The organism is Enterovibrio norvegicus FF-33 (genome assembly GCF_000286835.2).
GTDB lineage: Bacteria > Pseudomonadota > Gammaproteobacteria > Enterobacterales > Vibrionaceae > Enterovibrio > Enterovibrio norvegicus_A.
Genome location: NZ_AJYD02000038.1, coordinates 2,210,283 through 2,267,953 on the forward strand (window position 1 = coordinate 2,210,283; position 57,671 = coordinate 2,267,953).

At 47.6% G+C, this 57,671-nt stretch carries 48 protein-coding genes (1 of these 48 only partly in view); 18 read left to right on the forward strand and 30 right to left on the reverse strand.

Annotated features, from left to right (window positions below; all coding sequences use genetic code 11):
• Positions 1–69: 69 nt before the first annotated feature.
• The 5 genes from A1OO_RS17955 to A1OO_RS17975 all read right to left on the reverse strand — a co-directional run bounded on the left by A1OO_RS17955 (position 70) and on the right by A1OO_RS17975 (position 3,740).
• The gene (locus tag A1OO_RS17955; protein ID WP_016958187.1) at positions 70–876 is read right to left on the reverse strand and encodes a ferritin-like domain-containing protein; all 807 of its coding nucleotides are present in this window, start codon (positions 874–876) and stop codon (positions 70–72) included.
• 12 nt (positions 877–888) lie between these two features.
• A complete protein-coding gene (locus A1OO_RS17960) occupies positions 889–1,239 on the reverse strand; it encodes an OsmC family protein (protein ID WP_241819172.1) in 351 nt (116 codons plus the stop codon).
• Positions 1,240–1,343: 104 nt separating this feature from the next.
• Positions 1,344–2,192 (reverse strand): ATP-binding cassette domain-containing protein, encoded by an 849-nt coding sequence (locus A1OO_RS17965; protein WP_017003957.1) that lies wholly within the window; start codon positions 2,190–2,192, stop codon positions 1,344–1,346.
• 15 nt (positions 2,193–2,207) lie between these two features.
• A complete protein-coding gene (locus A1OO_RS17970; protein ID WP_017003958.1) occupies positions 2,208–3,047 on the reverse strand; it encodes a transporter substrate-binding domain-containing protein in 840 nt (279 codons plus the stop codon).
• A 9-nt stretch (positions 3,048–3,056) separates the two neighbouring features.
• The gene (locus A1OO_RS17975; RefSeq protein ID WP_017003959.1) at positions 3,057–3,740 is read right to left on the reverse strand and encodes a hypothetical protein; all 684 of its coding nucleotides are present in this window, start codon (positions 3,738–3,740) and stop codon (positions 3,057–3,059) included.
• 292 nt (positions 3,741–4,032) lie between these two features.
• Here A1OO_RS17975 and A1OO_RS17980 point away from each other — a divergent pair, with 292 nt between their 5' ends.
• A complete protein-coding gene (locus A1OO_RS17980) occupies positions 4,033–4,377 on the forward strand; it encodes an ArsR/SmtB family transcription factor (RefSeq protein ID WP_016958192.1) in 345 nt (114 codons plus the stop codon).
• Here A1OO_RS17980 and A1OO_RS17985 read toward each other — a convergent pair.
• Together A1OO_RS17985 and A1OO_RS17990 are read right to left on the reverse strand one after the other, a co-directional pair.
• Positions 4,361–5,080, reverse strand: a complete 720-nt coding sequence (locus A1OO_RS17985) for a hypothetical protein (protein ID WP_017003960.1) — start codon at positions 5,078–5,080, stop codon at positions 4,361–4,363. The genes A1OO_RS17980 and A1OO_RS17985 overlap by 17 nt on opposite strands.
• Positions 5,081–5,094: 14 nt before the next feature.
• Positions 5,095–6,120 (reverse strand): permease, encoded by a 1,026-nt coding sequence (locus tag A1OO_RS17990; RefSeq protein WP_017003961.1) that lies wholly within the window; start codon positions 6,118–6,120, stop codon positions 5,095–5,097.
• Between the two features lie 89 nt (positions 6,121–6,209).
• Here A1OO_RS17990 and A1OO_RS17995 point away from each other — a divergent pair, with 89 nt between their 5' ends.
• Positions 6,210–7,445, forward strand: a complete 1,236-nt coding sequence (locus A1OO_RS17995) for a hypothetical protein (protein ID WP_017003962.1) — start codon at positions 6,210–6,212, stop codon at positions 7,443–7,445.
• A 55-nt stretch (positions 7,446–7,500) separates the two neighbouring features.
• On the opposite strand, the gene A1OO_RS18000 is transcribed toward A1OO_RS17995, so the two are convergent.
• The 4 genes from A1OO_RS18000 to A1OO_RS18015 form a co-directional block, all read right to left on the reverse strand.
• On the reverse strand, positions 7,501–8,229 hold the full coding sequence (locus A1OO_RS18000; RefSeq protein ID WP_017003963.1) for a hypothetical protein: 729 nt from the start codon (positions 8,227–8,229) through the stop codon (positions 7,501–7,503).
• 2 nt (positions 8,230–8,231) lie between these two features.
• A complete protein-coding gene (locus tag A1OO_RS18005; RefSeq protein WP_017003964.1) occupies positions 8,232–8,891 on the reverse strand; it encodes a hypothetical protein in 660 nt (219 codons plus the stop codon).
• Positions 8,892–9,038: 147 nt separating this feature from the next.
• Positions 9,039–9,842 carry a ParA family protein gene (locus tag A1OO_RS18010; protein ID WP_017003965.1) on the reverse strand — a complete coding sequence of 268 codons (804 nt, stop codon included), beginning with the start codon at positions 9,840–9,842 and terminating at the stop codon, positions 9,039–9,041.
• Between the two features lie 250 nt (positions 9,843–10,092).
• Positions 10,093–10,623, reverse strand: coding sequence for a cytochrome b (locus A1OO_RS18015; RefSeq protein WP_016958199.1), 531 nt, complete (start codon positions 10,621–10,623; stop codon positions 10,093–10,095).
• Positions 10,624–10,906: 283 nt separating this feature from the next.
• Here A1OO_RS18015 and A1OO_RS18020 point away from each other — a divergent pair, with 283 nt between their 5' ends.
• Positions 10,907–12,598 carry a mechanosensitive ion channel domain-containing protein gene (locus A1OO_RS18020; RefSeq protein ID WP_017003966.1) on the forward strand — a complete coding sequence of 564 codons (1,692 nt, stop codon included), beginning with the start codon at positions 10,907–10,909 and terminating at the stop codon, positions 12,596–12,598.
• 104 nt (positions 12,599–12,702) lie between these two features.
• On the opposite strand, the gene A1OO_RS18025 is transcribed toward A1OO_RS18020, so the two are convergent.
• The 6 genes from A1OO_RS18025 to A1OO_RS18050 all read right to left on the reverse strand — a co-directional run bounded on the left by A1OO_RS18025 (position 12,703) and on the right by A1OO_RS18050 (position 17,565).
• Complete coding sequence (locus A1OO_RS18025) at positions 12,703–13,104, reverse strand: GFA family protein (RefSeq protein WP_016958201.1); 402 nt, start codon at positions 13,102–13,104, stop codon at positions 12,703–12,705.
• Between the two features lie 41 nt (positions 13,105–13,145).
• Positions 13,146–13,610: an ASCH domain-containing protein gene (locus tag A1OO_RS18030; protein ID WP_026023940.1), complete on the reverse strand. Its 465-nt coding sequence runs from the start codon at positions 13,608–13,610 to the stop codon at positions 13,146–13,148.
• A gap of 209 nt (positions 13,611–13,819) precedes the next feature.
• Positions 13,820–14,224 carry a hypothetical protein gene (locus A1OO_RS18035; protein ID WP_016958203.1) on the reverse strand — a complete coding sequence of 135 codons (405 nt, stop codon included), beginning with the start codon at positions 14,222–14,224 and terminating at the stop codon, positions 13,820–13,822.
• Between the two features lie 250 nt (positions 14,225–14,474).
• The gene (locus A1OO_RS18040) at positions 14,475–16,025 is read right to left on the reverse strand and encodes a tripartite tricarboxylate transporter permease (protein WP_017006111.1); all 1,551 of its coding nucleotides are present in this window, start codon (positions 16,023–16,025) and stop codon (positions 14,475–14,477) included.
• 2 nt (positions 16,026–16,027) lie between these two features.
• Complete coding sequence (locus A1OO_RS18045; RefSeq protein WP_016958205.1) at positions 16,028–16,504, reverse strand: tripartite tricarboxylate transporter TctB family protein; 477 nt, start codon at positions 16,502–16,504, stop codon at positions 16,028–16,030.
• An 89-nt stretch (positions 16,505–16,593) separates the two neighbouring features.
• Positions 16,594–17,565 (reverse strand): tripartite tricarboxylate transporter substrate binding protein, encoded by a 972-nt coding sequence (locus A1OO_RS18050; RefSeq protein ID WP_371733347.1) that lies wholly within the window; start codon positions 17,563–17,565, stop codon positions 16,594–16,596.
• Positions 17,566–17,845: 280 nt separating this feature from the next.
• Between A1OO_RS18050 and A1OO_RS18055 the strand changes: the two genes are divergently transcribed.
• Positions 17,846–19,453, forward strand: coding sequence for an ATP-binding protein (locus A1OO_RS18055; RefSeq protein WP_017003968.1), 1,608 nt, complete (start codon positions 17,846–17,848; stop codon positions 19,451–19,453).
• A 98-nt stretch (positions 19,454–19,551) separates the two neighbouring features.
• Positions 19,552–20,262 (forward strand): response regulator, encoded by a 711-nt coding sequence (locus A1OO_RS18060; RefSeq protein WP_017003969.1) that lies wholly within the window; start codon positions 19,552–19,554, stop codon positions 20,260–20,262.
• Between the two features lie 32 nt (positions 20,263–20,294).
• Here the strand turns inward: A1OO_RS18060 and A1OO_RS18065 are convergent, their stop codons facing one another.
• Positions 20,295–20,645: a hypothetical protein gene (locus A1OO_RS18065; protein WP_017003971.1), complete on the reverse strand. Its 351-nt coding sequence runs from the start codon at positions 20,643–20,645 to the stop codon at positions 20,295–20,297.
• Positions 20,646–20,749: 104 nt separating this feature from the next.
• Positions 20,750–21,112, reverse strand: coding sequence for a DUF805 domain-containing protein (locus A1OO_RS18070; RefSeq protein WP_016958210.1), 363 nt, complete (start codon positions 21,110–21,112; stop codon positions 20,750–20,752).
• A 333-nt stretch (positions 21,113–21,445) separates the two neighbouring features.
• On the opposite strand from A1OO_RS18070, the gene A1OO_RS18075 reads away from it, so the two are divergent.
• Positions 21,446–22,339: a DNA-3-methyladenine glycosylase family protein gene (locus A1OO_RS18075; protein WP_017003973.1), complete on the forward strand. Its 894-nt coding sequence runs from the start codon at positions 21,446–21,448 to the stop codon at positions 22,337–22,339.
• A 167-nt stretch (positions 22,340–22,506) separates the two neighbouring features.
• A complete protein-coding gene (locus tag A1OO_RS18080; RefSeq protein WP_016958212.1) occupies positions 22,507–23,538 on the forward strand; it encodes a hypothetical protein in 1,032 nt (343 codons plus the stop codon).
• Positions 23,539–23,699: 161 nt separating this feature from the next.
• On the opposite strand, the gene A1OO_RS18085 is transcribed toward A1OO_RS18080, so the two are convergent.
• Positions 23,700–24,983, reverse strand: coding sequence for a hypothetical protein (locus A1OO_RS18085; RefSeq protein WP_017003975.1), 1,284 nt, complete (start codon positions 24,981–24,983; stop codon positions 23,700–23,702).
• Positions 24,984–25,831: 848 nt separating this feature from the next.
• On the opposite strand from A1OO_RS18085, the gene A1OO_RS18090 reads away from it, so the two are divergent.
• From A1OO_RS18090 to A1OO_RS18105, 4 genes are all read left to right on the forward strand, one after another.
• Positions 25,832–27,232, forward strand: coding sequence for an L-cystine transporter (locus A1OO_RS18090; RefSeq protein ID WP_017003976.1), 1,401 nt, complete (start codon positions 25,832–25,834; stop codon positions 27,230–27,232).
• Between the two features lie 95 nt (positions 27,233–27,327).
• Positions 27,328–28,665 carry a CoA-disulfide reductase gene (locus A1OO_RS18095; protein WP_017003977.1) on the forward strand — a complete coding sequence of 446 codons (1,338 nt, stop codon included), beginning with the start codon at positions 27,328–27,330 and terminating at the stop codon, positions 28,663–28,665.
• Between the two features lie 258 nt (positions 28,666–28,923).
• Entirely contained in the window at positions 28,924–30,351 is a 1,428-nt protein-coding gene (locus tag A1OO_RS18100) for an NAD-dependent succinate-semialdehyde dehydrogenase (RefSeq protein WP_017003978.1), read from the forward strand.
• 300 nt (positions 30,352–30,651) lie between these two features.
• Complete coding sequence (locus tag A1OO_RS18105) at positions 30,652–31,140, forward strand: hypothetical protein (protein ID WP_016958217.1); 489 nt, start codon at positions 30,652–30,654, stop codon at positions 31,138–31,140.
• 85 nt (positions 31,141–31,225) lie between these two features.
• Here A1OO_RS18105 and A1OO_RS18110 read toward each other — a convergent pair whose 3' ends face one another.
• Entirely contained in the window at positions 31,226–31,477 is a 252-nt protein-coding gene (locus A1OO_RS18110; protein WP_017003979.1) for a hypothetical protein, read from the reverse strand.
• A gap of 250 nt (positions 31,478–31,727) precedes the next feature.
• Here A1OO_RS18110 and A1OO_RS18115 point away from each other — a divergent pair, with 250 nt between their 5' ends.
• Positions 31,728–32,741 (forward strand): TAXI family TRAP transporter solute-binding subunit, encoded by a 1,014-nt coding sequence (locus A1OO_RS18115; RefSeq protein WP_017003980.1) that lies wholly within the window; start codon positions 31,728–31,730, stop codon positions 32,739–32,741.
• Between the two features lie 191 nt (positions 32,742–32,932).
• A complete protein-coding gene (locus A1OO_RS18120; RefSeq protein ID WP_017003981.1) occupies positions 32,933–35,074 on the forward strand; it encodes a TRAP transporter permease in 2,142 nt (713 codons plus the stop codon).
• A gap of 166 nt (positions 35,075–35,240) precedes the next feature.
• Here the strand turns inward: A1OO_RS18120 and A1OO_RS18125 are convergent, their stop codons facing one another.
• Positions 35,241–36,221, reverse strand: a complete 981-nt coding sequence (locus A1OO_RS18125; protein ID WP_016958221.1) for a chemotaxis protein — start codon at positions 36,219–36,221, stop codon at positions 35,241–35,243.
• A gap of 124 nt (positions 36,222–36,345) precedes the next feature.
• Positions 36,346–46,653 (reverse strand): retention module-containing protein, encoded by a 10,308-nt coding sequence (locus A1OO_RS18130; protein WP_017003982.1) that lies wholly within the window; start codon positions 46,651–46,653, stop codon positions 36,346–36,348.
• 491 nt (positions 46,654–47,144) lie between these two features.
• On the opposite strand from A1OO_RS18130, the gene A1OO_RS18135 reads away from it, so the two are divergent.
• Both A1OO_RS18135 and A1OO_RS18140 read left to right on the forward strand, forming a co-directional pair.
• Positions 47,145–48,536: a TolC family outer membrane protein gene (locus A1OO_RS18135; RefSeq protein ID WP_016958223.1), complete on the forward strand. Its 1,392-nt coding sequence runs from the start codon at positions 47,145–47,147 to the stop codon at positions 48,534–48,536.
• Positions 48,533–49,162 (forward strand): OmpA family protein, encoded by a 630-nt coding sequence (locus A1OO_RS18140; protein WP_016958224.1) that lies wholly within the window; start codon positions 48,533–48,535, stop codon positions 49,160–49,162. The genes A1OO_RS18135 and A1OO_RS18140 overlap by 4 nt, the downstream gene beginning before the upstream one ends.
• 114 nt (positions 49,163–49,276) lie before the next feature.
• Here A1OO_RS18140 and A1OO_RS18145 read toward each other — a convergent pair whose 3' ends face one another.
• Complete coding sequence (locus A1OO_RS18145) at positions 49,277–49,612, reverse strand: hypothetical protein (RefSeq protein ID WP_017003983.1); 336 nt, start codon at positions 49,610–49,612, stop codon at positions 49,277–49,279.
• 482 nt (positions 49,613–50,094) lie between these two features.
• On the opposite strand from A1OO_RS18145, the gene A1OO_RS18150 reads away from it, so the two are divergent.
• The gene (locus tag A1OO_RS18150; protein ID WP_016958227.1) at positions 50,095–51,378 is read left to right on the forward strand and encodes a DASH family cryptochrome; all 1,284 of its coding nucleotides are present in this window, start codon (positions 50,095–50,097) and stop codon (positions 51,376–51,378) included.
• A 113-nt stretch (positions 51,379–51,491) separates the two neighbouring features.
• On the opposite strand, the gene A1OO_RS18155 is transcribed toward A1OO_RS18150, so the two are convergent.
• Positions 51,492–52,085, reverse strand: coding sequence for a lipase family alpha/beta hydrolase (locus A1OO_RS18155; protein ID WP_016958228.1), 594 nt, complete (start codon positions 52,083–52,085; stop codon positions 51,492–51,494).
• A 158-nt stretch (positions 52,086–52,243) separates the two neighbouring features.
• Between A1OO_RS18155 and A1OO_RS18160 the strand changes: the two genes are divergently transcribed.
• Positions 52,244–52,585, forward strand: a complete 342-nt coding sequence (locus tag A1OO_RS18160) for a hypothetical protein (RefSeq protein WP_016958229.1) — start codon at positions 52,244–52,246, stop codon at positions 52,583–52,585.
• Positions 52,586–52,700: 115 nt separating this feature from the next.
• On the opposite strand, the gene A1OO_RS18165 is transcribed toward A1OO_RS18160, so the two are convergent.
• Both A1OO_RS18165 and A1OO_RS18170 read right to left on the reverse strand, forming a co-directional pair.
• Positions 52,701–54,017 carry a YjiH family protein gene (locus A1OO_RS18165; RefSeq protein ID WP_016958230.1) on the reverse strand — a complete coding sequence of 439 codons (1,317 nt, stop codon included), beginning with the start codon at positions 54,015–54,017 and terminating at the stop codon, positions 52,701–52,703.
• Between the two features lie 348 nt (positions 54,018–54,365).
• Positions 54,366–55,154 carry a hypothetical protein gene (locus A1OO_RS18170; protein WP_017003984.1) on the reverse strand — a complete coding sequence of 263 codons (789 nt, stop codon included), beginning with the start codon at positions 55,152–55,154 and terminating at the stop codon, positions 54,366–54,368.
• Positions 55,155–55,467: 313 nt separating this feature from the next.
• On the opposite strand from A1OO_RS18170, the gene A1OO_RS18175 reads away from it, so the two are divergent.
• Entirely contained in the window at positions 55,468–55,788 is a 321-nt protein-coding gene (locus A1OO_RS18175; RefSeq protein ID WP_017003985.1) for an HI1450 family dsDNA-mimic protein, read from the forward strand.
• Positions 55,789–55,898: 110 nt separating this feature from the next.
• On the opposite strand, the gene napC is transcribed toward A1OO_RS18175, so the two are convergent.
• The 3 genes from napC to napA form a co-directional block, all read right to left on the reverse strand.
• Entirely contained in the window at positions 55,899–56,510 is a 612-nt protein-coding gene (gene napC, locus A1OO_RS18180; protein ID WP_016958233.1) for a cytochrome c-type protein NapC, read from the reverse strand.
• Between the two features lie 11 nt (positions 56,511–56,521).
• Positions 56,522–56,956 carry a nitrate reductase cytochrome c-type subunit gene (locus tag A1OO_RS18185; protein WP_017003986.1) on the reverse strand — a complete coding sequence of 145 codons (435 nt, stop codon included), beginning with the start codon at positions 56,954–56,956 and terminating at the stop codon, positions 56,522–56,524.
• 100 nt (positions 56,957–57,056) lie between these two features.
• Positions 57,057–57,671, reverse strand: partial view of a nitrate reductase catalytic subunit NapA gene (gene napA, locus A1OO_RS18190; RefSeq protein WP_017003987.1) — the 3' portion only. The gene runs 1,872 nt beyond the window's last position; 615 of the gene's 2,487 nt are visible here — the last part of the coding sequence; its start codon lies off the right edge, out of view — the gene reads right to left on this strand; it ends in the stop codon at positions 57,057–57,059.

Here is a 57,671-nt window from a genome sequence, read left to right on the forward strand (position 1 = left end):
CGAGAATTCGCATTGGCATCCTTCCTTGTTAAGGCCGGGCAAAACATTATGTTTCACCCGGCTGCCACCTTAGTGACAACAGCGGTTTCCTGAAATATCTGCTTTGTCTTTGGGTTGCCATTTGGATGAATCATCATCCACCAGCGAGGAAAGTAACGGCGCCACACGATTTGGATCAAAGCCAATACGATCGATTTTTTCCATGTAGGTATCGATGGCATCAATGCGCAATTGATCGAGGTCTTGCTCAATAACGCCCAACGAAACGGTGGAGCATTTAATACTGAGCTGATCGCACAAGCTAAAGCAGTTGTAATTCACCATGCTCATCATGGCTGGCATCACCGCCTTATGCGCCAATGCAAATGCGCGATGTACGTCTTCTTCATCGTTATCGAGCATGCGCTGTATCTCATCCACGCCATGTTGTAGGTGAGCCATTTCTTCGACGAGAATACTCGCCGCCAAGCTGCTGGTGTACTTATCCGTGTTGCGCTGCAGCGCGGTATAAGCCACCGTCGCGAAGGTTTCGACCATGATGTCCTGCGCAATGATGCAAGAGGTTAAATCTCCGACACTGGCACGCTCTTTCACAAAGCGACCGATCTCTTTCCACTGTGGCTCCACCATGGTTTTCATGGTTGGAAAATCAATGTGTTTGCCGAGCTTCGACAGTGCATTGATATGCCCCCCCTCGTCCCTCGCCTGCTTAACGACATGGATTTTTTCATCAACATCATCAATCAGCGGCACCATGGTGGTGTAGTTATTGACGGCCATAATTTCGCCGGAAATGGTGTTGGATATGACATAGGCCAGCAAGTCTTTGTACGCCTGACTTTCAAGGCGTTGCGTTTCATTCATAAGGTTTGACACGTCTTTTCTCCTTCATGTCCACTGGACGGTGACGTTGATAGGGAAAGCCGGCGATAAAGAAGCGGATACCGTGCAGTGCTTCTTAAAGTTCCGATCAATGGATGCTCGGTTCTGAGTGCTCAGACCACCGCCATCGTTTGCCTTTATCGTCACGTTGATTTCGCGGATGCGGGGATACCCTTCTTCGCCTTTGTGCACAGTAACTTGCGCGTCAGTGACGATACATCCTTCGTCGGTTTTTGCGCCGTGAAAGCGCATATGCTCTAAGAGCGACGCAGACAGACAATGTCCAACTGCACTGCCGAGCAGCGCCGGCGTTGATGGGCCGCTGTTCGTTCCCACGGGATCAGGTTCGTCGCTCATGTAAGGCTCCCCTGCAGGGTTGCCATGCTCGCTGGCGACGTTCTTGAATAAGTAATCTGTTTGGTAGGTCAGTTGCACATCGAACAACCGGGTATCTTTCGATTTCAATTCCATACACTTTGATTCCTTGTGATGACGAGGTGTTGAGCAACAGCATCTGCGCTCTTTATTGCTGAAGGCATGTGATTACACGCTTGAATTTCCGTGATAACGCCGCCGTTCATGTCGACTCTGGCGGTGCAGGCTTCCAAGCAGCCATCTAGACGATGAGACGCCATGAGTATCGTGGTGCCAGACTGCTGTCTTGCGAGGAGGAGTTGATTCACTTTCTGTGCATTGGCATCGTCTAGTGCTGAAAGCGGTTCATCCATCAACAACAAATCTGGGTCTCCGACCAACGCTCGTGCAATGGATACCCGCTGCTGCTGTCCGCCAGAAAGTTCTGTGGGGAATCGGTTTGCAAACTGCGCAACATCCAGTTCTTCCATCACAGATAGCGCTTTTTGTTGTTTATCGTGAAGCGTACTTTTCTCACGACATTCAAATCCCATGCACACGTTTTCAATGGCAGTAAGCTGATCAAATAACGCAGGTGTCTGAAAAACCGTTCCGGTTCGGGTACCCGGGCAACACTCCCATTTTTTACACCAGCAATCGACTGGCACACCAAACTTGAGAGCCCGCCCACCACTGAGCGGCGTTAAGTTGTTCAACACACTCAGCAGGGTCGACTTACCGCAACCACTGGGGCCAACCAGCATGTACCACGCGCCTGTCGGCACAGTCAGATTGACGCCATTAAGCACTGACACCGCTTCTTGAATTGGCGAGTTTGAAAACCAATCACCAAAAAACCGCGGTGCAGCAGAAGACGTCACGCTAACCTTCGCTTCTTCAATGCATAGCGCTGGCTGAGAAAGATTTGGCACAGGTATCGACTGACGTGAAAACATTCATATTCTCCCGATCTAACCTTGCGGCCAGACCTCAATGCGATTTTCCAGCGGCATAGGGGTTTCACTGTCAGGTCCAAACCAACGGTTATATATTGTGAGGTACTCCCCGCTTGATTCGATTTCCTGTAGAGCCCGATTCACGGCGTCACGCATTTTGCTGTCGTTCTGAATCACGCCGAGACCATCTTGTTTCATGCCAATCGCTTCTCCGTTCAATACCGTGAGTGCCGGATTAGGATTGGCATAGCTGACAAGCACTTCTGCATCTTCTGCCCAACCATCAATTTTCCCAGCAAGTACCGCATTCATCGCAATTTGCTTGTTTCCGAATTCGATGATGTCTTCTTCATTGACCTGATGTCCGTTTTTCTCTAGCCAATGTTTCCAGTTACTAATTGAATGACTGCCTCGGTTCATGCCTACTTTTTTACCCACCAAGTCATCAAGCGATTTCGCCCCATCTGTCCTCACTAAGAACGTCTGAGCTGACCAAAAGTAGGTTTGCGAGAAATCCACAGCGTCATCACGTTTCCATGTATGACTCATGGATGCCGCCGCGATATCGATCTTCCCATTTTGCAGATAGGTTATCCGCGTGATTTCATCAACGGGGATCCGTTTCATTTTGACGCCAAGCTTATCGGCTACGGCATTTGCAATATCGACGTCAAACCCCACCCAATCGCCTTTTTCGTTGATGAAAGAGTGTGGAGGATTATCCTGGCGGATACCTACAACGACCTCGCCTCGCTCTTTTACTTTATCGATAACTGAGCCAGTTTCCTTAGCGTGAACAGGGGTGAAAACAAGGGTTAGCAATGTGCAGATAGCGAAAACAATTCTGGGGAACATAAACTCTCCTTAGTTGATGCTTCGAGTCATTCGGTGTGATGTCCGAAAAACCGTGAGGCGCAGTCTTTCGCCGATAAGGTTTAAAAACTGCACGTTGATGAAATAAAGCGCAGAGCAAATGCCAAAGATGGTCAGCCAATCTGACAATTGATAAGCACGACTCGCAAGCAGGTTGGTCAGCGCGCTCAGCTCAAGCAACCCGATCAAAATGACAATACTTGTGTCTTTGAAAAGTGAGACAAAATGCGTATGAATTGCAGGAAAGCTCTTTTTAAAAACCCAGTGAGCTCTCAGGCGTGCATACCGTGCGAGCAGCCCCAGTTTGAGCACGTTTTCGACCCGCTCTAAATTTTCGGGGTACATATGAATGTACTTAGAAAAAATCGGCACAAGGTGTGACATGGAATAGAGTGTTAACGCTAGAATGCCCTTCACGAACGTTTCAAGTGGCAAGAAGAAGTCGATGGTAAAGATAATCACCAGCGGCGGTATGGCTCTCAGCAAGGCAAAACTTGTATCGGACGTAACCACGAATCGATGACGCTTATTGCAAGCACAAACCAGCAAATATGACAGCGGAACAGACATGCTTATCGTGGTAATAAATAGACACCATGTCAGAACGAGGCCGCCAGGTTGCGCATGAGGCAGACCAAATAACATCTTCTGAGCTATGTCAAAGCCACCTTCCATACACCGAAGCCCCTACTCACTGTTTAGTTCATTAAGTACCATGTTTAGATACTTATATATTCATTATATCTAGATATACAGATATATTGATATCAATTATAAGAACAATGAGAATGCCCCGTTGGTTCAATGGTTTGTGAAACTGTGTGTTTTTAGCATGAGCATGCTAGTATTCACTTAGCCACACGTCCGATGTGTTGATAACGCTAAGGTTTACAGCTTTCGTGAAAGTGGATGTAACTTGTGACGCCTGCTCACGGTCTGTTTATTTTTTACAGCAATATCTATAACTATGAATTCTGAAGAATCCGCAAAAATATTCGCCGCATTGGCTCAAGAGACAAGACTGGATGTATTCAGGCTGTTAATTAAAGCTGGGGAAAAAGGCCTATCATCGGGAGAGGTGGCTGATAGTCTGAACATTCGACAAAATACCATGTCCACCAACCTTTCTATTCTGCACAATGCCAAGTTGGTTCGCCGAAAACGTGAAGGCCGAATGATCCGCTATTTCGTCAATATGGAGACGATCGGTGTACTTCTCACCTTTTTACTCGAACATTGCTGTGGCGGAGAAAGCGATATGGTGAGTGAATTGGTCACCAGCCTGCAAAAAGGTTTTAACCAGTCAAACTGAGGGTGGGATCGACGTCAGATCGACGCCGTAGCCGCTTAGCGAGCAAATTCCCTGTGATGTGTACGCCGGAACCAAGCAGTACAAAAAGTATCGTCGCAAACACTAAGTAGGGGATCACCAGCGCCGTTTCAACCACGCCCGTTCTCATCGCTGCAAAAATACCGGTAATGGGAAACATCGAAATAAACGCTGTGTTGTGCAGATGATGGACGAGTCTAGCCGACACCGTGGGTACAAGTGCTGGCGCGCACTCAAGAAAAACCAGTTTTATTTTCACCCATGTGCCGAGTTGAAGCGTCGCCATATACTCGAGGGTATCTTGCTTAATGGTTGAAATCGCGGCTTCGATGATTTTTGCTAAATGCCCTGAGCTTGAAAAAGCAAGACCCACAATAATAAAGGTCGCAGCAACACTAAACCCCCATGCAACCCCAGGGATCACCCCTTCAATATCCAGTCCAGAAAAATAGGGGGACAGGCCTACATTCCCCATCAAAAGGACAAATACCACCGTCGGGACACCGCGGGATACCTCAATCAAAACGTTTGACGTCATACGAAGTAAGAGAGAATGGCTTCTCCCACACAGTACATATATCACCGCGAACAGCAGGCTCAGTGCCGCTGAAAGCACAAAGAAAACCAATGTCGTCAGTGTGGGAACCACAAATGATGCCAGAAACGTGGCCAAGTCAATACTCATTGCTTAAGCGCTACCTAAACCCATAATTGGTAAATGAGCCCCCAAGCAAACGAGCCAATAAGTGCGAAGCTAACATAAAATATCACCACTTGAATACGCGCCACGGCGACGACGGCAATCATGGCTGGAATGGATGTTATGCCACCCGCTATCAAGAACGCCATGCCAGCTCCCGGTTGCATGCCTTTGTTAATCAGCTCTGCGATAAGCGGGACAGCGACATACCCATTGATGTAAGCGGGAACCCCGATGATCGCCGCCCATAAGATAGGCGTTTGTGTATCCCCACCAAATGAAGACGTCACCCACTCTGTAGGCACATAGGCCACCAGCAAACTTTCGAGCAAAAAGGCCAATGCTAGCCATTTCAATAGAAGCGTCATGATATTGGTGGTCTTTTCAATAAATACCGCTTTACGCGGCGCTTCTTCCCAAAATCGCCAAACAGGTTTATCCACGTGGCTTAGGGTTGTCGTATCCCCCGTCACGGAAGGTTTTAAAGGATTAACGAGATAGCCTGCCTTTTGCGCCAGATACACGGACCAGCCTGCAACCAATCCCAATACGATAGCGCCCAACGCCTTCATCGTCGCGAATTCCCAACTGACAATCCCAGCAGTCAAAAGATACATGACGGGATCAATAATGGGGCTGGCAATCCAAAAGGCCATCACTGGCGCGAGTGGCACACCCATCGCAAGCATTGCTGCAATCAGAGGAATGACACCACAAGAACAGAACGGCGACAATGCACCAAACATCGCCGCGGTGAGGATCACGACACTTGGCCGCCCCTGAAGGGCATCCGCGATCAGGCTGTCTGCTTGTGTTGCCGTTACATAGGCATATATCAATGATGAAGCCAAAATGAAGGGAACAATCAACACAAACGTGTCGCCCATAAACAGCAGCGAGACCGACAACTGCTGTGGATCAATCACAGCAATTGAAAGAAGTACAAGTAGAAAGACGGTCCAAACTGGCTCTAAAAAGGTGCGGTTATAACCAAAATTAATCAGCCCTGAGACAATACTGGACATACATTTCTCCTCCTGTGGGTTTCACTTTTGATGCCATACAGCTTACTATTCAATATATCAGGAATTATAGATATATGAGGCGAGCTAGGATGGTTTTTACGCAATCGCTCAATATTGAGAAGCAACAATTAGCGCGAGTCAGCCACCTTATCTCGTTCTGTTTCATCCTTATTTCGGCGCTAAACATCAGTGTGAGTTGGGCGCAGTCACCAACAGGAGAGATCTTGTTGGGTTATCGGCACTTTTGGGAGTCCCGTGATGGTTTACCTTCCAACCAAACCGGCATTGACGTTGTTCCTCGCTTTGATTTCGATGTATTGCAAGACACAACGCTGATACTAGAGCCGGCGTTACGCGCACGAAACCATGACAATCAAAGCGTATTTGTTGACCCTTTCAAAAGCCGTTTCAATACATACGTTGACCAAGTAGAAATTACCGCGGGATATGACATTGTATTTTGGGGGGCAAGTGAAGGCGCGCAGATCCTTAACATACTCAATCAAAAAGATCTCGGCACCGACTTTAGCGGAGACCAATCACTCGGCCAATCAATGGTAAACATTTCCGGCTATGTCGGCGAAGGATTAGCAACATTTTACTATCTGCCTTATACGCCCAAACGACGTTTTCGTGAGTATTCTGAACGCCTTTCTGCTGGTTTTGATATTGATGGCGAGAACGTTCAATGGCGCGATAGTCAACACGCCTATTACCCAGGATTCGCTGCACGGTACGCGTATTCTTTTGACGACATGGATATCGCGTTATTGGGCTTCCATGGGATTAACCGAGAGCCCGCGTTTGTGGTGGAGGCCGGGGGATTTGCACCCATTTATACGGTAGGGACACACATCGGAATGGAAGTGCAGCGGGTCATGGGCAATTTGCTGACTAAATTTGAAGTGCTGAATGTGTCTGATGCCCCTACTCTTCGCGGCGACTTTGATGAAACCACTCAGTATGTCATCGCTGGCGAATATAGCGTGTTTAGTGTCTTTGATAGCGGTGCAGATCTCAGGTGGGTCGCAGAGTACAGTGATAACACATTGGGCGAAGATCTGCTTTCACTGTACCAACATGATGTATTGCTGGCAGTGCACACCTCGCTGAATGACGTTGATTCCACTGAAATCAGCCTTTCCGTTCTTCACGACCTCGATCATGGCAGCAATATTATCGAAATCACGTTGACCCGCCGCCTCACTCAAAACATTGACCTAGAAGCGTCGTTTTTTGATCTATCCGCCATGTCAGCCAACGATTTTTTTTATGGGCTAGAACCTGACAGCTACGGCGAAATCACGCTAACGTATTACTTCTGAAGAGCAGAAAGAGAAAGAAAACAATAACGCAATCTGCATTCAATTCGTCATGTCGTTAGAACTTGCTTAAGTACCCGCCGAGTAACCCACAACCTATGCCAAATAGTGCGCTGGCGAATGTTCCCAACATGACATATTCGGTAAACATTCGGCTTCCGTGATCTTTTAAATCGCCAAAACGAAACACCGATTTTGCCGCTAACACCAATGCTACACCTGGTAACTGCCCCCATAAAACAAAGGTCACGATAAGAATGCGCTCAAAATAGCCAATGTACGCACCCGCATCTTTAAGTGGCTTATTGGTGCCACTCGACTCCGTGCTTGTGACTTCGTCGGTCCAGTTTTGCAAGAGCAACGCAATCGCCGCGGAGGATGGTTTCATTGCCAATAAATACGCTGTTCCCCAGCAAAACAACATCCACCAATCGGTTTGGTCAAGCACGATTTTTGCCGCCACCCTTTCTTCAGATTCGACAACAAACAGCACAACAATAAGCAGAACAAGAAGATGTAACAGCTGTTTAACCACCAAATAGCGAAGCCCTGTTGGGCTCGCGCGGAACCAAACTGAAATGGCGACACTAGATAGCCCAATGAACAGCGCACCCAATAAAGACCACAGCAAGGGAATGTTAAGTAGGTACAAGACGACAAGCGAAAGGACGCTTTCAATGAGCACGGAAAGGTAAACGTGGCGCGCACGCCGAGCGATGACAGGAAAGAGGTAGAACTCAACACATACGTGAACAACAACTAACACCAGTAGCAGTGTTAATACCATACCTACCCCTCCGTAGCACACTGATAACGTGAAAGTCTATCAGCATACCACTTACTGGTTTCTTCAATACGCGCGTAGTGGGCTCGGTTTATGATTCTTGTGAATGCGCTTCGAGTTATGCCGAGCTTTTGTGCAAGAACCGTGTGCTGGGCTGTTGGATTTTTCATCCAAACAGACAATGCTACTGCCATCTTAGTGGTCAGTTGCGTGATGTGATCGTCAAGAAGGGAAACCACCAAGTTCACGTCACTGGCAAAATCAATCTCATCCGCCGTGAATGCCAAGCGTTGGCTTTTCATGGTATCCAAGCGTCGGCCTGACAATATAAACGCATCGGAATTATTGGCCATTCTGACCGGAAGTTCTCTTTGCGTTGCTGGCGCCACAGACAGTGACAACCTCGCGTCAGCAGAACCATCAATGCTTTTGAGCGCAATGCGAATGGTCATCGCCATGTCGAACACGCGTTCTGGGGTATTGGTGTAGAGCTGGAATGCATCGCCACGATATATCTCGCCAACCGTTTCGCCGCTAACATCGCGCTCGCCAAAATCTTCAAAGCAGCGTTTTAAGGCGGCCAAACAAGCCTGACGGGTGGACTCGCTCATGTCTGTCGAGCCCACAATGTCTCCAGTGATCACCCCTGCATAGTGCTTTTTCATCTCACCCTCGAGTTACACCATTAAGTAACATAATTAAATGTTACGCCATAATGTAACTTTGTCAAAGGTTACGTCAATCCATCACTTGAGATACCCGTTTGCTTATCAACTTCGTAAAACAGATAACATACTTCTGCGGGTTATGAATCAAATGGCCGTTTCTTCAGTTGTCGTTTCTTCAATGGGCGCTTCTAGCTTGGCGTATAACTCCGCGAAACTTTTTGACAACTTATGCTGAGGTGCAAAATGAACCAGCGGTTTTTGATGATAGTGGGATTCTTTCATTTTCACCGATTGCGGAATAAACGGCTCAAGTAATGGCAAACCCAGTTCACGCACGTTCTCGATGATTAAAGCCGGAAACTTAGCCTGTCCGTTGAACATATTGACCACGACCCCTTCAAGCGCCAGTTTACGATTGTGATCGTTACGAAGCTCTGCGAGGTTATCCATCAAGGTCAGTAATGCCTGATGTGAAAAGGTGTCGCAATCAAAAGGGATCAGCAGGTTGTGGGCGGCAATCAAGCCCGCTTTGCTATAGAAGTTGAGATTCGGCGGTGTATCAATGTAAATGCGTTCGTATTCGCTTTCTAGTTCGTCCAAGGCTTCGCGCAGTTTGTATATTTTATAGCGACGTTCAAGCTCAGGCTCAAGTGCCGCAAGGCGAGGACTAGACGGAATAATATCGAGGTTTTCATACGCTGTAGGTTGAGGGAATTGTTTGATAGGCGTTGAAACCGAAAACCATGAAACGGTTTGATCAAACAGATCAGCCACGCTTCTGTCATTTTTGCCGTTGATATCAATGCCCAGATAGTGACTACTGTTTCCCTGAATATCTAAATCAATCAGCAGGGTTTTCTTACCACTTGCAGCGCTGAGGGCTGCAAGATTGACCGTAATACTCGATTTACCCACGCCACCTTTTTGGTTGAAAATAATTCGTCGCATCTTACTGCCTTCCATTGGTTTTGAAAAAGCACGACCGCGAACTGTGCATGGTGATGAAACATGGCTGATATAACAATCATGTTTCATAAGGCTATCAGGCTATTGCGAACAAAAAATGAAGATGGCTCTCGATTAGACGCTTTGATTTGGAAAGAAAAATGACGATGCGCACGTGACGAAGATGACAAAACGACACGGGCGCAACAGCAAAGTAACCAACAACGGAGTGACACTGTCGTGGGTAACGTGACTATTTACCCAGCATGCGCTTCAACGTCATGTCTTTATCAACAAGGTGGTGTTTAACCGCGCCTGCCACATGTAAAACAATCACAGCGATAAGGATAAACGCCAGTATTTCATGAGTTTCATGTCCAACGGCCTGCATCCATTCTGTTTTCTCCCCGCCAGCAATCAAACTCACACCGAATACATCTAGCCCGCGACCGCCACCCACCGACATCATAATCCCAGAAACAGGCATTAAAATTGTCGCCAGCAACAACAGGTGATGCGCCCCTTTTGCTGCTTTTTCCTGCCAGTTAGGTGAACCAGGAATCGGCGTAATTTGCCCTTCTTTCAAACGCCAAAGCACACGCAGTGAAGCGAGTATAAGCACGATGAATCCGATTGATTTATGAAGACCAATTAGCTCACCCTTGTCAGGGCCTTTCGGCAGGTCAACCATATAAGAGCCAACGGCAAGCATGCCAATGATCACTACAGCAACTGCCCAATGCAGTGCGATGGTCGTTTTCGATAATGAAGACGTATTACTCATCGATGAATCTCCTTATTCTAAGCAAGGTAATTAACGTGGCTATATTGCGTCCGAATTGATTGCTGATCAATCAGGTGAACGTAAATTTAAGTAAAGTAACAGGATATTTCTAAGACCAATATGCACCAGAGTCACTACACCGAACTTCCGAAGCGGCACGAAGGTCACGCTCCTGTCACCAACCGTTCTGATTGTTCAATTGTGAGAGGGAGATTCAATGCCAGTCGGCATACAAAATGCCATACTTCTCACCTAATCGCCTTGAATCGATGGAGCCGTTTCAATGAACTTACGCGTCCCCCTTTGTGTTGCTGCAACGCTGTTCGTGATTCTTTTTGCATTCACTCAACCTGCCTTAGCAAGCACTGAAGCACCAGCAACTGCGAGCGAAACCCGCGCTGCAAACGCCCAAGACCAAATCAACACCCTGCATAAAGAACTCACCACGCTGGTTACCCTACAAAAACAAGTGAGCGGTGATGATAAGCTCGCGCTGCAACTACAGATGTTTCAAAAAAACGAGCAGTTGAGAGACTTGATCGCCAATGGCGTCAAAAGTGGGTCAATCGATACGCCTTTTCTTATTGAACAAATCAGACAGCAGCAGACCTACGCCAACGATGGGGTTAAATACCTGACACAACGTGCTGCTGAGTTATCTGAAAAGCTTAATAACGCCAAAAATGAAGACAAGTTTGCCTTACTTGCAGAGTATGAGGAATCTCGTAAATACCTCGACAGCATGTACGAAGAAACATCACAGAATATTCAATGGCTCAAGAAGCTCGATGCCCTCAAGCCCCAAGAAGAGCAAAACCTCACCAAGGTCATTACACAAAGAGCCGAACAACTCGCCGCGAATGTCGAATACCTCAGACAACAACTGAGTGCAGACGACGCGCAACTTAAAGTGGCGCCTGAAGCTGAGAAAGCCAGCATTCAACTTTCTAAGCTCATGTCCCAGCGAAGAATGGACATCACCACCAGCAGCCTAAAAGTCATGATTGAATTGGCGGACAATGTTGGGATACCCACTGCAGAATACAAACGCCTATTTTTTGAAGTGACAGGTAACGTGACTCAAGACCTGCTCAGCAGCGACGTGCTGCTGTCCATAGTCAAAACGTGGTCGAGCAAATTATGGGACTGGGTGATAGAAAATGCACCGCAGCACATCTTCCAACTCATCGTATTTTTGATCATCTTATTGATTGCGCGGCAGATAGCGAAACTCACCCGAAAAGTCGTTAAGCGCGCCGTCGTTTCAAAGAACCTCAAATTCTCGCAGCTCATGCAGGAATTTTTCATTTCCATGTCCGGCAAAGCGGTTTGGTTTATTGGTATCCTGATCGCTCTGTCTCAAATCGGCCTGAACTTAACCCCCATACTCACTGGTTTCGGTATTGCCGGTGTGATTGTCGGTTTCGCATTGCAAGACACCTTATCTAACTTCGCGGCGGGCATGATGCTACTTATTTACCGCCCGTTCGATGTGGGTGACTTTGTCGCTGCTGGCGGTGTGGAAGGCAAGGTCAGCCACATGAGTTTAGTGAATACCACGATCAAAACATTTGATAACCAAATTATCATTGTGCCGAATAGTAAAATTTGGGGCGATGTGATTAAGAACGTGACGCATGAACGGGTGCGTCGGGTAGACATGGTATTTGGTGTGAGTTATAGCGACAGTATTCCACACGTTGAAGAAGTGCTAAACGACATTGTGAACAACCACCCTTCTGTGCTTCGTGCACCAGAGCCTATGATCAAGCTTCATGTTTTGAATAGCTCATCGGTCGATTTCATCGTTCGCCCTTGGGTCAAAACCGATGATTACTGGGACGTTTACTGGGATATAACCCGAGAAGTAAAAGTGCGATTTGATAAAGAAGGTATTTCCATTCCTTTTCCACAACAAGATGTACATCTTCATATGCAATCAGGTCAGAGCCTCCCGCCAGCCAAAGACGTATAATACGATCGAACGAAGCGCGAGTAATACATGATTGAAAGGTGAATGAGAAGTGAGTGAGCAAAAAGGGTGCGATTTATTCGCACCCTTTTTGATCTGAAAAATATTTAGCCTGGTTTGTCCGCCGGGTGATTTACACCGTCATTCGTCACTACGTCGCCCAAATCAAATGGATTAACCCCTTCAAGGCATCCCACATTGAAACCATATTCAGTTGGATCAGAACGACGCTGGTGGTGCGTATAAATCCCGCATTCTGAGCAGAAGTAGTGCTTTGCGGTTTGGGTGTTGAATTGATAAAGCTTGAGCAAGGCTTCACCTTTCACGATACGAATACCATCAAGTTTAACCGATGCAACAATCGCCCCTTTGCGTCGGCATATTGAACAATCACAACGTCGCGGCTTATCAATGCCGTTAGGAAGAGAAAGCGCCAACTCTACGCCACCGCAATGACACGTTGCTCGGTGAACGTCTTGAATCACAGTGTTACCAACACGCTTAATCATAATGTCTCCATACCTATGAATGCGGAAAATCTGATGAATTTTTAGGCGTAAACAACCTTAAATCGCTCCAATACCAACATCATGTCTTCGCTGGGTTTAATGTCCAACTCTTGGCACTCAAGCGAGAAAAACTGCCAGTGAGCTTCACGCCACCATGCTAACGTTTTGTCGCCCTCTCCCTCTGCGGCAGCGAACTCAGCCGTCACGTCAGAGTATTTACACGTAGAGACCGAGGTAATCTCTACAATGCATATTGGTGTGCCATCCCATCGCGTCACTACTTGAAGGTGACCAACTTCTGGCATCGGTTCACCTTTGTTGCTATGCCAATATTCCATTCCGCAGGAGGCTTGCTTTTCTCCCCGCAAAATCAAGTCAGCACAAACATTCGCGTTGTACTCATCAGCACAGAAATAGTCTGCACTAAATGACGCGTATTTATCTGCCACTCCGGATGGTAGCGCGCTGAGATATTTCAATAGATATGCTTTACTTCTTTCTTCCATAAGATTCTCTACATTCATCGAAAACAACCACACCATCACGTCATGAGAACAATTTCTCAATTCTATCATCCAATATAACGCTATGTTTTATTGCAACTTTGAATTCAATCACAAGACAAGAAACGATGAGAATGCTAACGCGATCTGTCAGGGAATGTGTAAGAGCAGACAGATCACGTTGAATGCGAGGCTGTTAGATTCAGAGGACGTTACGCGGACTGGTTAAGATCTGGTGCATTGTCAGGGTCGAGCGGTTTCACTGGTGCGGGGGCTGGGATTGGAGCGGGCTCTTTGTCTTCAGGGGTGAGAACTTCATCCGCTTTTTTCTTGGCTTCTTCTGCAAGTTCACCGCTTTTTTCTTTGGTTTTATCCCAAACATCTGCACTTTTTTCTTTGGTACTGTCCCAAAGACTGCTGCTGCCTTCTTCGGCTTTATCAAGTAACTCACCACTTTTTTCTTTGGTGGCATCCCATGCGCTTCCGCCGGCTTCTTTTGCAGAATCCCACGCTTCTGCGGCAGATTCTTTCGCTTTGTCCCAACTACTTTCTTCGGCATTTACGGCCAAAGGAAGGCTCAAAAGTGCTGATAAGACAAACCACTGGATTCGCTTCATCTAGATATCCTCTTTCATGTTTCGTCAACAGCAACCTTGCTGCCCTGAGTGTGTTCTTTCGGCTTAGTGCAATCAGGTCAAATCACACGGCAATGTCAAAAATTGTCACACATCCACGATGCTTAGACAATGACCGCTTCTTCTTTGTCACGCAACACCCATAACAATAAAACACTGTACATAATCGATCAAATAAAAATGCCATCTAAGAGATGGCATTGTAGAGAAACGTATCGCCTACTCTCCGAAATTAACCATCGTTACGATCGACTTGAACCTTAGTTTCCGAAGCCTTTGCGCCGAAGCCCATTTTTTCAAGCACCACTCGAATCAATGGCAATATCAGCACAAAGATTGAAATACTGATAATGCTCAATGTCATTGGACGTTCCCACAGGAAGCTCAGGCTACCATCAGAAATGGTCAGTGACCGACTGAGGTTGTTTTCCATGATCCCGCCCAGAATGAAACCGAGCAGCATGGGTGCCATGGGGAAATCCAACAGCCTGAGGAATATCGCGACAACAGTAATCAGTACCATCATATTGATATCAAAGGTGTTAAAACTCACCAGATACACGCCTGTGATTGAGAAAAACAAAATCAGAGGTATCAAGATAGGACGCGGAATAACAAGCAAACGCGAAATATACGGAATCAACGGCAAGTTCAATATCAACAAAACCAAGTTACCGAAATACATCGAAATGATCACCGACCAAAACACGTCTGGATTATCAATGAAAAGACGTGGCCCTGGCTGTATGCCATAGGCGATCAACGCACCCAGCATGATGGCTGTTGTACCTGAACCCGGAATACCCAGCGTGAGCAATGGCACAAAAGACCCTGTAGAAGCGGCATTGTTGGCCGACTCCGGCGCTGCTAATCCGCGCAATGCCCCTTTACCAAACTGCTCTTTCAAACGCTTTGGTGCAAGGTTACGTTCAAGGCCATAGGCAAGAAATGACGCAATGGTCGCCCCCGCGCCCGGTAACACACCGACAATAAAGCCGAAGATAGAAGAGCGCGCGACAGTTGGTGCGACTTCTTTAATTTCTTCCTTGCTGAGTTTCATGCTACCCAGCGACGCCATGTCCATGTCTGGCTCTTCTTCTTTGTGTTGACCTTTAAGTACCGTCATCACCACTTCTGCAAGTGCAAATGTCGCCATGGCCAGCAAGAGGAAGCTCACACCGTCAACCAAATCGAGGTTGCCAAACGTAAAACGCGGCGCACCAGAGATAACATCCGTACCTACGGTCGCAATCATCAAACCGAACACGGTCATGGCCATCGCTTTCAGTACCTGCCCTTTTCCAGCAAAGGCTGACACAGCGGTCAAACCCAGTACCATCAACGCGAAGTAATCGGCAGACTGGAAACTGAGTGACACCGTTGCTAACGCAGGCGCTGCAAACAGCAGAATGATGGCGCCGATCGTACCGCCAGTGAATGAAGAGTACGCTGCCAGCGCCAATGCTTTACCCGCTTGGCGTTTTTGCGCCATTGGGTAGCCATCAAATGCGGTAACAACGGTGCTTGAACAACCCGGTGCATTGATCAGAATCGACGATGTCGAACCGCCAAAAACCGCACCGTAGTACACACCAGCCATCAAAATGATGCCAGACGCTGGGTCCAAGCTATAAGTAATAGGGATCATCAGCGCCACCGCTGAGATTGGGCCTAAGCCCGGCAGCATGCCAATGAACGTACCGGCAAAACAGCCCACCACCACCATCATGATGTTGAAGGGCATGATCGCGGTGCTTAACCCTGTTGTGATTCCGTCCCACATAATTATTGGCCCCCAAAGATCATCATGAACAAGCGACCCGGCGCGAGATAGATATCCAGCAGCTTGGCGAGAATAAACCAGATGCCAACGGCAAACGGCACGGAAGCAATGAAGAGTGTTTTAGGTCGTCGTTCACCTAAGATCCAGTAACCGACCACCAAAAAGAAAACGGTAGAAAGTGCGAAACCAATCCATTCCAGTGCGAATGCAAACGCAACGATGAGCAGAAGCAATTTAGATACAAGCAGGAAATCGAGGCCTGCAAAAGACAGCTTACTTGCCGTATCACGACGTGCCGTGCCTAGCATAAGCACACCTAGCAGGCCGCCCATATAAGAAAGAACAATAGGCAGCGTTTGTGCGTTAAACGGTTCGTATTCATCGCCCGGCAACATTGGGATGTGGCGAGCGTAATAACCATAGGCCACTGAAAGACTGAGAAAAATGAGACCACCGATATGGTCTTTAGTGACAACCATGAAAAACTCCTTGGATGTAACAACAGACGGGCGAGCCCGTCTTAAACGTCTAAGTACGGGTCGATATTCTCGACCCGTTAATATTCATATTATTGAAGGAAGCCCAGCTCACGCATTAGGTCGCCAACTTGTTGCTCTTGGCCTTCTAGGAAAGTCGTGAACTCTGCACGAGGCTTGAACACTTCAGTCCAACCATTGCGGTCACGAACCACTGTCCATTCATCGGTGCTGTACATTTTTTCCAGTACCGCTGCGTACTCGTCTGCTTTTGCATCAGACAAACCTGGCGAACCAAAGAATCCACGCCAGTTAATAAAGCTCGCGTCATAACCCAGCTCTTTCAACGTTGGTACATCTGCTGCCGCGGCAGAACGCTCATCGCCTGTCATTGCCAGAATGCGTACTTCACCTGCGTTTTTGAGCGCCAGTGCTTCACTGAAACCGGTGGACAGCACGTGAGCTTCACCGGACAAGATGCCCGCCATCGCTTTGCCACCTGCATCGTAAGCCACATATTTCACACGTTTCGGATCACCGCCAGCGGCTTTAAATGCCATGGCTGCGACTAAGTGGTCCATACTGCCGCGCGCTGAGCCGCCAGCAACCGCCACTGAACGAGGGTTAGCTTTGTAGTCATCCATTAACTGTTGGAATGTTTGATACTTTGAGCTGGTGGGCACGACAAATGCTGCATAGTCACCCACTGTTGCAGCAATCGGCTTAAGATCGCGGAAAGACTGAGGGAACACTTTCGACAAAGAGCGGATAACAATAGGGGTCGAGTTCACCATCAGTGTGTTGTCGGCTTGGCCGTCAACTTCGATAAGATGCGCAATGGCTTTACCACCGCCGCCACCTGACATGTTTTCGAATGAAACGGTTTCAACCAAACCCGATTTTGACAAAGCTTCGCCAGTACCACGCGCTGTACCATCCCAACCACCGCCTGCTCCACCTGGGATCAGAAAGTGAATCTCTTCAACTGCCGCATTGGCCATACCCGCACTCAGTGCAGATGTCAGCGCAAGGGCTGCGATGAAGGAGCGCTTTTTACCGAACATTTGTGAAATCATAGGTATTTCCTCGTGTCGTTCCGTCCTTTGGACGAGATAATTATTGTTGTCCTACCCCTTCAACGTATTGGCTGGAGCCGATATTGGAAACCTTGTGGATTTAATGTTTTTTTAAACTATTAAAAACATTTTGTTCATATTGTTCACTTGCGTGACAGACCACAAAGAATCACTATTTCAATAGGATAGATAATAGCGATTCGCGCCAAGCTAAAAACAACACGCTAAAGCGACGCACCATCGTTGTACTAAGGACACCTTCAAGCCGATGCTTTCACTACGTTCGCTAAAACTCAAAACCCGCATGATGCTCATTCTCGGCATGATGGCCATTCTACAAACGGGCTTTATTGGCTTTTTTGCCCTTGTCTATTTAAGCCAATCGCTCGATGAACAAATTGGCCTACGCGCGCTGCACGTGGCAAAAACCATTGCCTCCATGCCCGATGTGGTTGAAGCCGTAGAAAGTCGTGATAGTGAATGGTTGCAACCGATATCTATCGATTTGGCATCAGTGAACGATGCGAGGTTTGTGGTCATTGGTGACAGAAACGGCATTCGCCTCGCGCACCCCTCATGGAAGCGTGTCGGCAAACCGATGTACGATGATGAAGGCGATTACAACGAACCCGCTCTGGTGTACGGTAAGCCCTATATTCAAAAAGCCACAGGCAGCCTTGGGGCTTCGGTGCGCGGGAAAGCGCCGATCTTTGATAGCAGCAACGAAAACGTGGTAGGCATTATCTCCGTCGGCTTTATGCTCTCGTCAGTGGAAGATACGATCAACCGCTATCGCGACACGTTATACCTTGTCATTTTGCTCAGTTTTGGGCTCAGCGTGCTCACCGGGCTTTGGTTCGCCTCTCATTTCAAAAAAGCCATATTCGGATTAGAACCTGAGCAGATTGGGCGCCTTTTCCAAGAGCAAAACGCGACGCTGGAATCAATTCGCGAAGGCATTATTGCCGTGAATGGACAAGGAAACATTACCACCTTCAACCGTGCCGCTGTTGATACACTCGGGCTGGACGCCAACACCAAACTGACAGGACGTCCAATCGAAGAAGTATTACCAGACAGCCGCTTGATGGACGTGTTACGAACCGGCGAACCGCAAATAGATAAAGACGTGTGGCTACAAGACAGAAACTTGATTGTGAACCGGCTACCGTTGTTACAAAACGGGCAAATTACGGGAGTGGTATCGAGCTTCCGTCGTAAAGATGAACTAGATGCTATCAGTAAAAAGCTCAGCCAACTCGAGCAATATGCCGATACGCTACGCAGCCAATCTCACGAGTATTCCAACAAGCTCCACACCATTGCCGGACTCATTCAACTTGGCGCCACAGATGAAGCGTTAGCGCTGATCGGACAAGAAAGTCAAAGCCATCAAGCCCTCATTCAATTGTTGGTGGAGGCCGTACCCGACCCTATCCTCGCAGGCTGTATGCTGGGCAAATACAATCGCGCCAAGGAACTGGGTTTGAACCTCGATATTGACGCAGAAAGCAGTATGAAGGAGATCCCCGATCACATACCGCGTGAAGAATTGGTGAGTATCATTGGTAATCTAATAGACAATGCCCTTGAAGCCACACTCAGAAACCGTAAATTCGACGTCCGACTATCAATGACTGACTTAGGTAACGACCTGATTTTTGAAATTGAAGACGAAGGCGCTGGCATTGCGGAAAAAGACCAAGAGAACATTTTCCGTAAGGGCGTCACCAGCAAAGAAGGTGAGGGCCACGGCTTTGGGCTTCATCTCGTCGAAAAACTGTTACAGAAATTGGGTGGCACGATATTGCTTGAGCCCGCAGATACTGTCGGCAGTCGATTCACGGTGTACATTCCCAAAGCAAGACCCGAGTAACATCAAGATCCAGGATTCGTTTGAGTATGTAACACCCAACGCCAGCTAGACTTAAGTACACAGGAATAAGAAAGACCAACAAGGAATGAGTTGTACCTATGGCCCAAAACATCCGCGTCGTTATCGCTGAAGACGATATTCAGATTGCAGAAATACAAAAACGCTTTTTAGACCGCATAGACGGTGTAGAACTGGTTGGCATCGCCCACACATTGGAAGATGCGGCAGACCTTGTGGACGTTTTTAAACCCGAATTACTGCTGCTCGATAACCATTTCCCTAACGGTACTGGGCTAGATTTGCTGAGAAAGCTGCGTGCGAACAACAGCGCCACGGATGTCATTTTGATCACTGCCGCCAAAGAGGTCGATACATTGCGAGACGCGCTGCGCAGTGGCGTTTTCTACTACATTCTCAAGCCTTTGGTATTTGAGCGCCTGCAAGAAGTGATAGCACAATACGCGGCGCACTTAGAGAAGCTTCGTGCCATGGAGTCATTGGCACAAACGGATGTCGACACCCTTCTGCCGCAGCGCATGACATCTGCACCGACAACAGATAGCACAACCAATACCCACTCCCTACGACTCCCAAAAGGTATTGATGTCATCACGCTGGATAAAATTCGAGCAGTGTTTGCGGATTCCGCAGAACCACTCAACGCCGAAGAAGTCGGTACCTTGATTGGCGCAAGCCGCACTACTGCTCGTCGCTATCTTGAATATATGGTTAGCACTTTAGAACTGGAAGCTCAGGTGAATTACGGCAGTGTTGGCCGACCAGAAAGGCGTTATATTGGCATGAAATAATTGAGGAGATGAGCCCACATGAAGTGTTGGGGTTAATCGTTGACCCAGATAATGTTTGATTCTTCGATGCCTAAGCCTTGCTTAAACCTCACCGATAATTCTAGTTCAGGCTCTGACATCCAGCCTTTGGTAACAAATAAGTTATACCCAGTTTTTGTTTTTTTGTAATCAACAGATGAAAGCCAAATAGCATCCCAATCTCCGAGAAACTCCAGGTCATCAAGACGTTGTGGATAGCTACCGTTACGCACTTTATGCAACTCAATCAAAGATATCGCAGAATTAAAATTTTGCTCACCGAACTTCTTATCCATGGATTCCGTCGGAAAATCACAACCCGAGATATACACTGCCATCAAACCAATCAGTAATATTTTCCACATATCACAAACACCTGTTAGACAAATCCATTTGATACAAAAAACACTGCCAAAGCCATATGAAAAGCAACGACAGTGTTTGTAATTGTCAGGAATAGATCGGCTTGTTAAGCAGTAATGCCTGCTTCAGTACTACCTTTTGGGTTTACACCGTGTTCATTGTCCTCTTTGCTGTCCTGCACGAGAAAAACAATCATGACAATGGCGCCAACTAAAGGAATCAATGCAATCAACTGCCACCAACCACTTCGACCCGTATCATGAAGCCTTCTGGCTGTAAGACTGATACTTGGGATAAGCAAAGCCAACGAGAATATTAAAGAGAGGAACGCACTCCCCAGTATTTGATCAACAATGGTAAGAACAATAGAGAAAATCAGATAGAACAGGATAAACATCCAGTACTCTTTCCTTCTTGCTCTACCAGAAAATACCGCAAAGTTTTTTAATGCCAGTAAGAAATAATTCATCGTCAACCTCCGTGTCGTAACATACCCAAGCAACCTCTAGATGCTTGTTAAGAATTCGGAAATAATAACAGTCAAAAAAATTATTTTCTCATCAATAATAAGAAGTTAGCCGTGATTATTACGTTAACTCAATGAAACTGATAGATCTAACGATGACGGGAAAGCCCCTCAATCCTGACTCAGTGCCTGGCAACTCGTCTTTGCCGCTTTCTGTGATCGAGCTTGTAGAGATCAAACAAATTACATTCAGTTATAGTGCGTTATGTTGAATTATCTCGCCTTGTATCATTGCGCGGTTTAGGCTGTTTTCACCCTGCTCTAGGAGTTAAGCTCATGACCACCACTCTAAGCGTGACAACGTCACTACCAAGTAACTTTAGACACAGTGATTTTCTTGCATTTCACAAGCGAGATAAAACCGAGCTTGCAGAAAAAGTGGAAGGTAACCTGATCCGGAAAGGTATGCTGATTAATGGAATTCCTTGTTGTCTTAGCCTCTCTTTGAACAACGATACTGCAACCCTCCAAATAGACGCGGATAGCTACGCGTCCTCACTAGATCATGACGGACTAGCCGCTCTGCTTACTCACATGCTAGGCCTGAATCAAGACATCGACGCGTTTGAAGCGCACTATCAAACCCACCCTGACATTTCGCGTTTGCTGAAACACCATCGTGGTTTGCGAATTCCACAAACAACAACACCCTTTGAAGCCATTACATGGGCAATCACCGGACAGTTAATCAGCGTGGAAGCTGCCGTTTCCATTCGTCGACGACTTATTGAAGCAACCGGACGAGGACACAGCAGCGGTATTTGGTGTTCACCCGATGCGGCGACACTTGCTAACACGGAAATTGACACCTATCGCCGTTGCGGATTTTCCAACAGCAAAGCAACCACTATCCAGCGCGTTGCCCAAATGCTAGAGAACAACGAACTAGATTTGTCGTTGACCGCAGATCCTGAGGTTGTCGCGCGTGAACTACTGGCAATAAAAGGCGTGGGGCCATGGACAGTCAGCTATACCTTGTTGCGGGGATTCGGCTGGCTGGATGGTTCATTGCATGGCGATGTGGCGGTACGCCGAAACCTACAACGCTTGCTCAACAGCGAAGAAAAACCGTCGGAAAAGGAAACACAGGTATGGCTTAACGCGTTTTCGCCCTGGCGTGCCTTAGTTGCCGCACACCTTTGGGCGATCCAATCTGAGCAAGGTTACTAGCTCAGACGCAGTGTCACATCTACCATTGCGCGCCACAAATCGTATAAAACACTAACGATTTGGTGGTGAAACAAGCAGTCAAACTGTTAGTTAGGTCACAGTTGCGGAAGGTGTAGCGTCAATGCGGTATCCTCCCCGCCCTTCATACCGTGACTTGAAAGATAACTATGCACTACAAAACTATGCTCGGGTATCGCTACCCTAAAGGCCCTTTCGCCATGATCAGCGTCTACAGCTTTACTGGCGCAGCCGTGGTCACTTCAACGGTATTTTCACTACTGCTTTTCCTTTCGATTGATGACAGCCCGATGATGAAAGCATTGTTCGGTACGTTGGCGATCATTTTTGAGGCTGGAAAATTCTACGCTTGGTACGAATTTGGCGAACGTCGTGCCCATCGTAACTACATGGGGTCTTTCACCGCGTTGGTGTTTTACCTCGTATTGGCCGCCATTTCGATCGGCGGCAGTATTGGTGGCATTAATAGTGCTACCAACAAAGCGCAAAGCGTTATCGCGATTGAGCAAGCCAAAGTCGACGCATATAACCGCCAGATCGACGCCATTGAAAAGCAAATTGACTTGAATAACTTGGCGGCAGAAAAGTACATACAAATGGAGCGTATCGCGACGGGCGTTAGCCGCATTCAGGCACAAAACAACACCCTGCGTGAAGAACAGATCCTCTTGGCGGAAGAGCGTGATTCGCTGCCTCCTGTCGCGCAAGGGTCCGCAATTGGTTTGATTGATAGCCTTGCGAGTGCGTTTCAAGTTTCGCAGCAAACCGCTCAATTTGGCTTAGTGGTGTTCTTGTCTATTTTGCTTGATTTGTTCGCCGCATTTTTCGTTGGTGTGATTGGTGAAGAAACACGTTTCCGTCGTTTTTATCAGCACCACGCTGAAATTGACATTACACCAGAAACCATGAGTAAACCTGTGGGTTATCTAGAGCACAAGCCAGCTATCGACAGCGTAGTTAACGCAGACAGTGATAATGATAAGCAGCAAGATGACGCTGACTTAACCTTGGCACAACGAGTAGAATTGGCCGTTAAAAACGGCGTGATAACTTGCTCGAAAAAAGCGGTGTGTAGACACTTCTTACTGCCAACGGACGATGTGGATACTTTGTTTGAAGATATGATGAACGACGGTGTTTTGGCGAAGAAAGCGAATCATCACTATTATCTTGTTGCTTGAGGCCGATGGTTTAAATATCTGACCATAACCTCCGCTCATGACCTGCTCCTAAGAAGCGAGAAAGCGCCGCAATGGGCGCTTTCTAGTTTTTTGCTTCGTGCCTTTTTACTTTTACTTTTTAGGTTTGCTTGTTTGTTTTACTTCTACCATCGAGCTGACACTCACACTTTAGGTTTCTCTGTACTCGATGTGTCCGTACCGTTGCTCGGCGCAGAAACGGGATCACTCGCAGCGGCTGCGTTAGCATCTTTAGGCTTGATGGTGTCAATCACCATGCGTAAATCATCAATCAAACTTTCATCTGACGCCTTCTTTGCTTCAAGGGTGGTGACTTGTGCAGACAAGGTTTCCTTGTCTTGCTCCGCTAAAGACAGATTTGTATTGACCGACTCAAGCTTCGCCATCAATTGCTTCAATTCAGGGTCGACGTCAGCTGTATTGTTCAATGTCTGCGCTAACGCTTCTGCCTTACTCGCCAGCGCATCAGTTTGTTGTTTGATCGGCTTATCACGAAGATCAATTTTTTCAAACGCTTGAGCAATACGATGAAGCTGATTTTCGAGATCCAAAATCAACGGTTCAAATTTTCCGTCATCGATATTCCTAAACCGCTTCACTTCCAAGCCAATATGCTTGAGATGACCAATCTCAAACTTGACCGCCAACACCGCTTTTTCAATTGCCGATATGTCTCGCGGATCGGCCGTTACCACGGCTTCAGCTTGCTCTAACGTCGCTCCGGCTTTGGTATAGCTAATGGGCGCAACAGATTTGAAACCCTCTCTACGCAGCAGAACAAGTTCATTATTCAAGGGGACCACATTGATTTGTAGTGCCACGGCCACTTCTAACGCTTTCGCCTTATCTAAAAACTGCACTTGTTTGACTTGAGCATCATCGAGATCGTTATCAGCCACATACTCAAACAACGCACGATAATCTCTGGCAATTCGGCTGTAACGCGACGCAAACACGGCCTCTGCGTTAATCATGTCAAGATAGGCCATTTCTGCGATGGCTTCCGCCAGTAAACTGTCTGCGGTTTCTTTTAAGGTCAATAACTCCGCATGGAGCGTCGCGACTTTAACCATACGTTTATCAAAAGTTTGCGCATAAGTACCCGAAGAAAATACGGAGTAGCTTTCTGTCGCTTTGGCTGGGTTTGAATCAAAATCTTCGTAGACATCAACCGCGTCTTCCCACGCGTCAAACAAATCCTCAACAGCCTCCTTACTGTATAACCGAAGTTCCTTGCTCTCTTCCATTTTCGCTAGCCAACGGGCGTAATCCGATTTCGCTTTTTCGTAGATTTGAAGCGTATTTTGGCTTTGTTGTGAAACCCCATTGGTTTCACTGGCTATTTGAGCAGGTTCTGATGTGGATTGGCATGCTGTGATGGAACTTACTAGCACAACGGCTAACGCCGATAAACGCAAATTTTTCATAGATGTACCCTCTAACTGTCACCGCCACTCACGAAATTATTTTTATTATTTACCAATAGATCAGCCGTCAGCCTATCGATAGCTGCTGTCTGATCACCCGACTTTATGCAAGGTGTAAGTAACAATTTAGCTCAAAACCCACCCCCAACATTGCAAGTTTAGGTGATCTTGATCACATTGGATTTTGTAAGTGATACACCACGCAATTCGGTAATCTTTCTTCGTACACCTAGGGTTAAAATCAAAACCCTCAATAAACACTAATTAACTGATTTAATTAAGATTTAATGGGGAGTTAAAAATGAGAGCGGTGAAAAAACAAACAATAATCATTGAAAGAAGAGAGGCGAATAAACGCGTGCGCATATCGGATGGAAAATTGTCGATAGTCGTCACGCAAAACAATCGAAAACCGTCGTATATTCCTTCTTAAATAATTAGGAAACAAAATTATCACTAAAAGAAAAAACAACGTTAACCATTAGGGGAATTTTAATTAATCGGACAAACGAAAAATGTTACTTTTATTATTAAACTTTCAAACAATTCAATAACAATATCGCACATAATAAAATTACATCTGAGTTATAAACAGTCAAATCCTGTTCACTTTATAACATATAGCTTTTAGTTATATAGTTTTGTTTTATATGCACGAATGACTGCCCTATCATCGCGGCCTTAGCCAGCGTAAGGGCTATTCAGACTGGCACACCGTCAGAGGTTAGACGGAAGAGCAGCAAGATATTCACTCACTGAGTATTCCATCTTCTTTCGAATATAAAGAATAGGAAGAAAGCGCGAATTTATTTTACATTTAGCCCGCTAATGAAATTAAGGATTTAAGAATGGCCTTAAGCGTTATATTGAACCTCACGATATTCACCGCACTTATCTATTTTTTGTACACACTACAAGCTAAGCATGTACCTTTTACCAAACGTGTTTTTGCTGGTTTGGGTTTAGGTGTCGTATTTGGTGGCTTATTACAGCTTTACTACGGTGCAGGCTCCGACATTATTAAAACTAGCATCGACTACTTCGACATTGTCGGTAAAGGCTACGTGAAACTGCTTCAAATGATCATCATCCCACTCGTGATGGTGTCGATCATTTCTGCCATCCTCAAGCTCAAAGGCGGTTCGTCTGTCGGCAAGATTAGTGGCATGAGCATTGGCGTATTGGTGGTGACCACCATGATTGCCGCGCTTGTGGGTATTGCTTGGTCGTTGATGTTTGGTCTTACTGCAGAAGGCCTAACGGCTGGCGCGGCAGAAGTCGCACGCGGTCAATCGCTAGAAACCAATCTGGGTCGCGTAGAAAGCCTGTCTTTCGCTAACATGATCCTAGAATTCCTTCCTGCGAACCCGTTCCTAGATATGACAGGTTCGCGTAAAACATCCACTATCGCAGTCGTTATCTTCTCTATCTTTATTGGCATAGCCGCAACAGGTATCGCGAAGAAGCAACCAGACGTCTTTGCGTCGTTCGAGAGCTTCGTTGACGTGGCAAAAGCTATCGTTATGCGCATCGTGACACTGGTACTGCGTTTGACGCCTTACGGTGTTCTGGCGCTAATGACCAAAGTGATTTCAGGCTCTAACTACGCGGATATCGTTAACCTAGCAAGCTTTGTTATGGCTTCATACGGTGCGCTGTTTACCATGTTCGCGATTCACTTAGCGATCATCGCGATGCTAGGCCTAAACCCGATTCGCCACTTGAAGAAAATCATGCCTCTTCTGACGTTCGCTTTCACATCACGCAGCAGCGCAGCGTCAATTCCGATGAACGTTCAAACACAAGAAAAAGCATTGGGTATTCCAAATGGTATCGCCAACTTTGCCGCTTCTTTCGGTTCAACCATTGGACAAAATGGCTGTGCGGGTATTTACCCTGCCATGCTGGCAGTAATGATTGCGCCAACCATGGGCATCAACCCGCTAGATATTGGCTTTCTCGTCACGCTGATTGCCATCATCACCATTAGCTCGTTCGGTGTCGCTGGCATTGGTGGCGGCGCAACGTTTGCCGCATTGATTGTTCTCTCCGCGTTGGATTTCCCTGTCGCGCTTGCAGGTCTGTTGATCTCTATCGAGCCGCTGATCGATATGGGTCGTACCGCGCTTAACGTATCAGGTTCTGTCACCGCAGGATCTGTGACCAGCAAACTGATGGGTCAAACAGATATGGCGGTATTCAACGATGACAAGCCACTGAACCTAGATGGTGAAGACGCTACCGCGTAATAAACTCGATAGGCTCATTAGTCGTCACATAATATTTTGGGAGCGTTGGCTCCCAATTCCTGTTTTCAGGGCAATATGCCCATGAGGAATGCAACATGAAAATCATCATCATTGGCGGTGAAGCCGCGGGAATGAGCGCTGCAGCCAAAGCTCGTCGAGTGAATCCAAGCGCTGAAATCATTGTTTATGAAGCGTCAGAAATCATCTCATTTGGTGCTTGTGGCCTGCCCTATTACGTGGCGGATGAATTTAGTGACAGCGGTTACATGTCGGAATTCACCCCAGCACAGTTCGCAGAGCGTGGCATCACGGTGAACACGGGACATCGCGTCACAAAGGTCGACGCTGACGTCAAAAAACTCGAAATCTCGCATAACGGCGACGTGTTCGTGACGCACTACGACAGATTAATGATCGCGACTGGCGCTCGCGAAGTGCTGCCTCCCGTTGAAGGCCTACAAAAAAACGGCGTACACACGCTACGCGTGATGAACGATGGCATAGCGCTAAAAGCAACAATTCAAGACGCTAACTGCCAACACGTCACCATCATTGGTTCTGGCTTTATCGGTTTGGAAGTGGCGGAAGCCATGCTCCACCAAGGTAAACAGGTTCGCTTGATTGAACGCGCAGAGCGCTTAATCCCTGATGCCTTTGATGCAGAAATCAGTGTGCATATTCACACGGAGCTGGAAAAAGCGGGCGTCGAAATTCTCACGTCAGAATCACTGATGGCAATCAAAGGTGATACCGCAGTCTCTGGCGTGATCACAGACAAAGGCGAATACGCCACGGATCTGGTGGTGGTGTGTACTGGTGTGAAACCGAACACTGCATTCTTGCAAGAAACAGGCATTGAAACCCTGCCAAACGGCGCCATCGTGGTTGATCGTGAAGGAAAAACCTCCTTGCCAGATGTGTGGTCAGCAGGCGATTGCGCCGCTATCTGGAATTCGATTTCGCAACGTAACCAATACATCCCGCTCGCAACTGGCGCAAACAAGCTAGGCCGCTTGGTGGGCGACAACATTGCGCAAATCGAGGGCGAACCATTGCAATTTCCAGGCTCACTCGGCACCAGTTGTGTGCGTACATTGGGGCTAGAAGCAGGCCGTACTGGACTATCCGAGCGCGAAGCGACGGATGCTGGCTTCATGGTGAAGACCCTCACTATCAAAGACAAATGCCACACCAATTATTGTGCAGGTCAGTCGGATATGCACATGAAGCTGATTTACGAAGCGGAAACCAAGCGCATTCTTGGCGCACAGCTGATTGGTTACAAAGGCGCGGTACACCGTATCGATGCAATGGCTGTGGCTATCACTATGGGCGTCACCACCAGCCAGCTTGGTATGATGGATTTTGCCTATGCACCACCGTTTGCCAGAACGTGGGACATCATGAATGTGGCAGGCAACGTCGCCAAATAAACCATAAGTGAACAATTTAATCAGGCCAGCGACATCGCTGGCCTTGTTTTGATGATCTCCCGCACCTTACTCGTCAGTCACGGATGTTCTCAATCGCACCATCACGTTCACATGCAATTCGTTCGATATATTGCACACTTCACATTATCTACACCTTCCTCTTATGTTTTAGTTTTAGGCTTGCGTTGGTTATTGCACCGATACTGCGACGCAGTTAGGCTAGAATTTAAAGCCTCGGTTTAACAATGGAAGCCAATGATGGAACAGATAAAAAATCTCTCCCTACTCTCTTCTCTGTGCGAAAACGTGAACAGTGCGATAGCTGTCCATAACCCCGCGACAGGTGATGTGTTGGGCTACGTCCCTTCTCACAACCGTGAAGCCATCGAAAAGGTCATTGAAAAAGCCGAGACTGCGCAGAAATCGTGGGCGAAAACCACGGCGAAACTACGCGCTGAAATTCTTTCCCGCTGGTATCAGCTCATCATGGATAACCAAGAAGACCTGGCGCGTATTATGACGCTTGAGCAAGGTAAACCGCTGGCTGAATCGCGCGGTGAAGTAGCCTATGGCGCATCTTTTGTTCAATGGTTTGCCGAAGAAGGTAAGCGTGCGTATGGCGAAACGATTCCAACACCATTGACTGACCGCCGTATTATGACCATTCGCCAACCGGTCGGTGTCGCAGCTGCTATCACGCCTTGGAACTTCCCCATCGCAATGATCACGCGAAAAGCTGCACCAGCATTAGCGGCAGGATGCAGCTTTATTGGCAAGCCCGCCGCGCAAACGCCATTAAGCGCCTACGCTGTGGCTGAATTAGCACGACAAGCCGGACTCCCCGAGGGTCTGTTAGCCATTGTCACCAGCAGCGATGCCGTGATGGTGGGTGAGCTATTTTGTAGTAGCCCAAAAATTCAAAAAATATCCTTTACCGGCTCTACCCACGTTGGTCGGATTCTGATGCGCCAAAGCGCCGAAAGCGTCAAACGCGTTTCAATGGAATTGGGCGGAAATGCGCCGTTCATTGTGTTTGATGACGCAGACATTGATGCTGCTGTGAAAGGTGCACTCGCATCGAAGTTTCGCAACGCGGGTCAAACGTGTGTGTGCGCCAACCGCTTCTATGTTCACGATTCTGTGTATGACGAGTTTGTCGCCAAGTTTGCCGCTGAAGTCTCCAAGCTGAGTGTCGGCAACGGCCTTGATGATGGCATCACCATTGGCCCACTGATTGATGACAACGCCAAGAAGAAAGTACAAGCGTTAGTGAACGATGCCGTGGCACAAGGGGCGAATATCACCGCAGGTGGCGACGATCTCGGTGGGCAATTTTTCGCACCAACCGTATTAACCCACGTCGAACACAACATGAGCATTGTTAAAGAAGAGATCTTTGGCCCTATTGCTCCCGTGATCCGTTTCCATGATGACGCGTCTTTGATCGACATGGCGAATGACACCGAATACGGATTGGCGAGCTACTTCTACAGCAAAGACATCAACCGTATCTTCGCCGTGGCAGAAGCACTCGATTACGGCATGGTGGGGGTCAACGAAGGGATTATTTCCACGGAAGTTGCACCTTTTGGTGGCGTGAAACAATCGGGCATTGGACGCGAAGGGGCTCGCCAAGGGCTGGATGAGTACCTCAACACCAAATACATCTGTATTGGCGGAATGTAGCTCTTTAAACATTACCGCATCAAACCCAAAGCAGAGTCGTTTGACTCTGCTTTTTGATCACTTACTGAGCACCAAAAGCAACTTTTGTGAAACCTTATTCATGCATTTTTTACCGCACGTTATTCACTCAAAATTAACCCAAACCGCGTCTTATCAGTATGTTAATATCCAGATCGCATAAAAATTCTACAAACGGACTTCCAAAACAGGGCATGTTTCCTTTAATGTGAAGCACGACAGTGTATTTTCGTACCACAGTGCGACACTACGCCCAATCAATATGAACCCTAAGGTAAAAAGATGTCTGATGTACCTTCTACTGCCGTTGAGGTAGTTACTACAGCCCAAACTGTTGCTGAATCTTCCGGTCCTATCTGGCCATACGTGGTCGGTGGTATCGCTCTCGTTATCGCAGCAGGCTTCTGGGGCTACAAAATGATTAGCCGCCCATCTTTCATCATAAAGCAGATCCGTCGCCGCAATCTGAAAGCAATGAAGAAAGAAGGCGTTGAAAGCTCAGAAGCAACCGTCGATTTGGATAAACTGCTTTCTTCTATTGAAACGCACGCCATCGACAACAAAATGTCTGGCGCTGAGATGGTGAAGCTGCTGGCACCGCTGAACGATTCAAACCGTATGAAATCAGCGAAAGACATGTATTTGACGATGCAACATATCGCACGTGAAATTGGCGATACGCGTCTGGCAGGTGAATTCAAGTCTAAATCTACGGGTGTGAAATCTAATTCGAAGCTAATGGCTGGCCTGTTTAAACGTGCTGGTATCTAAACGCTTTTTGTTGGCACTGCCCTTGCGCAGTGCCAACGACCTCTATCTTACCCTACGCTCTATTTCCTTCTGCCCTTTTGCTTAACTACTTCAACACTGCTTTGCTGCCGATGATTTTGTAGGCTGGCGTTCCGCGCACCAATGCTTCTCGCGCAAACACCATATCGCAGCTTGGACATGTACATGGGCTGGTTGTGTAATCGACCACAATTCTTTCTTTAAAACACTTCACTAACGCGCCTTTGCCGCCTTTCTTGTATTTAAACAGTAACGCTTTGCACTTGCCGCACACAATGTCCACCGAACGCGTGGGTAACTTTTTATTCGGCTTTGCCATCCTCAACTCCCTCTTTGCTAGGTCGCTATCATAAGCCAAAGCACAGGTACGACTAAAGTCTTAAGCAGCAGCTACCTAGAACGAAAAACTGAGAGGACGCCAATATTTACCGAATGCGATTAACAAATATTTTACAAGTTCGGCTATCATTTCGGTGTTTATTTCTCGTTCTCAGAGGCGATGCCATCACAATCAATATCGCCACTGATAAGTATGCAGACCAAGGAACCTTCTTACATTGGAGAGTTGTATGAAAATCAACGCATTGATTAAAACGCTTTCGCTATCTACTGCCATCATGTTGACCGGAATGAACGGTGCAGCAGCAGAAGACCGCGACTACATTCTGGCAACGGCATCAACAGGTGGCACGTATTACCCTGTTGGCGTGGCATTGGCGACACTGAGCAAAGTGAAACTTGCCCCTAAATATGACTTTTCTCTTTCTGCTATTAGTTCTGCGGGTTCAGGCGAGAACATTAAGCTACTTCGAGAAAACGAAGCTCAGTTTGCGATTCTTCAAGGCTTATATGGTGCCTGGGCATGGGGTGGTGAAGGTAAATTGAAGCAATCGGGTCCACAGAAAGAACTGCGCTCTGTCTCTATGCTGTGGCAAAACGTCGAGCATTTCGTGGTCCTGAGCGACTTGGCAAAAACAGGCACCATGGCTGACATGAAAGCAATGGATGGCAACAAGTTCTCTATCGGTAAGAAAAACTCTGGTACAGAAGGTTCAGGCTTACAGATCCTGAGCGGCCTAGATATCAATACCGACAAAATGGATTTCGCTTACCTTGGCTACGGCGCAAGTGCGGATGCGATGCAAAATGGTACGGTGGATGGAATGAACACGCCAGCGGGTGTGCCAGTAAGCGCAGTCACTCGCGCGTATGCGTCAATAGGTGACAAAATCACTATCTTGAATTTCACCGATGAAGAAATGAAAGAAGCTAATGGTGATTATAACCTTTGGACACGCTTCGTGATTGAGCCGAACACCTATCCGGGTCAAACCAAAGCAGTAGAAACCATTGCACAACCTAACTTCCTTGCTGTTCGCAGTGACATCAGTGATGAAGACGTTTACTTGCTGACGAAAACCATTTACGAAAACCTCGCGTTTTTGAACGGTATTCATAAAGCAACCAAAGCCATGTCTTTGCAAAAATCCATTGATGGCCTGCCTGTGCCGCTCCACCCTGGTGCAGCGCGTTACTACAAAGAACAAGGGCTGACTATTCCTGCGCAATTGATCGCAAACTAAGTCTTGCGCGCTGGCCTCTCGGTCAGCGCGCCTTTACCGCCTTGATTTATCGCCGTTAACGCTCTGTACCTAAGTTTATATCGCTTTGCTCCTAAGTTTGTATCGCTATTCTCTTGGGGTTAACACAGCATTACTCAACACACTTCCACTCCAAAGGACGTCGTGCAGATCATCAGCACGTTTGAGGGAACATGACTAACCATTCTTCCGACTCCAGCACTTCATCAGAACTCGAGAGTTCTCTATCGCAATTTGAGCTCACTCAGCGCACCGATTTTCCGCTTCTGACACGATGTGTCACCGCGCTGGGTATTTTGCTTTCATTGGTTCATATTTGGTTTAACACGCTCGCCACTTTGCCGGAACTTTGGGTTTCAGCTGCGCACTTTGCGGGCTTTTCCGCCATGTGTGCCCTCACCTATCCAGCGGCGGCGAAATGGCGCAAAAGTAAGTTCGCATTGGCTATCGACATTGGGATTGCTATCGCTGCAATTGCTTGCCTGATTTATATCATTTTTAGCGAAGACGCCTTATACGAACGCGGCGTTACCTTTGTGACTTCTGATTGGGTGTTTTCAGTCATTGCGATTTTGATCGCGCTAGAACTTATCCGGCGCACCATGGGTTGGTTTATCCCCTGCCTGATTTTGGTGGCACTGACTTACGTGGTTTGGTGGGGAAGCTGGATTGACGGCATTTTTGCCTTCCCCGGCTTGTCGGCTGAGACCGTTCTGTACCGGGCTTTCTATAGTTCAGAGGGCATGTTTGGCCCCATATCCCGAATATCATGGAGTTATGTCTTCATGTTCATTCTATTTGGCGCGTTTTTAGTAAAATCAGGTGCAGGCGACTACATCATCAATATTTCCCGTGCAGCGGCAGGGAAAATCATTGGGGGTCCCGGTTTCGTCGCTGTACTCGGCTCAGGATTAATGGGTTCTGTATCAGGGTCCAGTGTGGCAAACACAGTCTCGACGGGTGTCATTACCATACCTCTCATGAAGAAAGCGGGGTTTCCGCCAAAGTTCGCCGCTGGGGTTGAAGCAGCAGCTTCAACGGGTGGGCAATTGATGCCTCCGGTGATGGGTGCAGGCGCTTTTATTATGGCGTCTTACACACAAATACCGTACGTGGAAATCATTGCTGTGTCGTTTGCACCTGCGCTGATTTACTTTCTCTCGGTTGCTTTCTTTGTGCGCGTTGAAGCCAAGCGTTCTGGCGTACATCATGTCGAAACGGAAACCCAATCTATGTTGTCAGTGCTGGCCTCAGGCTGGCATTATCTGATCCCCTTGGTGGTGTTGGTCACGCTCTTAGTTCAAGATTTTACGCCAACTTATGCGGCAGGTATTTCGATCATTTCAGTGGTGGTTGCTTCTTGGCTTTCTCCGAATCGTATGGGTATTGCAGATATTTTTGATGCGTTAGCGCAAGGCGCACGAAACATGGCCACCACAGCGGTATTGCTGACGGGCATTGGCTTGGTGGTGAATGTCATCAGCACCACGGGGATTGGCAATACCTTCTCAATCATGATTAACGACTGGGCCAACGGTAGCTTGTTTATGATGCTGGTATTGGTGGCACTTGCATCGCTGATACTCGGCATGGGTTTACCTGTGACGGCCTCGTATATTGTTCTTGGCACCCTTTCTGCACCTGCCATTTATGGTTTGATTGCGGAACAACAATTAATGGCGCTTCTGACCACCGGTCAGTTACCCGAAGAAGCGAAAACCATTTTCATGCTGATTGCACCAGAACAGCTTGCCGCGTTGGGCGCTCCCATGTCTTTTGAGGCCGCTATTGAGTTACTTGGCAAAGTACCGGATGACTTCAAAGCCACTTTGCTCGAACAAGGCTTAGGTGCAGCAACGGTAGGCATGTCATTGTTGGCAGCGCACTTGATCATTTTCTGGTTATCTCAAGACAGTAACGTTACACCGCCAGTGTGTTTGACGGCGTTTGCCGCGGCAACCATCGCCAAAACCCCACCCATGGCGACAGGCTTCAAAGCGTGGAAAATCGCCAAAGGGCTGTATTTGGTGCCGCTATTGATGGCCTATACCCCACTCGTTTCCGGCGATCTTCAACAAGTCCTTGAAGTCACCTTGTTTGCGGTGATTGGTACGTGGGCTTTGGTAGCAGGGCTAGAAGGCTATTTAGAAGGCCCGATCAATTGGCCATTGCGTGCTGTGGCTTTTGCTTTAGGCGGTTTAATGATGTGGCCAGGACTTGATGTCGTTATTCGTCTTGCTAGCGCATTAGTGTTCTTCGCCATGGTGTTTTACACCTACCGAAAATATCCTTTCAACCCGCTAGCTAACCCCTAATTCGTCGCGAAGCATAGCGCGGCTGACACCATGGAATCAGTCAAACAGAAATAAAAAAAGCGCCTGGAAAGGCGCTTTTCTCTTTGTTTATTATCGATTTTTCTCGTCATTCGCCATTTCAGTACGTACTTATTGTCTTATCGCGCGTGTTTGACAGAGCGAAGATTCATTCTTTCAAAACAAAACTGTCCATCAAACCAACCATACGTCCGATTTCAGGTTTGGTAATGGTGTCGTTCGCGCCAAGGTCCATCGCTTTCTTGCGGTTATCATCACTCATCAGTGAAGAGAACATGACAATCGGCATGGCCTTGTATTCTTCGATTTCCCGCAATTTTTTGACGAGATACATGCCATCCATTTTTGGCATTTCAACATCACTGACCACGCCATCAACAAACTCGGTGATTGGCAAGTTTTCTTCAGTACACAAGCGGACGAATTCGATCATCGAGTCCAGCGCTTCTTGCCCGTCTTTTGCGGTGATCACGTTGTAACCCGCTGAACGAAGAGTATTTTCGATCAAGCGACGGATAAATGCGGAATCATCAACCACCATGATGGTCTTAGCTTCGCGTTTGGCAACCATGGCGTCATCGATAACCACGCGCTTGTCTTGCGTGACATCGTATTTTTCCATGCTGAGCTCTGGGTTGATATCAGCAATGATTTTCTCGAAATCCAAAATCATGATGAGGTTGCTGTCCTGTCGAACCACGGCAACCACACAATCTTGGTCTGACGCTTCTAAGAAAGAACTAGGCGATTCCACCTCTTCCCAAGATATTCGATGAATACGGCTGACACTGTCGACGAGAAAACCATTCGACATGCGATTGAAATCCGTCACGATCACGACTTTGGTGTCGATTTCGTCTTTAGTCGGTACACCTAGCCATCCAGCTAAATCAACCAAAGGGATTAACTTTCCGCGCAGCGAAAATACGCCAAGGACATTAGGTTGTGCGTTTGGATAATCCGTCGTATCGGGAACACGAATGACTTCGCGAACCTTGGCGACATTTATCCCGTAGTAACACACTTTCTTTGTGCCATCAGGCAAGGTTTTCTCGAGTCGAAATTCGATAATTTCAAGCTCATTGGTACCGCTTTCAGTCAAGATTGATGTTTTGTGTTCTGTGCTCATGCCAAATCTCGATGCATTTAGAGGCCAAATAGACAAGGTTCTCTATCAGCATAGTCTCAATATAAAAACAATCGACTCAACAGGTGAAATTATTTGCAGCGATTTTAACCAATTGCCACCAATGCTATTCCAATTTGAACACTTGCTGCGCGTACAATGCAGACACTATCTCACTGGTTTGCGCACCTGATACGAGGTCTAATCCTGAGCTAGAAATGTCCATGTTCTGTAAAACAATATTCTGTGTGTCACTACCAGAAATCACAGAAAGATTGATCGTGCCATCGCTTTCAACTGATGCTTGATCAAAGTAAGGCAGCAGGTCATTGCTGGTCGGTGACGATCCAAAATCAGGCAGTAATTGGCTTAAATCGAGCTTGTCTTGACCTAACGTCAAATCTGTCACTGTATCGGTATTGGCAGGCGAACTGAGTGAAGCTTCAAGCCACACAAAAAGGTCATTCCCTTCACCACCGGTAAGAATATCGTTGCCCTGTCCTGCTTGCAGCGTGTCATCGCCGTCCATTCCAAACAGGCTTTCACCGGAAGATTGTGTGACAAGGTTATCATCAGCGCTAGTGCCGACGTTATCCCCTAGATACAGCGCCCCGCTATTGATCACTGCTGTGAGCATATCTGACTGTGACATACCTGAAGATGACCCATTAACCAATGCGTCCAAATTTACGCCGGTCAACACAATTTCCTGAAGCACGTCGCCACTATATAACACATTGAGTTGTGCGTTTCCGTTGGTTTCTGTCAGCGATAGCTGTTGAGTGAGATCGTCAAAATTAGCAAGATGAGTGACGCTCAATGCCGCACTGAGATCGATCACATCCGTTGAAGGGTTAAAGTCTCCAATGGTATCGACAGCAGGATTACCAACCGAACCCAAATCAGCGCTCGACCACGTAAACCTGTCGAGGTTACTGTCGCTACCACCTTGTGTGCCTCCCCAAAGGGTATCGTTGCCCGCCCCTCCGGTGAGAATGTCTTCGCCTAAACCGCCAATCAAGGTGTCATCGTTTGCACCACCTTGCAGCGTTGCACCCTCTGCGCCTGAAATCACGATGTTTTCTTCACTGGTATCTTGCGCCGATATCGGCCCATCAGCTGGATTAGTCACGTTTATTGCCAACGTGACGGGTGAAGATTGCGCGATTTCACCCAAGGTGGTAGTTGAAATTGCAACCACTTCGACAGACGCTGTAACGGCGGCGTTGCCTGTCACATAGAGCTGTGCCAACTCGGCAGGCGTGATCGTCAGTACACCGCCCGTAGGCCCTGTACCGACAGAATTGCCGTCTGCATCCACAAACGCGAGCGAAGCGGGAATATTTCGGATTTCCACTGACAATGTTTCTGATGGGTCAGTCAACGCTGCAGCCAAGCCCAGCAAAGGAATAACCGCTGATATGCTCCCTCCAACGGAAGCGGTTTGTGCCGTATTCAACACTAACGTTGGCACATCGGGTTTGGGCGCGACATTAACCGTGATCGATTCACTATCTGTCAACGCGCCACCCGAGCCTGTGTTGCCATTGTCATTTACCGTCACAGTGATGGTGTCTTGTCCAGAAAAATTGGTGATCCCCGTATAGGTCACGCCCGATGCCAACAGCGTATTGATCTTGTCTAAATCACCTTCAAGCATCATGGTGTTTGTCCCAGTACCAGAGACAGTAATGCCAGAAGGCAATGGAGATGCACTGGAGATATTGATCGTGCCATCTACTGCACTCAAACGCACAGTGATAACACCACCACTGGCGTCTTTCGCGTCGACATCTTTTACTTGAATGGATTCAATCAGAAGCACGGCTTCTTCTTCTGTATTCAGTGCTGTGGCAGGCACCGTCAGATCTGGGGCATCGTTGACAGGCGACACGGTCACATCAATGATTTGATTTACCCACAACGAACTTTCTGCTTCAACGCCATTATCCACTGCACGAACAGACACATTGAGCTTGCCGTCCCAATTGAGCTCATTGGCATCACCGGGCGTGAAAATTAGCGATGAAAGCGTGGTTTGCTCTGCAATCACAATCCAACTACCGTCAGACTGTTTCTCGACAGAACTGTCAGACGTCACACCAGTAGGGAAACTAATGGTTGAGCTATCAGGCACATTGGTTAACACCACCTTGATATTCTCAGGGGCATTTTCCGTCACCGACAAACCTGACCCGTCGTCAGTGAGTTTGTTGTCTATCACACGGATGTCGAGGGGTAACGAGATGTTTTCATCCTCAGTGCCGGATACTGAGGTGACAATGTCAGTGTCCACACCGTCGCCGATGGGATCCACCACCACAGTGACACTTGTTGTGTATTGCACTGGCGTTGTCAGTGCTTTTTCTTTGGCGTAAACCACCAGTTCGACCGTCATGGTACCGCTGAAATTTTCAGGTGGTATAAAAGAGATATCATCAAGATTAAGCGATTCACTGCCTGCTGGAACACTGATGCTCCAATTTCCGTTACCACTGCTTTGCACGAGTTGGCTACCCGTCGAAACCAGTTGGAAATCATCCGGCACACCGGAGATTTTTGCGGAGACGATTTCTTCCGAGCCATCAATGTCTTTTAAGGTCGCCGTCACTCCCGTCAAGGCAATATGTTCGTCTTCCGTACCTGTAATAGGCTGAGTATTACCGCTAAACATGATGGGATCATTGACAGGTAATACATCAAATGACACGTCAGTGGATAGTGTGTTGGTGGCCGTTGAATTGGGCTTGCCTGTATCATCGTTGACGGCAGTATCAACCACCGTAGTTTTCACGTCTAGCGTGACGGGGCCGCTGTAATTTTCCACGGGTTTGAAGTGAATACTGCCAAGTTCGGCGGCACTTATTGTGATGCTGCTTTGCGGGTTTTCTCCATTGGCATCCACAAAAAAGCCCACGGCGCTATCAACGATGAGTGTTACTGAGGTAATGCTTTCGACACCGGAAGTTGCCGCATTGTCGGTATCTTCCAATTTCGCGCTAAGATTCAGCTCAATGATACCGTCTTCCAACGCTTTATTGGCGACTGGCACCCACTCTGCCTCATCATCAACAGGTTGTTCATCGCTGTTTAAACCATTGGTTTCAACTACCGTGACGGTGGTAGAAATACCATCCACCACGGGGGCTATCAAAACAGACAGTGTGGTATCTGTTTCCTTGGTGTCGCCACTCACTTGATCGGTTGTTACCAGTTTCACAGGTAACAAGAAATCACCCGCAAAGTGTTTGGGCATCGTTAAGGTGATACCGGATAGATCGACCGAGCCGTCTGCAGACACATTGACTTTAGCGACGTATTCACTGGTCTCGTAATTGAACTCCATACCCGATACGCTAGCGCCAATTGCTGACAACGATGCGCTGCTGATTACTACGGTCAATTCATCCGAACTGGCGTTCGCAGGGTCGACTTTGATTAAACCGTCCAACTGGGTGCCTAAATTCAGTGCGGTATCTTCTACGCCGGTGATATCTTGGGTTTCGACGGTGACAGCCCCTGCTTCTTGAGTGCTACTAACACTTCCTGCGAAATCTAATTCGAGGATCAGTGGCGCTTGTTCCACCTGACCACTGGCATCCCCTTCACCCGCATCACCTTGATCTTGCACTAAGGCAGATATTTTAATGAATACAGGCTCGGTGATGGGCTTAGTCGTGGATATTGTCAATGAATCTAATGCACTTTGAGGAACTGTCCAGCTACCATCACCATTGTTGATCCCTCCCTCGATGTAGAACTGATCAAAATAGGATTGATCGGCTCCCGTCAGCGGCGTGCCATTAGCATCCGCTACAAAGCTAATCACCACCTGCGTAATGATTTCAGCACTGCTGCCGTCGGTATTTATTCCCTCTGGGGTCACAAACGCCAAACGATGATCCGCCGACGCTAAGGAGATACTGCCGCTGCCATCGCCATCCACAGTGCTAACGGGCTGATTCGAACTATTCAGTAGCTCGACTTTTCCGTCCCCCTCCACCGCCGCGATAATACGAACATCGAGGGTACCTGTGATGACTGCCGTGTCTGTGGCGCTCGAATCCGTATCAGTTTGTACGACGGTAAGCCTCACAGAGAGATTGATGTTTTCGTCCCGATCAACGTTCTCTGGCGCACGAAGCAAAAGATTGGCACCATTGAGCAACGCGGTCACTTGAGGCGCCGTCAATACGACACTGCCATTCGAGAACGTCAGCGGTGACGATTCCCCTGAAATGGTCAGGGTATATCCTGCTGAAATTGCATCTGTCGCCATGTTAAATGTGATGGCGGTGATCGTCTCATTGTTGTCCGTGTAACCTTGATCCGTGCCGGGGCGCCAATTAACCACCACGCTCTGATCTTCAGTGCCACGGCTGTCCAAGGTGTAATCGACCGCATCAATTTTGGGTTCAATGTGAACCACCACGTCTTTGTTGACGGTCAGCGAATCGCCGTCATCTTCGGTGACAATCACAGTCACAGTTAACGTAATGTCGTCTGTGCTACCTAATGGAGGCACAAGTTTGATGTCCGACAAGCCATCCACTTTGGCTTGATATTGCGCCTCACCGTTTGCGCCAATACCTGCATAGACAAGATTAATCGCATTGTCGTTGGTATCAAGCAGCGTCACACCTTTCGGGATATTGGTTACCAACGTCGTTAACGTCTCAGAATTGTCATCAGGCAATGCCTTGCCTTCTTCACCTGATTTCAATTGAAAAGACAAAGCCACGGAGCTGTCTTCATCAATGGTGGTTTCGATACCCGTATCAACGCCGTTATCGATAATCGGCTGCCAAATACCGCCTAGGTCTGCACTGATAACAGGTACATCAGCCACCCCTTTCAATGCGATTGGCAATGTTTTGGGATTGGTTTCGAATTCTTGGGTAACGGTACTGCTGACCCCTTGCGCATTAGAGACAACGGCAGAGTCTTTAACCACGCCAGTCACTGTCAGCGAGAAATCAACGTTACTCTGCGGTGGCGGCTGCAAGCGTAAACCGCCAATGTCGCTGTACGCCACTTCATAGACGCCTCCCACTGCAGGCACTTCGCTGTTGTCAGCAAGGAGCAGCTTAGCCCCAATAGGCACATTACTGATCCGCACAAACAAGGCTTCAGAGCCGTCCAGGTCTGCGGTGTCGGTCAAGCTGATATGAGATGACAAATTGATCAATTCGTCTTCTTTACCGCTGACTCGCGTGACTTTCAAGGTGGTGGTATCAGCAACAGGATTGACCGCAACAGTAATCGTGCGGGTAACGGAATCTGCGGTTTGCTCACCCGAGACGAAATTGCCAGTTTCTTTGCTTTGTGCCGTGACGGTTAACGTCAGATCACCGGAGAAATTCGCATCCGGTTTAACAACCACATCATTAATGTCAGATGACGCTACCACGTACTGGCCGTTAGTTGACGTTAAGGTTTCGCCATTTAACACTAAGGTGCCGCTGCCGCTTTGAAGGGTAAGAATATAACTTAACGTTTCCGATCCATCGTTATCTTGCAGTTCCGCGGCAAGATCTAACGCTGCGCCATCGCTATCCTCGTCAATGTTGTAGTAAAGCACGGTTCTGTCATCCCACTGCGGCACATCGGCAATACCTTCCACGGTGATAGTGAATGTTTGCGTGCCCAACTGCCGTTCTGAGCCATCAGTGTTAGTGACATAACCTGTCGCAGAAAACGTCGGCACACCTGAAGATGCTGAGTAATCTTGGTCAGGTACGAAAGTGACGCCTTGCAACGTCCAAAGTTGATTCTGTGCATTTGGAGAAAACAAATTGGCGGGTAACACCACTTGATTGTCGGTAATTGCTAGCACGGCACCGTTAGCGTAGAACGTGCCGTGTGCATTGGCAGGTAGGGTAACAACAACACGAAAAACGGATTCACCTTGATCGCTATCTCCCGAATTGATGGTCATGGCGATAGGAATACCATCGGCAGGGTTCGAGACAACATCATCATTTGGGTCGCCCTCGCGACCCTGATCTTCAATGCCCGCCGCGTTGTTGACGATCAGTACCGGTGAGCTATCAACGATCACAATTTCAGTTGAACCCACAACGATATCGCCATCACCATCTAAGATTTCATAGCTAAAAGTTTCAGTGATTCTATTGTTCGTCGAACCGCTATGGTCGACGTTTTCAGCGGCAGTAAATTGAATGTTGCCACTGCTTTGTATTAACAACATACCAAGCACCTGGCCTCCAGGACCTTGGGTGACGGTAAAGTGATTATTGAGCCCCTGTGTCAGCTCATGCTGTTCGCCATTGATGGTGACCGATTTGATCGCCGCATCATCGGCGCCCCGATTACGTGACGGCATAATTGTCACTCGAGAAGACGACTCTCCTTCCACCGCAGTGACGCTTCCCCCGCCAACACCAACACCGTCTGTTTCGAGCGAGAACGGCACATCGTCGAGCACATTCACAGTAATATTGCTTGTTGCGGTGTCACCATCACTATCAGTAACGACAATGGGAAAGTTAATGCCCAAGCTGTTTTTATCATCCCCTCGCGGGTGATCAAGCGCACCAAGTAAGGCGAATGTATACGTACCATTGGCAAGAACGGTGAGCGTGAAAACGGGGCGACTTTCTCCCGCCAAGCCGGTATAGACCTTAGTGCCCTCAGTGTTGCTGGTGAGTTTGAGTGTGACAGCTTCGCCATGAGAGCTTAAGGGAATGCTATTGCCGGATGCATTTTGACTGTTGTTGCTGTTCACCGAAGCAAACGCTGCAAGGTCGAGCGAAACATCTTTGATGGCGTCGCTACCGGAATCGATCACCAGTTTACCTGTTGCGGTATCTTGGTCATCACCGACTCCTCCAGGTGTTGTGCCGGGTCGGTTGCTGGTTTGTCCACTGCCGCTGGCGTTAATGTCGCTTTCTTCCACGCTCAATGACGGTGCTTGAGTGATCGCAGGCGGTTGACCGTCTTTAATGAGAAGGTCAAACGTAGCAACAGACGGAAGAACGTCGCCGTCAGAGTCTTGTGCTTGGAGCTGAACATTGATGGCAATCGCATCACCATCAAACGTCACAAAAGTATTATTTGACGCACTGGTCAGGTGATCAAGCGGTTGGTGCAACGTCAGTGACGGTGTGATATCTAGACCAAATCCATCCGCATTTTGCACGGCAGACAGTGACAGTGTCATAACCAATTCGTTACTCACCTTACCCGTCAATGTTCCCGTTGTGTCGTCATAGGTGAACACAACAGGCTCACCGCCGCTGGTCAGTACTGCATTGAGTTCAGCCAAGAGTGCCGTCACTAACGTGCTATCAATACGTACCTCTGATGGCAGCAGCCTGTCGGTTATCGCTCGTATAAACGCTGTACCTGATGACGATTCGGGATAGCCTGTTTGGCTTCCCGTCGGCGTTAGATCCGGCTCTGTCAGAGATATCGTTTCACCAACACCGACAATCAAAGGCGTGTCATCATCGTCGTTAAGCGTGATAGTAAATTGACCGGTAGCTTCATCCCCATCGGTATCCACCACTTTCACCCCAATTGGCAAGACCAATGGCGCGGAACTTTCATCAACCGCAGCATACTGCGTCACTGTGTAGCTGCCAGTTGGATGACCCTCTGTATCCACGTCGAGCTTAATCGTCAATACTTGTGCGCCATTGGCTGGTTTAGATGTGTCAGACAATGCAGGGTCGTCCAACACGATGTTAATCGTGTCAGTCACGGATGACAGCGGATCGGGCTGGTAACTTGTTTTGTATCCGCTGCTGGTGATATTGGCGAGAGCAGTGTCGAGTGCGGGTGATGTCGTTAACACGATGGATTTCACTGCATCAGAGCCTTGAGTTAACCCCAAGCTGAGGTTTGTCTGCTCACTCAGTTGGCCAATGACGGGATCCGTCAAGCTAGCATCAACCGGATCAACACTTGGGGCTGCTCCATCTTTGATGGTGACATTGAAAGCACTAGAGGTGCTGTCGTCATCAGAGTCCGTTACCTTTGCGCCCAGCGCGAGCGTGATGGCCTCACTGTCTGGTTGGTCAATGGCATGTGACAGTGTCACTACATATTCACTTGAGGCGGGTGTCAGTGCAATCGAAAGCACCGTAATGGTATTGCCGCTTGCGTCGACATACCCCACTGCGATCGGATTCGACGTACCGTTAATTTCACCTACATTGGATAGAAGTTTGAGGGCATTCCCATCACTTTTCAGCGCCTCAATACTGGCAAAAAATGCGTCCGTTAGATCCCAAACCACAGATGTAATATTGTCACTACCTGTTTCCAAGCCCAAGCTGCCAATGGCTTCATTCGCAGGTGCGCCAAAGCCGGGATCGTCGATGGTCACATTATTTACCCGAATAACAGGCCCGTCGCCATCTTGCACCGCATACGTCACCGAAATTGGCGCATCAAGTAAGTCATTATCAGAATCACGTATCTGTAACTCGACTTGGATTTGGAATGATTCTACCTCTTTGTCATCATCTCGATTGCTGACGAGCCTCACCCAGCGGTTGCGGCTGAACAGCGCCTGATTTTTTTCATCCAACGGCTCGTATAATTCAAAGCTTGAGGCGATATTTACGCCCGTTGCGCCCGCCCCTGACGCTTTTGTTGCTGTCAACGTCAGGCGAATGACCTCTGTGCCATCGGCCTTGGTGCCCAGCAGCTCCACCACATTTGAACCCGTGCCACTTTGAATCGAAAAGCTGATCGATTCGCCATTTGACGTGAGCTGATTCAATTCGGCGATCAAGCCCGGAATGCCATTGTTATCATCCAAGTTTGAAATAAATAAAGTGTCCGATAACAGCTTGTCAGAAGCGGCATTTAACGTGATTTCCCCGTTGGCGACTTGGTCAGCACCTCCAGACACTGCTTCAATGACCTTATAGTCACCCGTAATTTCAGCAGCGTCACCGCTGGCGTTGTCGCCATCAACCAAATTCACGCTGAACTGGCCATTCACCGAATCACCATCTTGGTCAACGGCTACGACGGTCACTGGAACAACTTCAGTGTCTGTCGACGATTTTTGATCAATAGACGCATTTTGAGTCAGCACATAGCCATACGATCCCGCAACGCCTTCCTCTGCTTCATTCGCTGAACCGCCTGAAGAAGGTACTTCCACCAAATTGATGGCAAACACGATGACTGTCGGGTCAGACGCGAGTGACACTAATATTTCATCACCGCTGATGGAATACACAGTTGCCGCCCCATTACTGGTGATACTCTCAAGTTGAGTCACCAACGCAGGCGTGGAGACAAAACGCACCGATTCTAGTAAATCGCTGTTCACGCCGACATTCAGCGGGATAGGCTCTGACACGTAATCAAGAATATTTTCGTTATGCGTAATATTCTGCGGGTTAATGGTCGGGGCGGCGCCGTCGAGAATGGCGATATTGATATCAATAGGTCTATCTAGTGGGTTACCACTGGTATCTTGCCCTTGCACGGCAAGCGCAATGTCAATCGCTTCACGGCTGACCGTGACCAACCCACTGGTGTCACCTGAACGATGATCTAATGGCCCATTAAGTGTGACCGTGACCGTCAACTCAACGCCGCGGCCAGCGGCTTCGCCATCCACAGAAATCGTAAGAATGGTTTCATTTCCGAGCTTACCTGTGATGACTTTGCCATCGTCTGACACGTTATAAATCAGCGCTTGCCCACCGCTTTTAGTGTCCGCGGTGAGTTCTGCTAGCAGTGCCGTAAGCAACGTTGGTTCAATCACAAAACTATCTGCATCTAACGCCAGTGAGCTAGCAGTAATAAGCACCGAAGAAATGGTTGTTACCGGATAAGCTTGATCACCCGTTTTCGGTGCCAAATCACCTTCCACCAGCGTAAGATCGAGGGTTTCTCCGCCCAGAGCAGGAATAATGGAAAAATCGTCCTCCTGCTCAAGTATTGGCGTTGAACTGGTGTAACTGGTCGTAAAGCCCGCTTCGGGCAAGACACTTGCATAGTCGTATTGAATGACAGCAAATCCAGATATTGACGAACTTAACCCCGCTAAGCCAGTGGCGGGCTCCTCAAAATCTTCAGTTGGGTCAGTCCCTGCAACAATAGCCTGTTGTAGCGCGGCAATTTCATCTCCTAGCAATGTAATGGCTTGTGCGTTTTGTTGAACGTCTACATTTCCGATTAAACCTACGACTTCAATGCCTTCATCTCGGATCTGAACACAGGTTGCGCAAGGTTCATGAACCAGCACGGGTTCACCATTTACCATCACGACATACGAGGCACCCGCTCCTGCAATAATGATGTCGTCTGGCTTTACTGATTGAGCGAATGGAACCGGAGTGGCAACGTCTTCTCTAATGACATAAACCTGACCACCGGTTACAGAAAGTTGGGCATTTGACGCGTTTGAGCCAAGAACCGTATTGTCTTCTACTTTTTCAGCCATGCCTTATCACTCACGCATTGAAACCCTTGCATCTCAGCTTCTCAAAATGCGCAATTTAGCCTCATGAAAAATAGGTAATACGCAAAGACATCACTGAAACGACAACAAGAAGCCAGCGATCAACCCTAGGACGCATTGCCCGTTGATTTTGGCTGATTTCACGAAATTTCTTTTCTTACGTCAGTTTGGTCGCTAATTACTTACCTCTACCTGTCTCATTTGCAATAGAAACGCGATAAAGCGTCTGCTTGGGGGTCAAATCTTTCTCAACTTGCCCTACTTTTGACTTTGCGGGTAAACCAAGGGTTTCTCGCTGTTTGTGATGCTGAAGACAACCAATCGATTCGAGCAACCGTGGTGCTCATTCAATGTAGGAATTGGATACCTGTCTTCTTGGTAAATGCATTCGCCGCGACATTTGCCCATCGCCGTTTATTTTGGCCCTTTCATTATGAGTTACAAACGGTCTACATCGCTTTGAGGGAGTATTCATGAAGCAACGTATCACCCGCAATAGACTGCGAATTTTCAACACACCTTTTCCACTGGGAGAAGCAAAAAAAAATAAACTTCACGCTATCTTGATAGCCGCAGCGGTGCTTAACTTTCCACAACTAGCACAAGCACAGTCTTTAGAGCAGGCCGTGGCAGCGACACTTTCCCAAAACCCGTTGATTCGAGAAGCCTATAACGAGTTTAAGAGCCGCGAAGCGGACATAGATGCCTCGCAAGGCGGTTACCTTCCTTCCGTGGATGTAGACGCTGGTATTGGTTATTCCGATTACAACAACGACAGCACCAAAGGGACCTTCCATCCTCGTGATGTTCGTTTGAGTTTGCGCCAACTCATCTGGGACGGCGCTATTACGTACAACGATATCAAAAGAACAAAATCTGAAGCGGAGGCCCAGCGCTTCCAAATGCTGGCAGACGCTCAAGACACAGCCCTGAGTGTCACTGAAGCGTATTTAGAAGTGATAAGAACGGAAGCAATTCTGGACCTTTCACAGCGAAACTTAAAAACTCACGAAAAAATTCATGCCGATATCAAACGTCGAACGGATTCGGGTATCAGCTCTACGGCAGATTTATCTCAAGCTCAAGGTCGTCTTGCGCAAGCGCACACCAATTTACTGAATGCGCAGAGCAATCATGAAGACAAGATCATTGAGTTTGAACGCATTGTGGGCGAAACGCCGAAAGCCTTGGTGACGCCAGAAGTGGATGCCTTGTACATTCCACCTTCGCTGGTCGAAGCGCTGACCATCGCAAAAGACAATAACCCAGTGATTCAAGTCGCGCTCAATGATGTCGACGCGGCGAGATTCCAGTATGAACAGGCCAAAGGCGACTTCTATCCCACTTTTTCCATTGAAGCATCACAGGAATGGGGCGAAGAGTTGGATGGTACGCCTGGTGATACTGACGAGTTCCAAGCCATGCTGCGTATGCGTTATAACCTGTTTAACGGCGGAAGCGATGCGGCTGAATCACGCAGTGCTGCCTATCAAGTGAACAAGGCCAAAAACATTCGAAATAACGCTCACCGTTTATTGAATGAAAGCACGCGCCTTGCATGGACAGCCAAACACCTTGCTGAAAGCCAAACACAATTTTTGGAGCAGCATGTAGATGCGTCAGCCAAAACGCTTCAAGCCTATGAGAAGCAATACCTTATTGGTCGTCGCACGTTACTTGATCTGCTGAACACTGAAAATGAGCTTTTCGATGCAAGGAAATCTTATATTGATGCCACCTATGCGGGCATCTTCGCCAAGTATCGCGTATTGAATGCAACGGGGTTGTTGCTTTCTGAACTACGCGTTGAGACCCCAGAAGAATGGCAAACCTCCGTTTACGGTAAGGAAGGAGAAGCACAATGATGAACGTAGTATGGTCCCACAAGGCCAAGTTCAGTATTAAGTTGGTTTTACTTGTTCTTTTCGCATCAAGCAGTCTGGTATCAGGCTGCTCGATGTCAGTTGCTCAACCCCCTGTGGCAGAGCAAGGCGACGATCTGTTAGACGCTGACGGTGATGGCGTGATCAATGCGCGTGATGAGTGTGCAGACACGCCCTACAACGCGGTGATCAATAACAGTGGGTGCTCTGAAGTACTGGAAACAGTCGCAAGAGACGATCTTCATATTCTCTTCGCCAATAACTCCGTCAAAATTCCGCCCAGTTTCGGAAGTGAAGTGAATGATCTCGCGCGGTTTATGAAAACCTTTCCGCATACTAAAGTGCAACTTAAAGGCTATGCCAGTCCCGTTGGCAGTACGGAGTTAAACCTCGCGCTGTCGAAGTTGCGAGCGCAAGTGGTCGAAAAAGCGCTATTGCGTAAGGGGATTGCACCAAACAGGGTTCAGATCATAGGTTTTGGCGAATCGGAACCTGTTGTGACGACATCTCAAAAGCAGACAGAGATACTGAGTCGACGCGTCACTGCGAGTGTGGTTAACAAGCAAAAAAGCGTCATTAAAAAGTGGACGATTTATACGTCTTCTTGAATAAAAAACAACGAAACATCAACATGAAAAATGGGCTGAAAAGCCCTTTTTTCTTGCATCAAATTGTGTTGAGAAGCGCCAACCAGAGAGATGCTGTGCTCTTCATCAACCCCACTAATGGAAAGTAATGGGATCAATGGTTCCTTGGTTAGTGGGCAATGCCAGCAAGAGCCAAAAATCAATATCAGTTTCCGTACACCTTTCCGCTGATACTCGAATCACTCCCTTGCAGCGTTTACCTCCAGGCTGTTCCAATTCTGCCCCTGGCAACCTTAGTGCTTCTTTTAGACACTCTTCGCCCACAACGAACTGCAAACCATTGCTATCAACAATGCTAAATAGCCTGCCATGTTGGTAGAAATAGACGCGTTGGTTGTCAATTTCTTCACGGATACCCGAAATCCCCAACAGTGCTTTTCTTACTGAGTCTGATATTTGTTTGTCGCTCACGGTCTTCTCTCTATGACGCTCATTTCTCAACCAATAGTAGAGAAACCAACGTCACAGATAAGCCCTTGACGAGTACATTGAGTCAAAAACCGTAAAAAAGGCTGACACTCCGCCTACACAAGACTTATGCATGAACTCATATTTATTCACCTTGGCAGGGCAAAGGTAGTAATAGGAAGTATTAAGCAGGTTCATTTACATAAATTTTCATTCAATTCGTCAGTCTTGTGAACGCTTTTTTGGCGGGCTATCTGTCATCAAGTTGATCTCGTACACATTTCATTTCCTGCCACGCTTGATTTTACTCATGCTGCGCTACGCTTTATGGATGAGACGGTTTTCTCACAACCATGGACTGTCTATGTCAATTTGACCTTTCACCTACACATGGTGCGTACCACTCTATATAGGAGGTGTATCAGCAAACCGAAAATCACGCCAAACTTGTTCGCGAAACATCATCGTTTTTAAGGAGAGACGACATGAAAGGGCTCATTTGGTTTAGAAATGATTTAAGACTGGCAGACAATCCCGCATTAGTTGCACTCTCCCGGCGCTGTACTCATGCCCTCATGGTTTATGTCATAGACCCCGCATGGTTAAAACCCACGCGTCATCAATCTCGACATCTTGGTCGATTCAGAGAAGAGTTTTTGTACCAATCACTGCGAGCGTTAGAAAGAGAACTCAAAAAACGAAAACAACGCCTCGTGGTTAAAGTGGGCAACCCTTTGGAAATCATTCCCGCCTTGTGTAAACAACACCAAATTAACTATGTTGCCATGACTGACCACCCCGGTGTCTATGAAAGACAACAAGTCGCCTATCTCGAACGTGTCTTGCCGTGTGAAGTGAGCGTAAGCGAGAGCTTCACCCTTTTTCTTCGTAACCAATTACCGTTTGAGCAATCAACATTCCCTCAGAGCTTCACCCAGTTCCGCAAGCATATTGAGCAGCAGAACACGCTACCCTGCATACCTATAAGCACACCGGATTCTTTACCTGCGGCCATTCAAGAGCGTCGCGACATATGGGGAGGGCAAGAATTTGTTTATGACCTGACGCCTTACCACGGCGGCGAGGATTCCGCGCTTGTGCAACTCAATCAGTTTTTTTGGAAGTCACAGGGGCTAAAAAATTATAAGAAAACACGAAATGGCTTTGATGGCTGGCAATTTTCTTCTCGGTTGTCGGCTTGGCTTGCGAATGGGTCTATTTCTGCTCGCATGGTCGTCGCAGAACTCGACAATTATGAATATCGTCATGGCAAAGATGAATCATCGCAGTCCATGTTTGCGGAACTGCTTTGGCGAGAGTATTTCCAATGGATGATGCACTATCATGGCGCGCGTATGTTCGCCTTTGATGGTATTAAGAAAAAACGCCCGCTCACTTCGTTTTATTGCGAGAAATTCAAAGCATGGGAGCAAGGCACCACCGAATATCCTATCGTGAACGCCTGTATGAGGCAGCTCAACCAAACCGGTTATATGTCAAACCGAGGCCGACAAATTGTGGCGAGTTGTTTAGTAAATGAGTTGGGCGTTGATTGGCGATTTGGCGCAGCCTACTTCGAGCAGCAGCTTATTGATTTCGATGTGGCTGCCAACTATGGGAACTGGCAATACTTAGCAGGTGTGGGCGCAGACCCACGCGGTCAACGTCATTTTAATCTGGAGAAACAAGCAAAGGAATACGATCCTGACGGCTCATTTGTGGCGAGATGGGCGCAAGCTTCGCCATCCGAGAGCCTACTCAAATTTTAGGCCGTGCGATCTATTCTTTGTATATGATGCCGATGACTTGAATAAGAAGAGTCCGATCAACTTATCGAACGCAACACAACAACAAAAGACCCGCTTAACACAACCTAAGCGGGTCACTTCAAAATTTCAATCACCCTATCACTCACTCGTTTAGCAAAAATCAAAGAGGTATGGGTGAGCGGATACACTTCATGACTCGTCATTCCATCAATCATCGTTTCTTCTAACAACACAGTACCGTCTGACTTCTGACCACGCAGCAAAACCGATGCGGGTCCAATCGCCAAATCACCTGCGATGCTGTAAAGCGCGGCCGCCGAAGACCAACGAGGCGTTTCATCTGGCATCAAGTATTGAGCCGCGCGTTGGAACATCACATCCCCCACCCCATGTTTTTCAAAAAATGCCGCCACTTGGGACCCCTTGTGCGGCGTTCCCAAAGTGATGACTGTTTTCACATGGTGGCTCATTGGGCTGTCGACGTCTAAGTAGGTTTTGGCCATGACCCCGCCCATAGAATGAGCAACAATAGCGGTGTCTTCACCATCAATGAACTCATCCATCGCAGTGAACATCTGCGCCAGATCAGGCTTGATGGTTTTATAACTCAAGTTGAAGACTTGATGCCCCGACTCAGTTAATCGCTTTGCCAAAACAAGCATGGTGACACCATGCATATACAGCCCATGTAATAGAATGATTTTCATAATGTTTAATCACACCTCTGCCTGTCGAGTCTAATAGTCACATCATAAACCATCTCTGAGTTGCGAAGATGAGACGCGTTCATCAGTGATCCGATAAGTATTTTTAGAGTGACATTTATTTTCGCACGTTACGTTAACCTCTCTAAGGAGAACGATGAATGAAAACGCATAACCTACTGCTGGTTTCCTCTATTGCTTTTGCCCTCCCTTTTTACGCGACTGCTGATGAGACCGCAGGACAAAAAGCAGAAATCGTGGAGCAAGCGCGAGTTCAAGAACTCGAAAACCTTGGAAAAGAAGCAGAGGCTGAATCAGCAGTATTGATGCAAGACGCTGAACAGAAGATGGATGGCATGGAAAAGTCGGCGAAAAAACAAGCGTCAGTCGATGAAAGTGAAGCGGTTAAGGACTCAGAAGCACAAACAGATGCGGCAAAAAAAGCATTAGTGGCCGATAAAAGCACACTAGACGCTGATATAAAAGAGAAAACGACCAACTAGCTTTTCGCCCAGTTACGTCAGGAAAGAACGAGGAACGAGTAAATGACACAAAAAAATAGCGACCATCTGGTCGCTATTTTTCAATGCAAACATCTGAACTTAGGCATCTGAGCGTTTAGAAAACCAAATGCGCCACACCGGCAATAACAGGCAGTGTTACTAGCGTACGCAGGATGAATATCATCACCAGTTCCCACACTTTAACGGGGATCTTGCTACCCAGAAGCAATGCGCCCACTTCCGACATGTAAATCAATTGAGTGACAGACAGCGTAGCAACCACAAAGCGCGTCATTTCATTATCAATGTTTGCTGCCAGTACCGCAGGGATAAACATGTCCGCAATGCCCACCAGCATCGTTTCTGAGGCGGCAACCGCTTCTGGAATTTGCAGAAGCTCAAGCAAAGGCACAAATGGCATACCTAAAATGGTAAACACTGGCGTGTATTCCGCGATAATCAGCGCCGAAGTACCAATCGCCATCACAACAGGTAAAACACCGAATACCATGTCAGCTGCGTTTTCTAGGCCTTCTTTCAGAACATCAGTCAATGAGCGAATATGCGATGCGCGGTTAACTGCAGATTTAACGCCGTAAGAAAATAAGGTCTCGCCTTCTGGCAGCGCTTCATGCTCAAGCCCTTTTTCTTCACCGTTGATCAGCGTGTTCTTTTTCCAGCACAGCGGCGGAAGGCGCGGCACAACAATAGCGGCAACGAAACCTGCAAGACACACTGTGGCATAGAAAGGCACAAACATGTGCTCCAAGCCAACCTGCGCAATAACCACCAAACTAAAACTGATTGAAACAACAGAGAAGGTGGTACCCACAACCGCCGCTTCACGCTCGGTGTAGTAGCCTTGCTCATATTGTTTACTCGACATCAAAATCGCGACACTACCGTCACCCAGCCAAGAGCTTGCACAATCAACCGCTGAACGTCCAGGCAGACCAAACAATGGACGCATAATACGTGTCATGAAAGTACCAATCAGTTCCAGTAAGCCAAAGTTAGTCAGCAACGGCAGGAACAGGCCTGCGAATACAAACACAGATAACAGTGTTGGCAGCAGATCGCCCAACACAAATCCACCTGTTGCGCCGCCCGTAACGTGTTCAGGGCCAATACCAAAGTAAGCCATCAAGACAAACGTCGCGCCCAGCAAACGCACAACCAGCCAAACAGGAGTAGACAAAAATAGGCCAGATAAGAATTTTGACTCAGTGATAAAGCGTGGCTTGGTCGCCACTGCCAACACGGAACCTAATGCGCTCACGACGATAATAGACGTCACCACGATTGGCGCACTTTGACCCAGTAAGCCAAGCAGTGTTTTAGCCAATACTGCGATAGGAATGGTGAAGCCACCATTAATCATCACTGGCGTCATAAACAAAAGCACGCCAAGCAGCGAGGGAATAAGGAACATCAACACGTTCCGTGTCGACGATGATGTTGTCGGTAAATCTTGAGTTTTCTGCATGGCAATACTTCCTGAGCGATGCGTTGAACGAAATATATATTCACAATATGTGACTAATTGAGCGCAAGATTAATTTAACTCTTTGCGCATGTAAACCATAAATAGTCACTTATTTTGAATAATTCGCACAAGGCAATGCAAATGACCAAGACGAAGGCCGATGTTGTTTATTTTTAACTCATTAATTGTTAAAAAACTGTAACATTGACTATCCTGCTGGAGAGTAATATCAAGGAGTTATACCGGTTAAAATGAACACAATGCCGAATTATTTGAAATCACGCCAATGAATAATTATCCAATTTTTCGGTCGATACTGGCGTATTCAGACTGCACCCATTGGCCAAAACTGTCCATCAAGGCAACAACAGCACGTTTCTTAACGGGTTTTCGTTCAATCAAGTAGAAAAGCCGCTCCATTTCTACCGATTTATCTGGGTAGTGCTTATTAAAATACTCAGCGCAGATATTAAGATCTTGCTCCCAGCGGTTTTCCTTATAAGCAACCAGTCCGAAAGCCGCTCTTATTAGTCGTTTGGCGGCATCCTCTGAAGCATCAAGCTGCGCTCCCCACTTGGTCGCTACCGCAATCTTCTTGCGAAGCTCTTTTAGCTTAACGCCAAGATCTTCATTCATCGCTTTCGACACTTCCCAACTCACTTCAAAGTGACCAAAGCTATCTGCAAGATTGTCACCGCTGATACAAAGTGCGCAATGTTTGATGAAGAAACCCCAACGGAAGATATTGGCGAGCGTTGTCACTTCTTTGAACGGCACGACATCAAATTCGACACGCTTTACCGCGTCACTTGATTGCTCCAAACGCCAGCGGACGGTATTAAGCGACGTGAACTCTTGCACGTTCAAGGCGCGTGTCGTCACGAGTGTCAGTGAAAGATCCGCTCTCTCACCAGCACAACGCTGCGCGACATCGCCCGTCAAATAAAGACTATGAAGCGTATCACCCAGCACTCCACGGATTTGACGCACTGATGCAGCAATGGGCTCTACATACTCAGTTTGCAGGGGAGCATTCCGATCTATTTCAGCCAACAATCCGCTGCGGGGTTTCGCCTTATACAAACCAGTACCTTTCCTTATTTATCTGAACATTTACCAGACACGTAAACGACAATTTAAAGTGGGTATTTTAAAGCGAGTTTTCACGCTTCGCACCTTGAAACATAGCCAGTTTCAGCACTAATTTCCCGCAAAAACGAGATGTTAGCTCACGAAATAGACGATATTTATCATGTCCCGACTAGAAACTATATTTGGACCTCACTGAGATATCGCCATTCGACCTCAGAAGGCAGGATTCAGCGTCGCTCATCACGTTCAATTTAAGGTAGCTTGGGTATATAATGCCGCCTGTTTATACCAACCAGGAATCACCATGGACGCTTCCCTACTTTCTATCGACGAAACGCTAGAAACTGCCTTTGAGATTTTTTATGAAATGGCTGAAGACAACCTAGATTATGACGATCTTCTCGCCTATCAAGCACGTTTCGACGAAGATGGCGCAGCCATTGCGGTCGAAGCCAGCGCAGATTGGGAAGAACACGTCGGGTTTGACGTTGATCGCGATACTTTTGTCGAAGTTCGCATTGGTTTAGCCAATGAAGACGAATTGAATGATGTGCTGGTTCGCATGTTGGTGAGTCGCGACACAGAGCAGAAATTCTGTCACTTACTCTGGAAGCGCGCAGCCTAACTAAGACCAAAAGAAGAAGGCCAGCATAACGCTGGCCTTCTTGTCTTTATACGCATTTTCTTTATGCCTAAACGTCACGTATCACCGCAACACATGGGCACAAAACTGATTTAGTTACCTGAGGCTGAGAATTTGAATTCTTTACCTGCATCATGATTACGCGGTAACTTATGCGCAATCCCTTTGTGGCAATCAATACACGTCTGTCCTGCTTCTTCAGCTCTATCATGCACTTTGGCTGCTACTGATTTTTGCGCGCTAAAATCCATAAATTCAAAGTTATGGCAGTTTCGGCATTCTTGTGAGTTATTAGCCTCCATGCGATTCCACTCACGTGTCGCCATTTCCAAACGGTGGTCTTCAAATTTCTGTGGCGTCGACACAATGCCAAACGCTTTGGCATAGAGCTCTTTACTTGCCTGAATTTTGCGAATCATTTTCGGCCCCCATTCTTTTGGCACATGACAATCTGGGCATGTTGCCCTCACGCCACTGCGGTTGCTGTAGTGAATGGTGCCCACGTATTCTTGATACACGTTCTCTTGCATTTCATGACAACCAATACAGAACTCTTCTCGGTTGGTCATCTCCATGCCCGTGTTAAAACCACCCCAGAACACTATGCCTGCAACAAAGCCCAAAATGAGAACAGTGCCAATAGCAAAATGGCTGGGTGTTCGAAACCATTTCCACGCTTTAGTGATAAATCCCGGTAATTTCATCCCGACTCCCCCTACTGTCCAAATTTGCCAGCAGGAACAAACTCGTTCTCTACCAACACTTCCGTTTGCACCTGAGGAACATGGCACTGTAGACAGAAATAACGACGAGCAGACACTTCTGTCAGCACTTTATTATCTCGGTCCATAAAGTGCGTAGGACTAATACGTGGAGCGCCAGTTTTACGATAAACATCGACATCGTGGCATTGCAGACACGCGTTATTAGACTGATTAACCTGATAGCCATCAACAGCATGGGGCACCATAGGTGGCTGGTTCACATAGTTAAGCGCAAAGCGATCCTGATTTTTTGGAACGGTTTTAATGTTTGGCACCTCGTTATTAGCACCAATCTCTTGATCGCCTCTTAAAGAGGTGACCTGCGCGACTGCCATTGTGCTGATCAGCGCGGCAAGTAACAGCGTAAACGTGATTTTCTTTTTCATGCTCGGATCCTTTCGGAATCAAATCATTCTGCTAATGCATGTTGCTGTATTCCTATCAGCAACATGCACAGTTATTGGGTGTTTCACACTGGCTGCGGGATCAAACCTTGACGATCTTGACCGCACATTTTTTATAATCCGTTTCTTTCGAAAGCGGATCCGTCGCATCCAGTGTTAGCTTATTAACCAGTTGTCCTGCATCGAAAAATGGCATAAACACCAATCCTTCTGGCACACGGTTACGTCCACGCGTTTCAACGTGTGTGGCAACTTCACCACGACGTGAGATCACTTTCACCGCATCGCCTCTACGTAGCCCTCGTTTCTTGGCATCCAGTGGGTGCATGAAGACAACCGCATCAGGGAACGCCTTGTAAAGCTCTGGCACGCGTCGTGTCATCGTACCGGTATGCCAATGTTCCAATACGCGGCCAGTCGACAACCACAGGTCATAATCTGCATCAGGTTCTTCTGCCGCTGGTTCATATGGCAACGCAAAAATAACGGCTTTTTTATCAGGCTTACCGTAGAACGCAAAACCTTCACCCGCTTTCACATACGGGTCGTGCCCTTCTGCGTAGCGCCACAACGTTTCTTTGCCATCAACCACAGGCCAGCGCAAACCGCGCTCTTTGTGGTAAACCTCAAAGGGTGCGAGGTCATGGGCTTTGCCGCGACCAAATGCCGCATATTCTTCAAACAAGCCTTTCTGGAT

Excerpts from the sequence above, each read along its gene's own strand:
- A1OO_RS18015 (WP_016958199.1), bottom strand. The coding sequence starts at position 10,623 with ATGAGTAATACGTCTTCATTATCGAAAACGACCATCGCACTGCATTGG.
- A1OO_RS18060 (WP_017003969.1), top strand. The coding sequence starts at position 19,552 with ATGGCCCAAAACATCCGCGTCGTTATCGCTGAAGACGATATTCAGATT.
- napC (WP_016958233.1), bottom strand. The coding sequence starts at position 56,510 with ATGAAATTACCGGGATTTATCACTAAAGCGTGGAAATGGTTTCGAACA.
- A1OO_RS18095 (WP_017003977.1), top strand. The coding sequence starts at position 27,328 with ATGAAAATCATCATCATTGGCGGTGAAGCCGCGGGAATGAGCGCTGCA.
- A1OO_RS17985 (WP_017003960.1), bottom strand. The coding sequence starts at position 5,080 with ATGAGTATTGACTTGGCCACGTTTCTGGCATCATTTGTGGTTCCCACA.
- A1OO_RS18155 (WP_016958228.1), bottom strand. The coding sequence starts at position 52,085 with ATGAAAATCATTCTATTACATGGGCTGTATATGCATGGTGTCACCATG.
- A1OO_RS18135 (WP_016958223.1), top strand. The coding sequence starts at position 47,145 with ATGAAGCAACGTATCACCCGCAATAGACTGCGAATTTTCAACACACCT.
- A1OO_RS18100 (WP_017003978.1), top strand. The coding sequence starts at position 28,924 with ATGGAACAGATAAAAAATCTCTCCCTACTCTCTTCTCTGTGCGAAAAC.
- A1OO_RS18115 (WP_017003980.1), top strand. The coding sequence starts at position 31,728 with ATGAAAATCAACGCATTGATTAAAACGCTTTCGCTATCTACTGCCATC.
- A1OO_RS18090 (WP_017003976.1), top strand. The coding sequence starts at position 25,832 with ATGGCCTTAAGCGTTATATTGAACCTCACGATATTCACCGCACTTATC.
- A1OO_RS18160 (WP_016958229.1), top strand. The coding sequence starts at position 52,244 with ATGAAAACGCATAACCTACTGCTGGTTTCCTCTATTGCTTTTGCCCTC.
- A1OO_RS18020 (WP_017003966.1), top strand. The coding sequence starts at position 10,907 with ATGAACTTACGCGTCCCCCTTTGTGTTGCTGCAACGCTGTTCGTGATT.
- A1OO_RS18130 (WP_017003982.1), bottom strand. The coding sequence starts at position 46,653 with ATGGCTGAAAAAGTAGAAGACAATACGGTTCTTGGCTCAAACGCGTCA.
- A1OO_RS18165 (WP_016958230.1), bottom strand. The coding sequence starts at position 54,017 with ATGTTCCTTATTCCCTCGCTGCTTGGCGTGCTTTTGTTTATGACGCCA.
- A1OO_RS18080 (WP_016958212.1), top strand. The coding sequence starts at position 22,507 with ATGCACTACAAAACTATGCTCGGGTATCGCTACCCTAAAGGCCCTTTC.
- A1OO_RS17965 (WP_017003957.1), bottom strand. The coding sequence starts at position 2,192 with ATGTTTTCACGTCAGTCGATACCTGTGCCAAATCTTTCTCAGCCAGCG.
- A1OO_RS17980 (WP_016958192.1), top strand. The coding sequence starts at position 4,033 with ATGAATTCTGAAGAATCCGCAAAAATATTCGCCGCATTGGCTCAAGAG.
- A1OO_RS18140 (WP_016958224.1), top strand. The coding sequence starts at position 48,533 with ATGATGAACGTAGTATGGTCCCACAAGGCCAAGTTCAGTATTAAGTTG.
- A1OO_RS17975 (WP_017003959.1), bottom strand. The coding sequence starts at position 3,740 with ATGGAAGGTGGCTTTGACATAGCTCAGAAGATGTTATTTGGTCTGCCT.
- A1OO_RS18045 (WP_016958205.1), bottom strand. The coding sequence starts at position 16,504 with ATGGTTGTCACTAAAGACCATATCGGTGGTCTCATTTTTCTCAGTCTT.
- A1OO_RS18085 (WP_017003975.1), bottom strand. The coding sequence starts at position 24,983 with ATGAAAAATTTGCGTTTATCGGCGTTAGCCGTTGTGCTAGTAAGTTCC.
- A1OO_RS18065 (WP_017003971.1), bottom strand. The coding sequence starts at position 20,645 with ATGTGGAAAATATTACTGATTGGTTTGATGGCAGTGTATATCTCGGGT.
- A1OO_RS18030 (WP_026023940.1), bottom strand. The coding sequence starts at position 13,610 with ATGGAAGAAAGAAGTAAAGCATATCTATTGAAATATCTCAGCGCGCTA.
- A1OO_RS18070 (WP_016958210.1), bottom strand. The coding sequence starts at position 21,112 with ATGAATTATTTCTTACTGGCATTAAAAAACTTTGCGGTATTTTCTGGT.
- A1OO_RS17990 (WP_017003961.1), bottom strand. The coding sequence starts at position 6,120 with ATGTCCAGTATTGTCTCAGGGCTGATTAATTTTGGTTATAACCGCACC.
- A1OO_RS17970 (WP_017003958.1), bottom strand. The coding sequence starts at position 3,047 with ATGTTCCCCAGAATTGTTTTCGCTATCTGCACATTGCTAACCCTTGTT.
- A1OO_RS18005 (WP_017003964.1), bottom strand. The coding sequence starts at position 8,891 with ATGAAAAAGCACTATGCAGGGGTGATCACTGGAGACATTGTGGGCTCG.
- A1OO_RS18125 (WP_016958221.1), bottom strand. The coding sequence starts at position 36,221 with ATGAGCACAGAACACAAAACATCAATCTTGACTGAAAGCGGTACCAAT.
- A1OO_RS17960 (WP_241819172.1), bottom strand. The coding sequence starts at position 1,239 with ATGAGCGACGAACCTGATCCCGTGGGAACGAACAGCGGCCCATCAACG.
- A1OO_RS18055 (WP_017003968.1), top strand. The coding sequence starts at position 17,846 with ATGCTTTCACTACGTTCGCTAAAACTCAAAACCCGCATGATGCTCATT.
- A1OO_RS18000 (WP_017003963.1), bottom strand. The coding sequence starts at position 8,229 with ATGGTATTAACACTGCTACTGGTGTTAGTTGTTGTTCACGTATGTGTT.
- A1OO_RS18025 (WP_016958201.1), bottom strand. The coding sequence starts at position 13,104 with ATGATTAAGCGTGTTGGTAACACTGTGATTCAAGACGTTCACCGAGCA.
- A1OO_RS18110 (WP_017003979.1), bottom strand. The coding sequence starts at position 31,477 with ATGGCAAAGCCGAATAAAAAGTTACCCACGCGTTCGGTGGACATTGTG.
- A1OO_RS18075 (WP_017003973.1), top strand. The coding sequence starts at position 21,446 with ATGACCACCACTCTAAGCGTGACAACGTCACTACCAAGTAACTTTAGA.
- A1OO_RS18150 (WP_016958227.1), top strand. The coding sequence starts at position 50,095 with ATGAAAGGGCTCATTTGGTTTAGAAATGATTTAAGACTGGCAGACAAT.
- A1OO_RS18050 (WP_371733347.1), bottom strand. The coding sequence starts at position 17,565 with ATGTTCGGTAAAAAGCGCTCCTTCATCGCAGCCCTTGCGCTGACATCT.
- A1OO_RS18185 (WP_017003986.1), bottom strand. The coding sequence starts at position 56,956 with ATGAAAAAGAAAATCACGTTTACGCTGTTACTTGCCGCGCTGATCAGC.
- A1OO_RS17995 (WP_017003962.1), top strand. The coding sequence starts at position 6,210 with ATGGTTTTTACGCAATCGCTCAATATTGAGAAGCAACAATTAGCGCGA.
- A1OO_RS18010 (WP_017003965.1), bottom strand. The coding sequence starts at position 9,842 with ATGCGACGAATTATTTTCAACCAAAAAGGTGGCGTGGGTAAATCGAGT.
- A1OO_RS18105 (WP_016958217.1), top strand. The coding sequence starts at position 30,652 with ATGTCTGATGTACCTTCTACTGCCGTTGAGGTAGTTACTACAGCCCAA.
- A1OO_RS18120 (WP_017003981.1), top strand. The coding sequence starts at position 32,933 with ATGACTAACCATTCTTCCGACTCCAGCACTTCATCAGAACTCGAGAGT.
- A1OO_RS18175 (WP_017003985.1), top strand. The coding sequence starts at position 55,468 with ATGGACGCTTCCCTACTTTCTATCGACGAAACGCTAGAAACTGCCTTT.
- A1OO_RS18040 (WP_017006111.1), bottom strand. The coding sequence starts at position 16,025 with ATGTGGGACGGAATCACAACAGGGTTAAGCACCGCGATCATGCCCTTC.
- A1OO_RS18035 (WP_016958203.1), bottom strand. The coding sequence starts at position 14,224 with ATGAAGCGAATCCAGTGGTTTGTCTTATCAGCACTTTTGAGCCTTCCT.